Here is a 57671-nt window from a genome sequence, read left to right on the forward strand (position 1 = left end):
ATCTACCTTCTTTAGGATGGAAGTTGCAACACCCTTTTGTACAATGGTTCTTTCATTAGAGGCCAAGGCAATCGTGTAATCGTATGTTTCGGTTGTGAATGCATATGGCAGATCTATCTGAACAGTGACTTTATAATCACTAAAAGAAAATGACTTGAATGCCTTCAGTTCGGGTGAGAGATGATGATCTTGATAGTGGGCAAAAGAACCTTCCACACCTCCAGACTCAAATACTTCTGAATCTTTGATAAAAAGGTCATTTAGACCGGTCGTACTTAAGGCTTCAACACCTGCCTTATACGCCATTAGGACCTCCTTTACTTTGGCTTCATCATCAGTTGTGCCAATAGCCGATTGATCTTCCACTTTCTCCCTTTGTTCAGAGCATCCACTCCACAAGAAAATGGACAAGGTCAGTAGCATTAAATAGTTAAAATTAGATTTCATAATTTCATTATCAAGGTTTGAAAAAGCAACCCTGCAAGACAGTAGGTGCCTTAGAGGGTTGTTAAGAATTTAAATATCATGCAGATTATTCATTTTCCATGGGAGTAAGTTCGACATATTTGATCTGGAGCATTCCTTTGCCTTCAAGCATTATACCGACATATCCATCCTTCATCATATCACCATGGCCGTGAGTGATTGTCTTATTTCCTATGTAGCCTTTGAAGTGTGTGCCAGCAGCAGAAACTCTAAGGTTAGTCCAGTCGTCTGCAGACTCATACGTTTTCTCATCAAAGATTTCTTCTTTCCCATCCACTACACGTCCAAGCTTCATCTTGTCACTATTAATAGCCACAAATTCATAGTTGCTAGTGTTCTGTGCATGATGAATCAGTTTTACCGTACCATTAAAACCTTTCAGGTTCAGCATTGCGGCCATTCCCACATTTCCGTAAGAGGTGTGAAAAACGAACGCAGTTGGAGTGCCATCTGAAGTAAGTTTCATCACATTCTGACTGCCCTCAGAGAGCACCTCAGGATTGATGTTTTCAATTGCTCCTGCTATAAAATGGAAGTCCGATTGGATAGATTTCACACCATCATTTCCAGGTGTCCAATTATTCATCTCACCGCTGCTTACTGTTGACTCTCCCTGACCTCCATGGTCAGCTGCTTCCATCGTACCGTGGTCTTGCCCTTCCGCCTCGGTCATGATATGCTCTTCACTGGATTTTTCCCCTTGTGAACATGACACAACAAGAGTTGCCGCCAAGAGGGCGATCATTATTTTTATGTATTTCATTTTGATTATTGTTTACTGTTGAGTAATAATTATTTGTTAATCCCTACACCGTACTTATACACAAGCTTTCCTCCCATATCTGCGGTCTTTGCGACCATCCCCATTCCGATGGTTCCAAGTATGAAAAGTGTAACGGCGACTATTTTTTTCTTGTCCCACTGTTTCCAGAAGATAAATCCTCGGACTATTGCATAAGAGATAAAGAAATAGAGAGTGTAGCTGCCCCAATCGGAGTGATTACTTGCTGTCATTTCTCCCTGAAATGGGATGGTCACAATATCAATTGCTTGATTCCCACTAAGGAAAGCTGCATAGGCACTTATGGCACCAAGTCCATACAATGCCATAGTCGATTTTCGAATCCATGCTTCCTTGATAATAAGGGAAATCAAATCAAAAAAAACTGCCACCAACCATAGGACAATTGGAAAGTGAATAATCAATGGGTGGATATTTGGTGCCCATTCTGGTACTAGAGCTTCCATGATTATTCGATTTTTTCTTTCACACTCCCACAGGTAGGCATCTTACTGCCAAAGTATGGGTTTGCTATAGCCATCTCGTTAGAAAGCCAATATGCTCCAGTACTATTATTGGCCATCGGGCAAAAATCAACATAAATCGTACCCATGGATAATTTAGCATTTTTAATCAGCGCAACCATTTCATTGCTTAGCGAAGCAAACATCTTCCGCTGCTCCTCCAAATTCTTTGCTTTAGATACCATTCGTGCTTCATATAGGACTTTGCCTCCATCATTTACATCCTGCAGTGCAAGCACCAAAAGTGCTGCAGCATCATTAATTTTTAATGCATCGGAGGTAACTAGTCCATTTTTAAGCTCAATGTATTTACTGTAGGCATTGCCAATTGCTTGATCCTTAAACATTGGAGCCATCGGGCTCATCTCTTCTGTGTTTTTGTGGTCATTACTACCGTGAACATGCTGTGCATAGGCTCCCAAGCTCCCCAGAGCCAGTGAAACCAATAGAATGAATTTTTTCATTATAGTTAGTTTTTGAAATTGTTCGTTTTTGAAATTCCGCAGGAAAGTCCCGAGAATCATTAAGAAACCTATGCTAAATAGATTGAAATCGATACTATTTTCCAATTGAAAAATAGGTTCTCGTCAGTCATTAGGCTTTAGAAATAGGGAATTTGAAAATCAATGAAATTGATCTTCTTATTGAAGAGGAATCAGATAATAAAGGACTGATACAAAATCCTCCGATGAACCGCTTTTGGAGGCGGATCAATAACGTGTGATGGACTACCAAAATTTTCAAATCCAACTAGTTTGAAAGTTACAGGCTGGAGGATAATTATCTCTCCAATCGAAGGGAATTCAACGTGAAGTTGATTTGCCAACACCTTGGCTCCATTTAAAAATGATAAGGTTAAATCGTCGCAACAATCATCTGTTGAGGAGTCGGAATTATGAGAATGAGTTCCTTCAGCAACCTCTACATGATGATTGGCATCATGAGAATGACCGACTTCTTCACTTGATAATACAGTATTGCAGATAAAAAATGTACCATAGACTCCTGTAATGGAGGCCAGAAAAAATATGGCAATCGCCATAACGTTCATTTTTCTTAATCGAAACACCTACTACTATACTCAAATACAAAATTAAAGTTGCGATAATTTGTACTTTATTATCTGATGAATACTGGTAGACGGAATAAAATAAATCTAAGTCAAAATATCATATTCGAACTGCTTATAACAGCTCCTAAAAAGGTCTTTATAGTCGCATGAATTCATGAGATGCAGCATACATTTCAAACTATTTTTTTTTCAATGCATCGTTAACAATGTTTTCACCTTCTTCAATGATTTTTGTCAGGTGATCTTTACTTAAAAAACTTTCAGCATAGACCTTATAAATATCTTCTGTTCCAGACGGGCGTGCAGCAAACCATCCGTTTTCTGAAATTACCTTCAGCCCTCCGATCTTAGCATGGTTTCCCGGAGCTTTGGTTAGTATGGCATTAATCTTTTCACCGGCTAACTCTTTTTGATTGATAAAATCAGGTGAAAGTTTACTAAGTCTTTCTTTTTGTTCAGGAGTTGCCTTTGCTTCAATACGGTCGTAAAAAGGTTCACCAAAATCTTTTATCAATTCATCATATAGAGTGCCGGGATCACGACTAAGCCTTCCTGTAATTTCTGCTGATAGCAAGGCCGGTACAAATCCATCTTTATCTGTTGTCCACACATTTCCATCCAATCTTGAAAAAGAAGCACCTGCACTTTCCTCACCACCAAAACAAAGTGAAGTATCCAGCAAACCATCAACGAACCATTTAAAACCGACCGGTACTTCATAGAGATGCCTTCCCAATTTTGCAGTAATGCGGTCAATCAACTGAGTGCTGACAACTGTTTTACCAATTGCTGCATTTTTTGTCCACAAGGGGCGATGTTGCAGCAGATAAAAAATGGCAACAGATAAATAGTGATTGGGATTTAACAACCCTGCACTTTTTGTAACAACACCATGCCGGTCATGATCCGTATCGCAGGCAAAAGAAATATCAAAACGATCTTTCATATCAATCAATCGTTGCATCGCATACGGTGAAGACGGATCCATACGGATCTGCCCATCCCAATCCACTGTCATGAAACTAAAGGTGGGGTCAACTATTTTATTTACAACAGTCAGATTGAGTTTGTAGCGATCTGAAATTGGCTCCCAATAATGTACACCGGCACCACCCAATGGGTCAACACCTATACTGATCTTTGAATCCCGGATCAGGTTCATATCAATAACATTTCCTAGATCATTTATGTAAGTATTCAGATAATCGTGCTGATGGGTTGTAGCAGCAGCTAATGCTTTTTTAAAAGAAAATCTTTTTATTAACTGAAGATTGTTTTGTAGCAATTCGTTTGCTTTCGCTTGTATCCAATTGGTGATAGTTCCCGATGCGGGCCCGCCATTGGGTGGATTGTACTTGAAGCCCCCATCACCCGGAGGATTATGTGAAGGTGTGATAACTATACCGTCTGCCAATCCAGTTTTTCGCCCCGTATTGTACTGTAAAATAGCATGAGAGATAACCGGCGTTGGTGTATATTCATCTCCAACAGCAATCATCACTTCAACATTGTTTGCAGCTAGTACTTCCATAGTAGTAGCAAAAGCAGGTGCTGAAAGCGCATGTGTATCAATGCCTAGATATAAAGGGCCATTTATTCTGTGTTCCTTGCGGTAGAAACAAATGGCTTGAGTGATAGCAAGGATATGATTTTCATTAAATGAATTTGTTAATGATGATCCACGATGACCTGAAGTGCCGAATGCAACACGTTGTTCTGATACAGAAGTATCAGGTATTCCTGTGTAATAAGCAGTGACAAGCCTAGGGATATCTACCAGCATTTGTGATATGGCTATTTTTCCTGCTAAAGGCGATATATTCATCACTTAGTTATAATTTTCATATGCATTTAAATGCTTAGGAAACATCACTTTGCCATTCGGTATGAAAAACACCTACTTTACCAATCAACTCATAAGTATGCGCCCCAAAATAATCCCGCTGCGCCTGTATGAGATTTGCTGGCATTTTTTCACTGCGAAAAGCATCAAAATAATTCAATGATGCTGCATAAGCAGGGAGTGCCATGCCAAATTTTGCAGAGTCCGAAACTATGGTGCGGATGCCCGGTAAGCTGTTTTTCAGTGTTGATTGAATGGACTTATCCAATAGCAAATGTTCCAGCTTTGCATTTGTACTGAATGCGCTATAAATATCTTCTAAAAACGCTGCCCGGATGATACAGCCACCTCGCCATATTTTAGCGATCTGGTCCAGTTCTAGATCATAATTATATTCCTGAGATGCTTTATAAAGCAAGTGCATCCCCTGTGCATAAGCCGTTACCATACTAAAGTAAAATGCCTGTTCCAGGTTTGCTATGTATTCATCAGGATTATCTTCCAGAGGCATCTCTGTAGTATCAGAATAAATAGCCGCTGCTTGCACTCTTAATGTTTTATATTTAGATAAGTCACGCATGGAAACGGCAATATCAATGGTTGGGATTGGCAAATTGATATCCATGCCTACCTGGGAAGTCCATTTTCCCGTTCCTTTTGCTTTGGCTTCGTCTTTAATATCATCCAGCAATAAATGATCTGCACCTGGGTTTTTAAATACAAAAATATCACGGGTCACTTCCAGTAGAAAAGATTGGAGCCTGCCATCATTCCATTGTTTAAAAACCGCATGGATGGCTTCATTATTCAGGTGAAGCCCCTTCTTTAAAACCTCGTATGTTTCTGCTATCAGTTGCATCAGCGCATATTCGATTCCATTGTGCACCATCTTAACAAAATGTCCTGCTGATCCCGGCCCCATGTAGGCAACAGTAGGATCACCATTGACGTGTGCTGCTATTGTTTCAAGAATGGGCTTTACCAATTGATAAGCATGCTTATCGCCACCCGGCATCATGCTTGGTCCTCTGCGGGCGCCTTCTTCACCTCCTGAAACGCCCATTCCAATAAAATGAAAACCCTTTTCTTTCAGATCTTTGTAGCGCCTGTCTGTATCGGTAAAATGCGAATTTCCACCGTCAATAATAAGGTCGCCTTTCTTCAATAATGGGAGGATTTCTGTAATAACTTCATCTACTGCTTTGCCCGCTGTCACCAGCAGCATTACAGTTTTTGGAGATTTAAGGCTATTGATAAATTCAGTTAAGTCAGTAAAACCTTGTACACTATTCCCCTTGCTTTCTTCCTTTAGCAAAGTCACTTTATCATCGTGTCTGTTAAAGCCGGCAACAGGAAATCCATGGTCAGCCATGTTCAGCAATAAATTTCTCCCCATGGTTCCCAACCCGTAAATGCCAAATACATTTTGATTTCCCTTTTCCATTTTATTTAGTTTTTTATTTCTTTAGGTTCATTAGATTTTCTATTGTGTTTTTAAAATCCCGATGATGAAAGCTGCGGATACCCAACTTTTCCCCTGCCTCTGCCAGCATGAGCCTATCATCGAAATAAGCACACTCTTCCGGTCGCGCTTGCGCTATGCCCATAGCTAATTGAAAAATACCCGGATCGGGCTTACGCATACCTAGGTGACAGGATGAGAAAAACCCATCAAAACATTGATGCAGTGAAAACTTTTTAATGCGGTAATCATTGAGCTCTCTGCTTTCGTTGTTTATGGAAAAAACACGGACTCCACAATTTTTCTTCCATTCTTTTAGCCAAGGAAGCATATCCGGTAACTCTACAGACTGAGCGAACATGAAATTTTTAAACTCTTCTTTAGAAAAATCCCTTGGATGATTGAATACTACCGTATCCAGATAATCATCCATGGTAATGCTGCCTATTTCGAACACGTTAAAAATGAAATTGTGCAGCACGTCCATTTCTTCATAGTTGAGCTTGAATTTTTTAGCTGCTTTTTCCCGTGACAGATGACCCCACCCATTGCTGAGCAACACGCCGCCTATATCAAAGAAAACGACCTTAGTCTGTGAATTTTCCATATCACTTGAATCTATGAGTGTAGTTTTTGCTTTTCGATTTTTTCCAAAAGTTTATCAAAAGATTTATTGAATTTTTCAATACCCTCGTCTTCAAGCTTCTGGGTTATAGCATCTAGATTAATGCCGTTTTCTTTTAATTGCTCCAATACATTGGTCGCTTTATCTAGGTCATCTTCCAATGTATTTCCTGCTTTTCCATGATCACGAAAAGTGTCAAGGGTTTCCATTGGAATAGTATTGATGGTTTCTTTTCCAATTAAAGCCTCCACATATTTTACATCGCTGAACGAAGGATCTTTACTACTGGTACTTGCCCACAATACCCGCTGCCGGTTTGCTCCTTTTACTTCTAGGTTTATAAAGCGCTCACTATTCACTACCTCCTGGTAAATTTCATAAGCCTTTTTAGCGGAAGCGATGGCCACTTCTCCTTTCAGTTTATTCAACCCTTTTTCCTCCAGCAGCGGATCGATCATAACATCAATACGACTAAGAAAAAAACTGGCTACTGATGCCACCTGATCAATGGGTTGGTTGGAATTCAATCTGTCTTCAATCCCAGATATGAAAGCGTTGGTGATGTCCCGATATCGTGACAAACCAAACAGAAGTGTAACATTAATATTTATCCCTTTGCTGATACAATGCCGGATGGCAGGCAGGCCTTCCGCTGTGCCGGGAATTTTGATCATTAGATTTTTTCGGTCAACGGCTTTCCATAATTCTTTTGCCTGTTTTATGGTTCCCCCTGTATCGCGGGCAAGATGAGGAGAGACCTCAAGGCTTACAAAACCATCTTCCCCTTTGGTTTCATCATAAACCGGTTTAAAAAAATCAGCGGCACGTTTAATATCTTTGATCGCAAGACCAAAAAAAATCTCGCCGTTACTGGTTTTTTGTTTCGAAAACGCTTCAATATCTTCATCATAAGTAGAGCTATTGCTGATTGCCTTTTCAAAAATAGCGGGGTTGGAAGTAAGGCCCCTGATGCCATCTTCTTCAATCAGTTTTTTTAATTCCCCGGAGTCCATAATTTTACGATCCAGGTAATCGAGCCAGATGCTTTGACCGAAATCGAGTATGCTTTTTACTTTATTTGATTCCATGATTAGTTACATTAATTTTTTCTAACTGTTTAACTTTTTGCAATCTTCTTACATGTCTCTCAGCGCTTGTGAATTTTGCGTTTAAAAATGCTGTGATAAATTCCTGTGCTGCTGCAAAACCTATAACACGCCCCCCGAGACAAATCAAATTCATATCATCATCTTCCACTCCTTGGTGTGAAGAAAAATAATCGTTAATTAAAGCTGCTCTTACCCCTACAACTTTATTGGCGGCTATTGATGCGCCTACTCCACTACCGCAAATTGCAATACCGCGTTGCACCTCTTTTGCAGCAACTGCTTTTGCAAGTGGAATTACGAAGTCAGGATAATCATCTTTGTCATCGGATTTATACGAGCCAAAATCCACCACTTCGTATTCCTTTTTGAGCAGGAATGCATGGATAATTTCTTTGAGTTCAAAACCACCATGATCTGCAGCAATTCCTATTTTCATTTCATTAATGTTATTTAGTGATGACAAGGCTTGTAATATCTTTGGGCACTGTCCTGATTCATTAATTTAGCTCTTTATGAAAGTAATGCTTTCGCTCTTCTTACCACGTTTTCAATCGTAAATCCATATTCCTGCATTACTTGCTCGCCTGGGGCCGATTCGCCAAATCTATTGATGCCAATAATATCACCTTCATCCGTTACATATTTATGCCAGCCTAAAGGCGAGCCGGCTTCCACCGCCAATCGTTTCTTCAGCGCTTGTGGAAATATTTTTTCTTTATAAGCGGCATTCTGTTTTTCAAACAATTCCCATGAAGGCATACTTACTACACGCGCCCCAATGTTCTGCTCTTTTAATTGCTGCTGTGCGGCAATCATTAATTGAACTTCAGATCCGGTGGCAATCAAAATTATTTCCGGGTTTGTTTCTGATTCGGATAGAATGTAGGCTCCCTTTTCCAATGCATCCGCCTTCGCATATTTCTCCTGGTCAATTACCGGAAGTCCCTGTCTAGTTAATATAATAGCTACCGGGCCGTCGTTATGTTCTATGGCAACTCTCCATGCATGTGTTGTTTCATTGGCATCGGCAGGGCGAATAACCGTTATGTTTGGTATAGATCTTAATGAGATTAATTGTTCAATGGGCTGATGCGTTGTTCCATCTTCACCCAATGCGATACTATCATGAGTGTAAATAAATATTGGACGAATTTTCATGATGGCAGCGAGGCGAATTGGAGGTCGCATATATTCGGAGAAAATAAGGAATGTAGCGCCATAAGGAATAATAAATTTGCTAAGGGCTAGCCCATTTAAGATGGCTCCCATGGCATGTTCTCTTATTCCGAAATGGAAATTTCGCCCTGAATAATTTTCTGAAGTAAATGATTTGTAATTCTCCAAGTCCGTGTCTGTGGATGGAGCCAGATCTGCAGAACCGCCAATTAGGTTAGGCAAATAATCAGCAATCGCATTCAGTACTTTTCCAGAAGCTTTGCGGGTTGCTATTTCCTTATCTCCGGCTTTAAATACGGGTAACTTTTCCTTCCACCCTACAGGTAACTTTCCGCTGCTTAATAATTCATATTCATTAGCCTGTTCTGTATATTTTTCTTTATAGCTCCTGAATAATTCATTCCAGCTCTCTTCTTTTTTTATTCCCTTCTTTCCGGCAGCACGGTAATAATCCAAAACTTTACCAGGCACTTCAAAATATTTATCAGGGTCAAAACCAAAATGCTTTTTCACTAATTTTACTTCATCTTCACCCAACGGAGAACCGTGTGCGGCAGCAGTACCAGCTTTATTAGGACTCCCATAACCGATGTGAGTACGAACTTTTATCAAAGAAGGTCTTTTTGTATCTGCTTGTGCATTTTTTATAGCTGCAGATAACTCCACTATATCATTACCGTCTGCAAGCACCTGGACATGCCAACCATATGCTTCAAAGCGTTGAGCTACATCTTCGTCGAAAGCTAAATTTGTACTTCCCTCAATAGTAATATGATTATCATCATAGAGATAAATCATATTACCTAACTGAAGATGCCCTGCCAAAGATGCCGCTTCAGCAGTTACACCTTCCATCAAATCGCCATCACTGCAAATGGCATAAATTTTATAATCGAAAATATCAAATCCCGGCTTATTGTAACGTGCAGCCATATATTTTTGTGCAATTGCAAATCCTACTCCATTGGCAAAACCCTGTCCTAATGGACCTGTGGTCACTTCAATGCCTGCTAATAATCCGTATTCAGGATGCCCTGCGGTTTTGCTATGAAGTTGCCGGAATTTTTTAAGATCATCCATGGAGATATCATAGCCGGTTAAGTATAAAAAAGTATACTGTAACATGCAGGCATGACCGGCTGACAAAATAAAACGATCACGATTTATCCACTCAGGATTTTTCGGATTATAGTTCATACTCTCTGACCACAGCACATGGCCTAGCGGTGCCAAACCCATGGGAGTACCCGGATGACCTGAGTTTGCTTTTTGAACAGCATCTGCCGCTAAGATTCTTACTGTATTGATGCCTAATTGTTGAATATTTTCTGTTGTTTTATCCATGGAAGTTTAATCAGAAATGTTATTAAGAAGATTTAGCGTTGAGCCAGCCACCTGTAAAACTTGCCAGTCGCAAACCTTTTATGATAGGATGACTTTTTTTCATTTGATTCCATATCAACCCTGATTTATAATTTTCGATCATTAAAATGATCGGACCTTGATTTAATCCAAATTTCCATGGTGAAAACCAAACACTTTGGTGAGTGTCTTTGACAGGAAAAGTGGGGTTAAAACTTGCATCAAAACCATATTTACCATGTTTTTCAAAATCATGTCTTTCTATGGCATGGCGAATGGTTCTTAGAACAACCTCTGGTGCAAACGGAAGCGAAGCTGCAACTGCCCAGGGAGCAATTGTGCCGTCGTCCGGCCCAAAAGGGATCCCTCTTGCCCTGTAATCAAAAAACTTTCTTGGAACACCGTTAACAATACGCTTACTGGGGCCGGGGCCATCACTTGCCGTAAACCCCCAACAATTTTCGCCATAGTGAGCGAATCCCAAAGGATTTTCTATGGCATAGCGTTGCTGGACAAGGGTTGCACGCCGACTGTTTTCAAAGTAATCCACACCGATCTTTTTATTCAGCTCATCACCGATGCCGTTAAAATCAAGCCATATGTGCGACATCTGGTGTATAAAAAGAGGGCCGGCATAAATATGTTCTATTCCGTATAGTTTTTTAAATTCAAAAGTGGATATCCATTTTTTATAGATAGATGGATTGATGGGGAATGTGGGCGAGCCGAGTGCCAGTATATACATAATATGCGCCTCGCTATACTTTTCGTCCCAACGGAAACGAAGAAAGCCGGATTCCGGCTTCCACCCATGGGCAACCGAGTCACGACCGTTCAACGCCCACTTCCAATCAACCCGGGCATAGAGTTCATCGGCAATAGACCGGATTTCGGTTTCGGATTTATTTTCCCCTGAAAAATAATTTCGTGCAGTCAACACTCCGGCCAATAATATAGCGGTATCAATCGTGGACAATTCACTATTTAATGCCCTTTTTCCGGTCTGCATATCCAGGAAGTGATAATAGAATCCCTTGTATCCTGTCGCATCCACTTCGATACCCTGATGGCTGGTATGGAAAAACTTTAAAACGGTAAGCGTCCTTTTGATTGCCTCATCCCGGGATATATATCCGCGCTCAATACCGACAATATAGCAGCTCAACCCCATACCTACCGCTGCTATACTTGACGGAGATCCTGGTTGGCTTTTATCCGCTATTAACCCGGTATGCCCGTTCACCTCTTTTAGGAAATACCCAAAGGTTTCCCGCTGAAGGAGATCCATCATTTCTGTATCGGTACTCTGGGGATTTATCTTTTGCAAGTGTTTAGATCTTAATGGTTGCGTCATTCTACTGCTTTTACCTGAATTTGACTTTCCTATTTAGATGCTTTTTTATACTTTACTGTCTTTATCTATTAACTAACAGACCCTGAACTTTCAAGAATTATATTGCTGACCTACGCCATATGACTCCCCTATTCGACTTTAAATGTGAGATGAAGCTTTTATTTTAAACTATTGCTTTTTGATAGTAATTAATTAATATTTTACTAACCTCATTAAACGACAGTTTTATAAGTATTAGAAGCTCTGTAATACTTTGTTTAAATCTTTGTGGTTCTAGGAATAACTCCCTCAATTCATTTATAACATTCTATGATAAAATCATTTGTCATTTTAAATCACCCATAGGTATTTCCACATAGGACAGGAAAAATATTTTGAAAGGATTTCTATCTCGATAACAGCACACATATCTCCCATTAATATAATTACTAAGCAGGCAATAGTAAAAAATATAAGAGCTAATAAACTTTTTCATCATGATTATTTTTTTTCTCTCTTTTCAAGCATCTTATTTTCTATCATTTCCTTTTTAATATCCTGCCGGACCAGTCCGAATAAACTCATATAGATATTGGCAATCCACACCAATGAAAATCCTGCAATTATATAACCTCGCCAATCACTCATCAGTAATGTGTAATTCGTTATAAAAAGAAAAAGAATCGTTACGTAATGGCTAAAGCAATATTCACAGGTAAAGAGATAAAAGAATTTTCTTTCCACTATGGTTTTACCTCGCACACTTCGATTAACACAATAGTCTTTGAATTCACGAAAAACTTCTTCGTGAGTCACTGTCCACGCGATGCAGGCAATGGGTATGGCCAATATAAAAAGCCAGATTAATTGTACCGAGACCGTCAATATACTCGTCGCGTCAAACTTATAGTATCCATTCCTAATTTAGCATCAGTCACGAATAAACTTCTATCACTGGCAAGAAAAATCAAACTTTCCATGCCAATCCCAGACAAGCTTTCCTTCATTAACGTTTTTTTGTTTTCCAGTTTTTTCATTATTCTTTTTGATTTTTGTAATTTTAAATACAAATATAGAATGCTGTTTTATTCTCCCAAGGAATACGTCCATATTGGACAATCCATACGATTGACAACCTCTTCAGCCACACTTCCTGAGAATAAATGAGCCAGACCTTTGCGACTGTGCGTACCCATAGCAATCATATCCGCCTTAATCTCAATAGTGAAATTGATGATGGCATCCGATTCGTAAAAATCATTTCGCGTGTTAATTGTATAATTCTGAAGATCAAAATCCTTCGCATACGCTTCCATCATATCTTTCTCATCAATTGTTCTCTTCATATTGTGAGGTGTATTCACCAGCAACAGATGAAGCTTAGCAGAAAAGAAATTTTGTAATTCTTTGATATGAATCAGTAATTTATTTTGATTCGGATCAAGTGTGGTGGGAAATACAATGTTTTTAATGTCAGACAACTCGAGCGACTTCCTAATGGCCAATACAGGCAATGGGGAGAAGCGAACAACTTTTTCAGTATTTGAACCCACAAGAAACTCTTTAATCCCTGTTGCCCCTTGTGTACCCATAACAATCAAATCCACGCTATTTTCTTCTGCTATATGAATAATAGTTCTTGTGATGGGGCCGTGCTCTATCATGGAGCGAACATTGATTGACCCATTCGTCCACTTGGTCTTCAGTTCTTCTAGTTTCTTTTCGGCACTTAAATTCATATCATTCAAGAAATTATCTTCAAAATAAAGTGCTGGTACCTGTATTGTGCCGCGCAAAACTGGAAGCTCAATTACATGGAGTAAAATAATTTCTCCTTTGCTTTGTTGCGCAATCTGAAATGCAAATATGAAGGCCTGAACTGCCGAATCAGAAAAATCGCAAGGGACGAGTATCTTTTTCATTTGTTTTATTTTATGTAAATAATCATTAGTAAAATTTATTTCTTAAAATGGATCTGAGAGTTTGTTTGATTCGCCGTACCCTGTGATTGACATTTTAAAGTTTGATGCTTTCACTTGCCCTACCCTATTCTCAAAAAAATCATTTTTTACACTACATATTTATCCCAAAGTCCGTAGGTTTCTTTGATTTTCCCTTTAGAAAAGGAAAGTGTCACTATGATAAGTCCGGCAAGGCTACTGCTTAGGGTGTGCGCCATATTGCTATCCTCTATCAACCAAGGCATAACTACCAGCGCTAGTCCTAACAATACGTTGAAATAGCGAAAACTTCTAAGTACTTCGGCCATGGCCACTACTGCAAAAACGATCACGAGTGCTCCTCCCAAGTGGTTCAAGTTTGCAGCAGATGTTTCTATTCCCATCTGGAAAACGGCTGGAGAAATCATCAACCAAAGTCCAATGATTACAGAAATGGTTAATTGCCAAGGAGCAGTCATTCCCCATAGCGATGATTTAAAAACCTTCCAGGGGTTGTCTACAAATGTTGCCAAGTCTGGGGAACGTTGATCGTTTTCAGTGGAAAGCGCTTCACCGCCTTTCCAAAATACTGTCCATAACGAATCTCCTTTCTGTTTTCTCTGCACCATGTGTTGCCACATAGCAATGACTTCATCGATTTGTAACGGAATCATGGGAAGCATAATAATGGCAGAAAACAGGCAAAGTGCACACCATGCGCCTACGGTAAGTGGCTGGGAAACCACTAAGAATATACTCACAAAACCTAGTGGAATGACCAAAATACCAAAAAAAGTAACCATCCAAGGCATAGTCCGCCATCGGGAAGTGCCGCCCATAAATCCCATTAGAAATTCCAGCGTATAGGCGAGCGTGCCCAGTGCCGCATCTGAAATGGGAAAACTATGAGACATATCGGAGTTCAAAACATTTAAAGTGCCTTCCCCAAAAAAAGGATCCCAAACGGTATCTATATAACCTAATTGAAATGCTCCCAAATAGCGGGAGGCTATCCACCCGATAAATGCCAAGCCAATCATAATAGATCGCTGTGGCCAGCTGGAGGGATTGTAACTCCAACCGGTAGGCACATTGCCCCCCATTTTCATAAAAGTGATCATATTGGGCATACCGGGTATGAGGATGGATAAGGCAATAATTAAAACCCCGACCAGGGTACCGTTGTAGTAGGCTACAGCAGTTGGTGCCCAAAAAATGAATGGAGCCATACTAATCCATATTCCTATAAAACAACTGATCCAAACGCTATAAGGACGGTTTGGCTTAAGGGATCTCCAACCAAAAATAACCAGAAGCACCCCACTAATGATATCGCTCCAATACATGGCAGCAATACGATCACTAAGGGACAACCAAACTGGTCTTCCTCCAGCAGGTGCTACCGCATTCTTGCCATAATCAAAAGTAAGTGGTGAAGCGATCATCCAAAATCCCAGCAATACAATAACCCAGTAAACCCAGAGCGTTTGTTTGTGGTGATCTTTCAACATTTTCATGCGATCATCTGCACTCATTTTCATCGCGCCCATATCCATATCCATGTGTTTATGGCCCTTTTTGTGTTCGTGGCCTTCCATGTCCATTATTGGTCGGGTGACGCCTCGTGAGCCCATACCTTCCATTTTGTGAGATTTTTCTTCCCCTTTGGGTACAAGCTTCATCCCGCACTTAGGGCATTTTCCCGGCTTATCGCTGATAATTTCAGGATGCATGGAGCAAGTGTATTGTGTGCCTTGTTTTTTGTCACCCTTCTTAGGATCGTGACTGTGCATTTCATCTTTCATGTTTTCCATAACCCTATTACATTTATGCTTCCTTCCGTATGCGATAATCCTTCCCAAGTACAGTTTATTTTACTGGCGCTCCTTTTCTTTGTTCTTCTCGTCTTTTGCAAGCTTGATTAATTCTTTTAGCGTACCGGTATCATTCACCGTCACTTGACTATTTTTTATAGCATTGTTATCCGACACTAGATTCAAATCCATACTTAATTTATATTCTACTTTTCCTCCTTTGCTGATAAGCGGACCTAGGCTTTTAAAAATGTGGGAAAACGAAATGCGCAGAGGTAGTAATAGTTCCGTACTGTCCTGTTGTTTAATATCAATTGCTCCCAATTCTGCTCCGGTAATCCAGGGATGGCCACCGAGCGAAAATTTATATTTCAAATCTTTTAACTGGAAAGGAAATTTATTCCTGTTTCCTATCATCACCTTTAAAAACAGGGTAACCCCCTTTAGGTTAAGTGAATCGTGAGATACTTCCTTTAGTCGTGCAGTGGGGATATAGAACAAGGGAAGCAGCTTCTCTGTATCTATCTCAAATTTCTTTTTGAAGGGTATGTGTGTATGGAATGTGGTTTGAATGCGGTACAACACACTGTCTTTTCCCAGTTGATCTGCTTTGGCGAGTGTTGCAAGCAGTTTTTCATTGTTAATAGTTACTGGCAGGTCAATCCAAGTGCTGTTCCATTTTCTTATAAGAAGTGATTTTGTATACGTGCTTTTGATCACCTCCACGTCACCGATAAATAGTTTGTATTGAAGACTATCGGCTGTAAAATTAAAAGGCAGTGGATTATGAATTAGTAATTTTTCGTCCATGTTGATTTCATCCGAACCCAAATTGGATATTTCAACAATTCCTATCTCAAGACGAGGAATTAATAAAGTGCGGTAAGGACTTTCATTTTTTGAATAATGATAAAATTGCAACGCAAAAAATACTACAATTGGCAGTAGAATTAAAGCAAGTAAAACGAGTACTATCCGCTTAGCTTTCATGGAAATTTGCGTATAAATGCATGGTCATATCATTTCAACATCTCTATTTCTCTAATTTATTTACCTGATAAAATTTCTTTGGATTGGCCTTTAAGTTTTCAACCATTTTGGGCAGGGTATCTCGCAAACCGTGCTTTGGTTTCCACCCCAACAACTTTTTAGCTTTGGAGCTGTCCATTTCAAAATGGTCATCGGCCAGATCGATCATCCAGGGTTTTATAAATGCTTTACCAAATAGGTTTTGCATAAAGGCACCAGCTTTGGCAAACCACTTTGGAATAGGGATAATAGGAGATTTTTTACCGGAAATTGCTTCACTGATAATGTCCTGCAATTCCTGATAGGTCAGGGTCTCATCATCGCCAATATTCAATACGACTTCCTTTGGAAGGTCATTCCTTTTTTCAACAGCAAGGGCTATCGCATTGATGACATCATCTCGATGCACAAAGGTGCTGCCATGGGCGGTATTTGCTGGATAGAGCCGTGCTGAAATTTGCTTTTCATAAATACGCTGTACCTGATTGGTGATAGGTATTGAACTGCCCTCTTCACTATACACACCTGCAATTCGCATCATTACTACAGGGATTTCACCCCGTTTGTCGTGCATCACTTTTTCAGTCGTGACTTTAGATTTAGGATAATCCCATTTAGGTTCCAACGGCGATTCTTCAGTAATTAAGACTCCTGGCGAGGAAGGTTTATAAACCAGCATGCTGCTTGAAAAAATGAATTGCTCCACTTCAAAATCCTGTAAGTATTTCAGCATCCGCTCAGTGCCTTTTACAGTCACTTTATCATACAGCTCAGAGGGTTCGCCTAAGAAATCATAATATGCCGCGAGATGCACAACCGAGGCTATTTTGTTACCATAAGCGTAGCGAATTCTTTTGAATGCAAAGGCCATTCGTTCATCGTCGGTGAGATCCACACAGACACATTCTGCCTCAACGGGCGGAAATGGAGAGCCATCTTGGTCAAATCCAACGACATGGTATTTTTCAGCAAGCTTATGAATTAAGGCTGAGCCTATCATTCCACTGCTTCCTGTCACAATTATTACTTCGGTTTTGTCTTTCATTTTAATATTCTATTTCCTAAAAAATTAGAATTTATTTTTTAGGATCTAATTGGTAGGAAATATTTTATTGAGTTGTATAGCCTCCATCAATTGTATAATAAGAACCCGTAACAAAAGAAGATTTTGAAGAGCTTAACCAGAGAACTAATTCGGCAACTTCTTCTGCAGTACCTAACCTGCCAATGGGGTGAAGTCCGGCTAAAGATTTTATAGTTTCCTCATCGAGAGTGTCGGTCAGTAATGGAGTAGTGATATATCCAGGACCCACAGCATTGATCCGAATTTGCTGGTCAGCATAATCCAATGCAGCAGTCTTGGTAAGTCCCACAACACCATGCTTTGCAGCAACATATCCAGGTACATTTTTAGAACCTACCATCCCAAGTATGGAAGCCATATTTACTATACTGCCACCTTCGCCAGTGGTTAACATGGCAGGAATCTGATACCGCAAGCCATAAAATACACCCGACAGATTGACACTTATAATTTTGTCCCAAGCGTCAATGGGATACTCTCCTGTGGGGGCTAATTCTCCACCAATTCCCGCATTGTTGCACGCAATGTGCAAACCACCGTATTTCTTTACGGCCATTTCCACCATTGATTTTTGATCATCAGGATTGGAAGTATCTGCTTTTATGAAAAAAGCTTCTCCCCCTTTTGATTTAATGAGGTGTACTGTCTCATTTCCGCCTTTTTCATCTATGTCGGTCACGACAACTTTTGCACCTTCAGATGCATATAGTAATGAAACTGCTTTGCCAATACCAGAACCTGCTCCTGTAACAATGGCCACTTTGTTTTCTAAATCTTTCATCATTTTAATTTTTAAAATTTAATTAAACTGATTTAAGTTCTGCAATGGTGTAGTGCGTATTCTTTAATGCATCCTGAAGTGTATCGGCTTTAATTATAGCTGAAGAAGTTATCTCAGCCTCTTTCTTTGCAAGGTCAACTGATACGGATGTTACACCCGGTGCAGAAGACAATCTATTTTTAACTGTTGCAACGCATCCGCCACAACTCATACCACCTATTTGATAAGTATGCTTAATTGAATTTTCCATGATTTCTAATTTATTTATGTTTTATCCACTCTCCCCGTTACGCTATTATTGGTACTTTTTGTTAAAAGATATATTATAGACTGCTGCTATCAGCGCTCCAAATAGCCAACCCAGGATAAATATTTCTACTAATCCTATTAATGCTTCAGTCCAGGGCACCTCCATTCTAATAATAGCGCTGGTATCAAAACCATGGAGTAAGCTGTTAAAAAACAGGACAGTACCTTTATGGCCTACCGTAGCCATCAGAATAATACAGCCCAAGTACAAAACAACTCCTGCCACTCCCCAAGCCAAAGCAAACTTTTTAATGTTGATGTGTTGCATGATCATTTTTGTTTTTAGATTGATTTTTTTGATCGTTGTCATGCCCGGAATGGCTTCCGTGCCCGCCATGGCTTCTCATCATAAAAAGGTGAGCGACGAAAAAGATGATGGCGAAAATGAAAAGCGAGTTAGTTCCATTAAAGCCGAAAACCGGCAATAAAAATAGCAGGAGGAATATACCCAGGCATCCTACCAGCATCCACGTCATGTGATTATTTCTCATAATTATAGTTTTTTAGTGATGGTCTCCATGGTTTTCTATCCCCATCTTTTCTCTGTTTCTCATCATCGTTTCCTTGTCCATCATACCTTCATTATGCATCATATCCATCATCTGCCCCATCATATTGGGCTTATCTTTCATGAGGGTTATCATGTGCGTACACACAGAGGTATCTGACTCAGCCATATTCATCATACTGCTCATCATGCCTTTCGACATCTCAGGATTACTGTTCATCATACCCATCATATTTTCTTTGTTAGACATCATCATACTCATCAATTCACCATTGTCTTTCATCATCATTAGGGTATGATCATCTTCCATCATAGCCTGCATCAGTTGTTTCGAATGTTCATTATCAGAAATGATAGTCTCATATAGCTGATTTCGGGATTCTTCATTTTCCAATATTTTGCTTATATCCCCCTGTTGCTGACAAGCCGAAAATGCTAATATCAAAAAGGGGAATACTACTGCTGTTTTCAATATCTTCTTCATAAAACTATTTGTTAAGGTTTATACTTAAAATGGGTGTTTCAGAATGATTTGCCAGACTTTCGGTTATACTTTTACTTACAAAACTTAAGAAACCTGTTTTTCCATGCGTAGTCAGCGCAATAAGATCAGCCTCTACAGTTTCAGCAAATTTTAAAATCCCTCGCTCTTCATTCAGCGAATTGTAGATGTTGGAAGTACAGGTTCCTCCTCGGGGACAGCTTTCGTGAAAAGCATTCATTTTTTCCATACTCATGTCGGTCTCCTCAAATGAAAATGGCACATTGACATATAGCAGGTGAATATTGGATTCGTTGAGATCGGCAAACTTCACCACCGTGTGGAAGGGCGCTTTAACATCTTCTTCAAAATTGGATGCAAAAACTATATTCTTAATTGGCCAGATAGATTTTTCTTTGATAATTAACACAGGTACGGTGGAGTCTCTCAATACCTTTTGAGCATTTGACCCAACAAATAGTTCTTTTGCCCCGGATGCACCGTGCGAACCCATTACCACAAAATCATGATGATGAAATGGAATGTGTTTAAGTATTTCTTCTCTGCCCACATCAAACACTACAAACCGCTCTGCTTTTACTCCCTTATCTTTAGCCTTCTTTACCAGTTTATTAAGTGCGTCTTTAGCATGGCCTATTTCCTTTAAAATTTCAGGAAATCGCTTCTCCTTTTCTTTATCCAACTTTACCCAAGGGATAGGGGTGATTTTAAGATGTAAAAAATGAACTTGAGCGCCAGATTCTTCAGCTATTGAAATGGCAATATCTGCTGCACGGTTTGCAGCATCGGAGAAATCGGTAGGTACTAATATATTTTTCATATTTGCAAATCTTCTCTAATGTGGTTGTATTCCTTCTTATTAATCTCTCCTTTTGCATACCTCTTTTTCAATAGATCTAATGGCGTTTCCTTTTTGGTTTTTTGCCCAGGTATGTCCCAGGGTGTAAAAAAAAGCCAAATCATAAATATTACCCAGATCATCCACCAAATGGTGTGCATACCCCAATAGTGTCCTTCTAACAAATGCATAAAATTTATTTTTAAATTATATAAATTACTTAAAACGATCTTATCAATCAGTGATGATTTAACCCAATCCAAATTTAACAGATTGTTACACTCTCGATTTGTTAAATCTTGTCTTTGATGTATGATATTCCGCTATTCAATCATCATAATACCTTAGCTAAACCTAGCTATATTCATATTTGCCCGAGACTTCCTTGAGATGTCTGCCAACCAAAGATGGATCACCAAAAAAGTTGACATGCCTTAATGTTGATCAAGAGTCGTTATTCATTATGAGAGAAAGTCTTATCAATAATAACTAAAAAAATATTAGTCAAATTATACTAAATCATATAACTGAGTTTAGAATTTCAAAAAGTTTTTGGGTCTTTTAAAGACACTTGAATCTAGAATCCCAAGTGTTTTGGTCTACCACTCACCACAATCCCTAGGAGGCATGTGACGCTTTTAATGGCGCTATCCTCAGTATTCAACACTTAGCTCAGCTACGCCTTTTAAAGATCCACTTTGTCAGTTAGAGATAAAATGTAAAAACTCTGAAAAAATAAAAACTTAAATAGAGTAGTACCATTCCACTCAATATTTGAATACTTTTTCTTAACCAAGATAGTTTAGCAAGTTTTGAAACAGAACTTGAAAATAAACCAACAAGCAAAAAAGGAAGTCCTCTCCCAATACCAAAACAGAAAGCTAGAATTAACCCATAAATTAAACTCGCTTTTGCAACTGCAAAGGATAATAAAAGTAATAAAGGAGCAGCTGCTGTACCTAAACTAAATATAAATCCATAAATGAATGAACCACCAATCCCCGGTGTTCGTAAAGATTCAAGTTGTCTAACACGCAAATAGGGTCCATAAAAGGCAATTCCTGCTGCGATTAACGCTATGACTCCCATTGCCAAAGCCCAATACTTCCCGAATACTTCGGTCAGGAAAATTCCTGAATAGCCTGCAATGGCTCCTAATAATGTTAAACAAAATACTATTCCAATAAAAAACGAAAAAGTGACTGCAAATCCTGTTTTTGATTCCCGCACAGAAGTACTTCCAACATAACCTGCAAAGCCAAGTCCAACAGGCAATGTACAAGGGCAAACACCACTTGAAATCAATCCTGCAACAAAGGCAATGCCCAAACTTAAAATTGAACCATCTTGAAAAATACCGGAAAATCCATTTAAAAATTGCTCCAGATTCATTGTGATAAAGTTTTTACAGCTCCAGCTTTATAGCCAATTTCATCAATCGCTTGTTTGATTTTATCTAATGCAATGTTATCAGGATTGTATTGTATAGTTGCATTCTTATTTTCAAGGCTAACTTTCACTTCATATATGCCTTCTAAATCGGAAAGAGTATTTTTTACTTTTGCTACACAAGCCATACAGCTCATTCCTTCAATCGAAACTTCCACGAACACGTTATCAGCCAGGTTTACATCAGCACGACTGCTTTTTTTCGGATTTTCAGCACATCCTAATAAAAGCACAACCATTAGTAATAATGAAAAATTGACAGCAATTTTCATATACCAGTTTTTTTTGGTTCATACCCTGATTTGATCAAAGCAGTTTCTATTTGTGATTCATTTATCTGATTAGGATCAAACTCCACTTGTACAGTTTTCTGTATCGTTTTAGTTTTTACTATTTTAATTCCATGTAATTCTTTTAAAATGTCTGATATTTTTTCAGCGCATCCTTGACAAACCATATTGCCAATTGTTAAAGTTGTAGTTTTCATATTTTTTTATCTTTGCTTGTTTGTAGAAACTCATAAATGGTCTCCATCTCTTTCATTTTGTCAGTAAGCTCGTAAAGATTTAAATTAGGGAACTGATTTCTAATGGTAGCAATTTTCTCCTCTTGGCCGCAATTGCCAGGACAAGCTTCTAATGCCTCTGCAATTTTAATAGCCAATGTTTTTCTGTACACTTCGTCTAAAAGAAGATGCTGAGCTTTTTCAAATCCATTGTTAACTGCTTTAAACAGATTGAGAATTTGAGCTGGATTATCACTTTTATCAAGCATCCTTATAATTCCTTCAACTTGTCCATTGATGCTTTTTAGACGGGTTTTTAGGTCTTTTGTTAAATCTTTTGGTAACATAATAATTGCAATTAAATACATTCCAAACACTGAAAATCAGTATTTGGAATGTATGGACACCTAATTTATCAACTTCCTTTTAAATCGCTTTTCCTACTCCGGCAGCGACTAACTCATCTTTACTTACTCCTCTGTCTTTGCAGCAGTCAAGCAATTTTCCATTTACGACTACGGCAGGCAAAGAAGTGATGTTATATTCCTTCATTTTGTCAACACATACTTTAGAGTCACATTGCTCAATGGTATTATAAACTGTTACTTCGCAGGAGTCACAAGCCATTTCATTTACCATTTTTACCACTGGTTCACACACTGGGCATCCAGCTGTAAATACTTCAATTTGTCGTTTCATCTTTTTAAGATTTTAATGATTAAAATTAATTACACTCCAAAGATGGGGGCGGTATAGGGGTGGTCTCCAAATTTTTTTCAATTTAGCCTAACTCGCACAACAGCTTAATTCCGACACGTCTTTTCCAAAAGTTATCGCTGCTAATTTTATCCCTTCTCCCAAGGTCAAATAGGGATAAAAACTCTCCGCCAATTCTTTTACTGTTATTCCGTATTTGATTGCCATACTTAATTGTTGAATAAGTTCTCCACCTTCGGGTGCAACTACTCTAGCACCTACCAATTTGTCGGTTTCAGTGTTGCGAATAAGTTTGATGAATCCTCTGGTATCATTTGCTGCTATGGCTCTTGGTACATCTTTGAGTTCCAATTTGGAAACTTCAAATGGAATTCCTTCAGCTTCTGCCTGCGCTTCGTCCAAACCTGCTCCTGCTATTTGTGGATCAGTAAAGACCACCCATGGCAGCGAGGAATAATCAGCTTTATTATCTGCTCCCGCAAAGGCATTTTCTACTGCAATTTTCCCTTCAAATGCCGCTGTATAAACGTATGCCGGGGTATTGGCTACATCACCAACAGCATAGATGTTCACTAAATTGGTTTCCATCTTTTCGTTTACCAAAATGTGCCCCGTTTCGGTTAGTTCTAAACCTACATTTTGCAACCCCAATGTATGGGTATTAGGTGTTGTGCCTGTGGCAATCACTACTTTTCCATTTTCTCCAATCTCCGTAAATGAACCATCAGGGCGTTTACAATAAATAATTATTTCACTTTCTTTTTGCTCAAATTTCACGGCTCTAAAATTGGGAAGCATTTCAATTCCCTCCTTTCGCATTTGAGTTTCCAATGCTTCGCTAATGTCAGGCATTTGTGTCCGCAAAACCCGATCGGTAAATTCTATGATCCGAACTTTTACCCCTAAGCGATTGTAAGCCATAGCTATTTCCAATCCTATATAACCTGCTCCCATAATGGTGATACTTTCAGGCTTTTCTTCCAGGTCGAAAAGGGAAACATTGGTCAAATAATCGATTTTGTCCAACCCTTCTATATTCGGAATGTTGGTAGTAGCTCCTGTAGCAATTAAAAATTTAAGGGCATTATATTCTTTCCCATCTACTTCAATTGTTTTGCTGTCTTTGAACTTTGCCCAACCTTTAAGCATAGTCAAGTTTTCAAAATCGCTTACTACATTCATGTACTTTTTGTCCTGAAGAGTGGCCACCAGCTTTTTTTTGTCTTTTATTATTTGGGCAAAATCAATGTCAACTCCTTTAGGTTTGATGCCTGCAAAGTTGGAATGGGTAGCATGATAAGCCGTTTCGCCTGCACGGATTAAGTTTTTGGAAGGCACACATCCTACATTCACACAGGTCCCGCCCAAGTCTAATCCACCGTTGATCATTAATGTCGTCAAACCTAAACTTTCAGCTTTGATAGCTGCCGAAAATGCAGCCGAACCACCACCGATTATTATCAGGTCAAACTGTTTGCTGTCACCACTACCATTTTCTGGGATTTCACCTTTTACACGATAGTTTTTCGTGCCATTAATGGTGTTGATTATTTCTTCTTTGCTGGTTTTCGAAGGGTCATAAGCACACTCGCAAGTAGCATTTGTATAACTCACATTGGTTTCTTTTATGCCTTCGTTTTTGGAAAGTAGTTTTTCAATACCTGTGGCACATTGGTCGCAGGTCATGCCAGTGATATCTAGATTTATGATTTCTTTATACATATTTTTTTCTAAATGTTTAAAATTTCAATTGTTTAAACCATGTAAACAATATCAGAAGTAGCTGATGGATAAGTAAATACCATCTTTTTAATATCCGTAGAAGTCCAACCAGCCTTTATAGCCATGGCAAATAGATTGATCACTTCTTCAGCGTGTGGGCCAATGATATGTGCCCCTAAAATTTTTCCAGTTTCCTTTTCGATCAGGGTTTTATAGGCGTAGGTCTTCTCATTTATCCTTTTGGCCGTAAACCAGTCTGGAACAGTTTTATTATTCACAATAAATTCAATTCCTTTTTCAGTCGCTTTTTCTTCCGAAAGGCCTACCGATGCCATGGTGGGTAAGGTAAATACTACGGTAGGAATAGCCGTATAATCGGGTTTTTTAATGTTACCATTTATAATATTGGAAGCTACGATACGCCCTTCCATGACTGCTACAGGTGTTAGTGGTATTCCATCCGTATCAGCAGCGTCTCCTGCAGCATATATGTTAGAATTGGTGGTGCTTTGTAAATATTCATTTACCTCGACCCCTCTTTTACTGAATGCGATAGTTGTTTTTTCTAGATCTAGGTCAAAAATTGCAGGTGGTCTTCCTGCAGAATTTATCACAGCTTCCGCTTCCCATTTTTGTTCTCCGTTTTCACTCATGCCTGTCACTCTAAAAGAATTTCCCAATTTTTCAACGGCTGTAACATTGGTGTTCAACACCACCTTAATATTTAATTTCTGGGTGGCTCCAGTCAACTGCTCCACGATAAACGGATCGAAACTTTCTAAAGGCTGTTTGCCTCGATGCAGGATGGTGACTTCGCTGCCAAATCGGGCCGCCATATGCGCAAATCCAAAGGTATAACCACCCCCTATGAAAACAAGCGATTTTGGAAGTGTATCGAAATTCAGGAAGTCGGTACTGGTCAGCGTGTGCTCCTCTCCCGAGATTCCTAATACCCTAGGCCTTGCACCCGTAGCTATCACAATTTTTTTTGCCTCTATCGTCTCATCGCCTACCTGAAGTTGATTTTCTGAAATAAATTTAGCCGATTGGTGGAAGGTCTCAATTCCATTGTGTTTATAGCCTTTTTCAATTTTAGGGGGCATTGCATCTACAAACTCTTGCTTAAATTTCATCGCAGCTTTCCAATGTATTAAAGGCACTTCAGCAATTTGTTTTTCATGTAGGCGTTGTGCAAAATCCTTTGCTTCTGTAGCTGCAAGCATTATTTTTTTGGGATCGCAACCTCGTAGTGCACAGGTCCCCCCCATAGGGCAGCTCGTCGGTAATCCCTACTTTAAGTCCTTTACTGGCACATATGTTGGCAATATTCATTCCTGCCATTCCGGAGCCCAAGACGAAAACATCATATTTATACATAATCAATTATTTAATTAAATTCTTAAATACAAAGCACAAAAAAATACTATTTCCTACCCACCACTTTATAACCTGTACCATTGATGGCTTCTTCAATTTGGACCAAGCTTATTTTTGATTGATCAAATTCTATTTTGGCTGTGGCCTCTTCATAAATTGCCACTACCTTAACAATCCCAGGCAGCTTATTCACATCATTTTCTACATGTGAAGCACAGCCAGCGCAAGTCATTCCTTTTATATCAAAGGTTACCGATTGAATGTCTGATGCATTGACAATAATAATTTCTTTGTGATCATTTGAAGGGTAGAAAATGTGTGCGTAGTTTGGAAAAGCAAGCATTAAAGCTGAAAACACGGTTACAATGCCTAAAAATGTTTTGGTCTGCATAAAAGGCTTTTTCTCATCTTCATCGCAATCGCATTGAATTTCTTCTGCTGTCCTAGGCTTGATTTTTTGATACCACGCAAAACCCAATACTAAAACAGTGATTCCAATAAGATATGGTCTTGCGGGTTCCATCCACGAAAAGCTTGCTGCTACACCTGACGCTCCTGAAATGAGTGCCAATACAGGGGTAATGCAGCAAAGTGAAGCTGCAACTGCCGATAGCACACCCGCTCCGACTAGTTTGCTGTTTTTCTCGCTCATACTGTAACTATGTTTGAATTGTTAATGATGTGTTTAAAAAAGGGTTGAAATAAGGTTAGTTGTTCTTGTTTTAATGAGTAGAAAATAGTCTGACCGTCTCTACGCCCTTCAATGACATTTTTGTCTTTGAGTTTTCTGAGATGTTGAGAAACTGCAGGGATGCTCATTCCTAAAATGTCTGATAAGTCGCAAGGGCAGAGTTCTTTTTCTTCCTCTAAAAGAAACAAAATCTTGAGCCTCACTTCATTTCCTGCGAGCGCCAGTAAACCGCTCAATTGACCAAATGCTGAGCCATTGGCTTGTAGTAGTTCTCGGCAATGGTTTATTTGATCTTTATCGGCAAATACTCTGATACAGGATTGATTGTTTTCCATGATTTCCTCTTTAGAATTTAATAACGTCATAAATATAACATATTATTGCTTATTTAAGAAAGTTATTAAATATAAAACAGCAATTCTACTTTTTAATGGTGACAGAAGACTTACTTTTTTTCGTAGCCAAGCAATATTAAAGCATTGACCACTACAACTATGGTAGAGCCTTCATGAATCAGCACAGCAACTCCTATGGAAGCGAAACCAAGTGTGGTAGGCGTAATCAATAAACCAACTACCCCTAAACTGATCCATAAATTTTGCTTAATGATTCCTTTGGCTTTTCTGCTAACACCAATTGCAAAAGGCAAGACCTCCAGCTTATCTGCCATCAGTACAATATCTACTCAGCAAGCAATACCGTGATCGAATAGTAAGTAGTTTATTCCGACAAGAGTACCTGCGGGCTTCTGTTGGTATTGAGAAAACCTGATCCAGGTAATTAGGCATGGGGTATGGCAAGCCTTGTTTTATCAATGGAAGTACAAGTATGTAACAGCAGGTATTCCGCTTGGTCTCCTAAGCATTTAGCTATTATTTTCATATTGATTATGGATAATAGCAAGCTAAGATTTATTGAATTTTAGTCCAGGCATAGTAAGTAGAGTTACTAGCAGCAGGAATATCCCGATAAACAGAAATGGCAATGAACTACCAAAAGAATAAATCCACATACCTAACAATGGCCCCAATACCTGGCCGATGCTATTTGTAGAAGTTTGAGTGGACAAATAAGTCCCTGTATTATTTTCATCAATGAATGAGATCGAGGCAATCAGGTTTGGTGTCACCATCGCCCCGCCTGTGGCAAAAATTATGATCATCGTGAATACATAGAAGTCAGTTGTTATCAGTGTGAAAATACCCATTGATAAGGCAGCCAGTAAAAACCCTGTAATCAGCTGCAGCCTCATGGGCAGGATATTTTCATCAAAACTGGCAAAGACGGGTTGTAAAACAGCCATGATTAAACCACATAGCATAAACCCAAGACCAACCTGTGCAGTGTCAAAGACAAGGATATCTTTGGCGTACACGGAAAAAACAGTTTCAAATAGGGTGACGGCCAACTGTATCACTAACGAAAGTAGTAAGAGCCTTAAAAAGACTGGATTGGCCAGCATCGCCGTCATTTTGAGTTTACCTTGCGGGCTATTTGTGTACTGCTCCTTTGGTTTTTTGAGCCATAATACAACGACTACTAAAGCGACTATTCCCAACAATGCAACTACAAGGAAAGGAACACTGAACTTATCCAATAACAAGTGTCCAAATCTGGTATTAAAATGCAGATTGGTTTGAGCCAGATAACCACCAATCATAGGACCGGCAATGACACCTGCACTAACAGCCACACCTGACCAGGCCAGTATTTTTCTTCGTTGTTTAGTACTAGTAAGGTCACTCAGGTAAGCATTGCTCACAGGTATGACAGAAGAGGAAAATATCCCTCCTAAAATACGGGCTACATAAAGCATGGCTAAAGAAGTTGACAGGCCCGTTAAAACCTGCATGATGACAAAGCCTGACAACCCCATAATGATCAGTACTTTGCGACCAAAACGGTCAGATAGCTTACCCCAAACAACCGCAAATAACAGTTGAAAAAACGGGTAGATACTGGTAAGGATGCCTATGTGATAGTTGATATCCTCATCAGCCACTACACCGGACTTTAGGGCAAGTCGTTCCGTATAGTAGGGTAAAACGGGTAGCAACACGCCATACCCACTCATTACTACAAAAATACTAAGCAAGATAATCGCTATCCTGCCAAGCATTTCCCGATTATCCATTACTTGTTACCTATCTTTTTCTTCAACAATTGAGCATTGATCGCAACAATGATGGTACTCAAACTCATAAATACAGCTCCCACTGCTGGCCCCAATACAAAGCCCGAAGAATAAAGCACCCCTGCCGCGAGAGGAATAGCAATGACATTGTACCCGGTAGCCCATATCAAGTTTTGGATCATTTTATTGTAAGTGGCTTTACCAAATAAAATAAGGTTGGCAATATCATGTGGATTGCTGTTGACCAGAATAATATCAGCCGTTTCTGCTGCCACATCAGTACCTGAACCAACCGCAATACCCACGTTAGCTTGCGCAAGTGCCGGTGCATCATTTACTCCGTCCCCTGTCATAGCGACAAACTCACCCTTGGCTTGTAACTCCTTCACAATCTCTACTTTCTGATGGGGTAGCACTTCTGAATAGTACCCATCTAATCCCAGTTTATCACTTACAGCTTTGGCAGTCTTCTCATTATCCCCGGTCGCCATCAACACTTTTATGTTGTTCTTTTTAAATACTTTGATAGCTTCTGCTGACTCAGGTCTAATTTCATCCGCAAGGGCAATATACCCTGCCAATTTGCTCTCAACTAAAACAAATACTACTGTTTCAGCGGCATCGCTATAAGCATCTTCAGGTATAGCTATTTTTTCATCTCTTAAATACCCAGGACTTACTACCTTGACTTTTTTACCTTCTACATTTGCTTCAACTCCTTTGCCCGTAATCGCATTGAAATTGTCAAGCTTAGGTATTGTCACATTATCTTCCTTTACCTTTTTAATAATCCCGACCGCAATGGGATGCTCGGAACTTTGTTCTAGAGCGCTGGCCAGTCGTAACACTTCCTCTGAAGTGTACTGTTTATCAACTGATTCAATACGTGTTACTCCAAAATCCCCTTTGGTCAGTGTTCCTGTTTTATCAAAGAGTAAAACTGAGATCTTACGTGATTCTTCAAAAGCCGTTCGGTTTCGAATTAATAAACCGTTCTGCGCAGATACAGCAGTAGATATAGCTACTACTAATGGAATAGCCAATCCTAATGCATGTGGACAGGCAATAACCATTACAGTTACCATTCTCTCCAAGGCATACACAAAAGGGAATCCTAAAAATAACCAGACGGCTAGTGTACCAAAGCCTATCGCCAATGCGATATAGGTAAGCCATTTAGCCGCACGGTCTGAGAGGTTCTGCATTTTGGACTTAGACTTTTGGGCTTCCTGCACCAGAGTGATCACCTTATTGAGGTAGCTGTCTTTGCCTGTATGCTCCACCTTTACTTTGAGTGAGCCGTTCCCATTGAGTGAGCCGCCAATCACTTTATTTTCCAATCCTTTTTTTACAGGTTTTGATTCGCCCGTTAGCATGGATTCGTTCAGATAGCTTTCCCCTTCTACAATAATTCCATCAGCGGGGACTTTTTCACCCGGTTTGATGAGGATAATATCATCTTTCTGTAAGTCTTCTAATTTCACATCTTCTACACTATCCCCTTTCACTCGATGTGCTTCTGAAGGCATCATACTTACCAAAAGTTGCAAGGCTTTTGAAGCGCCAAGCACGGACTTCATTTCTAACCAATGGCCTAATAACATAATAGCAATCAGGGTGGCAAGCTCCCAGAAGAAGTCCTGTCCAGCAAGTCCAAATACGGTTGCTGAACTGTAGAAATAGGCTACACTGATGGCCATTGAAATAAGGGTCATCATTCCGGGAGCGCCTTGTTGCAGTTCTTCTTTCAACCCCTTTAAAAAAGGCCAGCCACCATAAAAATAAACTATGGTGGAAAGGCCGAAAAGGATGTAAGGATTGCCGGGTAATAACCATTCATAACCCAACAGACCTTGGATCATAGGAGAAAAAACCAAAATGGGGATGGTGAGGATAACCGTGATCCAAAAGCGTTTTTTAAAATCTTCAATCATCATTTTATGGTGATCGTGCCCCGCCATTCCCATAGACACATTACCATGGTCATGTTTCATTTTACTATGATCCATTTTTGAATCACCATTTTGACCATTGCTCATTTTAGAATGACCCATCTTGGAGTGGTCCATTTCATTGTGCTTATCATGCTCATGATTTTCCATATCTCTTCATCATATTGTTAGGGTATTCCAAATTAATTTTTTCCCGCTGTTCGGCTGATTTTGGTCACTTTATAATTTCGACAGCAGCGGTCGTGTAGTTTTGTTTTGCACTCTACATTAGCTCTACCTACATATCAGTGTATAAAGGCCTTCCATAGCGCAGAGCAAACAGAAATTACCATCGAGATAGAATTTATGTTTTAACTGAAGAAGCACCTTTCGGAGTTTTCTCAGTGTTTTTGTCTCAACTTAACCAGCTTGTACTTGAGGATGCATATATATGTAATCTAGCTGACTCATTTATCGGTCATTTTGAGTTTCTTAATCATTGCTTGATTTAGACTTATACTGTAAACCCCATAAGCATCAACCAGTATGCCTTTAATACCATTGTTGCCACTGATAGCATACACAATGCTATTATCGTCAAGATTACTCATGCCTTCAAAACGATAAAAAGCATCGATTTCAAAATCCTCCGGATGCAATCGTAGTTTGGAAGTCAGGCATTCCAAGCATTCAGGTTTTAGATTGAGGTCTTCTACATATCCATCTCTTCTCAAAGCGTTTGTAGCTTCGCTCAAAGTGTCGTAAGCGGCATTTCTATTTGCTTTAGTCATGCTTTGTAAATTTTTAGCCTTTTTCATCTGTTTTCCATTGTAAAAACCATCGTTCACCTATAAATACTAGAACCATCAAGACAATGGAAACCACTACTACCAAAATATCATTGGAAACTTTTATCCAGATGAATGCGCCCAATACAATAAGATCAAGAAGAATGGCAGTAATGACAATTGCTACATTGACATTTATTTCTTTTCTAAGATTTTTTAGCACACCCCATTGAAGTATTATGTCCATCGATAAGTAAAAAATAGCTCCAAGAGAAGCGATACGGCTCAGGTCGAAAAATGCCGTGAGCATGATGGCAATAATTACGGTATAAACCAGCATGTGCTTTTGTAATCCACCAGGCATTCCGAAATGTTTGTGTGGAATTAGATCTATTTCCGTAAGCATAGCAGTCATCCTTGAAACAGCAAATATGCTGGCAATGACCCCTGAAATAGTGGCTACAATAGCAATGCCCACAGTAAACCACAAACCATACTTTCCAAATGCAGGTTTAGAAGCTTCAGCCAGTGAAAAATCTTTTGCTGCTATTATCTCAGGGATTGATAAATTGGCTGAAACGGCCAAAGCCACAAGTAAGTACACCAACGTACAAAGAAAGAGCGATATCATAATTGCACGGCCAACATTCTTATTAGGATTTACAATCTCGCCACCACTGTTTGTTATTGTGGTAAAGCCCTTATAAGCCAGAATTGTAAAAGCCAAAGCTGCTATATAACTAGTTGCTGTATAATCACTAGAAACAGAGGACGGTAAGGCTTCTGCAAATGAGAAGCCTGCTACCCAAAGACCACCAATGGCGAAGATAGCTAGACCCCCTATTTTGATGACTGCCATCATCAGGGAAGAGCGACCAATAACCTTGTTACCGGAAATATTGACTAAAAACGCGACAACTAATAGTAAAACCCCCAGAATAGGTGTCCAGATACTATTTTCCTGAGCATTGAAAAGCTGTAAGGTATATGATCCAAATGTCCGCGCCACCAAGCTTTCACCAATCACCATTGAAAAAGCCATTAAAAGTGATCCCGCAGCAGTAATCATACCTGGTCCATAGGCCTTTTTTAGGTACATCGCGATACCACCTGCTGATGGGTATGTATTGGACAATTTTATGTAAGTATAGGCACTAAAAGAAGAGATGACTGCACCTACTAAAAAAGCTAAAGGAAACAAAGTCCCTGAAAGCTCCGCCACCTGGCCAAGCAAGGCAAAAATCCCCGCACCTATCATTACTCCTGTACCAAGCGCCACTGCTCCGGTTAAACTTAGGCTATTCTTTTTGTAGTTATTCATTAAATGGATTTAGCGAAATTGAGTCATTAGTTCGCAATATTATAACTCATAGTAAAATAAGCTCCGTCATCCTCCGTGAATTTCTGGCTTATTAGTACATAACGTTCGGTCAAATATTCTTCTACAGTATAATTGATCGTTTTGATTTTAATGCCCATTATGTAAGCTTCGATCACAGCAGTGCTAGAAATAATAACCTTTCCATTTTCTGTTTTCCTGTTTCTGTTTTTAATCGTAACAAGGCTTTTTGATCCAAAAAAACTCAACACACCTGACTCTATGCTCATCTTTAATTTGATATCCTTTAACGATTTGGATTTGCTACTTTGTAAATCATATAACTGCTTAAAATCTCTCGAGATCACCTCTACCTTTATCTTTTCATCATCAGGATCACTAAAAGGAAATACGTTAAGCAGCACATCAAACTCTTTAGGATTGCATTGGAAAGTGGTCGAGTATTTTTCATTTAACTGGCCCTTTTCATTGTACAACTCTGTAACCACTTCCACTTTATACATTTCTCCCGCTTGACTCAATTCTCCTATTATGAATAGTTGTTTCCCTAAAAGCTGTCCATCTTTATCAAAGTTTTCACGTTCAATTTTTTTTCCTGCTATTTGCTCTATTAACATTTCCTTATCCTGACCATAAGAAATGAAGGGAACTAATTGCAGAAATGTAATAATGAGGAAGAGAGTGATGCGCATGTTTTTTTATTTATCTTTAATCAGGCTATGTTGTTTATTTCAGTGCAAATCTCCTTTGCTTCCTTAGAGACCCGTTTGATTCGGGATTCAGAAATCCCAATTTCAGTTAGTAGTTCTGGGTTTTCACAAAGTTCCTTACATAGTACCACCATGTTATCAATCAGCATTTTCTTTTCAGGTTTCGTGAGTGTGGTAAGGCAAGTAATAGGATGTAAACCAGATACATTAATCCGATCACTTAAACTCCCCTGTTTTGGATAATCCCAACCTATAAGTTTCAACCCCGAACATTTGCCATATTGCATGGCGTCTTCGGTAAACCGAGTGTTAGTCACCACCCAACCTTCATGAAATTTGTTTTTGTGGTTTTTACGCTTCTCCCATTGCTTTTTCACGTCCTCAAACCTAGAATTTATATAGAGCGGAATTTTCACATCGCACTTGTAACCCTGGCGATTATGAAATTTGCACTCCACCATAAAGTGTTTATTATCCTTTTCGGCTTCCACATCTATTTCGTGACTAACACAATAGCCCTGAATAACTACTCCGACTTTAGTCTGATATCCCTGATGTTTGAGAAGTTCACCCACAAACTTTTCAAAGGGATAACCTGAAGGCCCCAATTCTAAAATAGCTTGCTTGATTTTATACCTTCCTGCAACAGGTCTTGAGTGCTTACGGAGTATTGAAAATGCCTTTCCATAGATTTCTTTTGTCGACATCCCATCAAAAAGCAGCTTCTCAATTTCGCTCACAATCCGATCTCTTACAGCTAAGTCAGCCCCAGCTCTTTCAAGAGATTGCCGCAACTTAGCCTCTGAAAAAGGCGCTATTTCCCCTGATGCTTTTGTTATAAAAATAGTCTTTCTCGGCATTTAAGCAACTTTAACGATTCAATATTAAAGTTAGAATATTAACCCTTGAGGTATTTATGATATCTCACTTACGATGTATGAAATTATGACCTTATTAGGGTCAAAAAGCATAGATCAGATAAACGCACTTTTTCGACCATTAAAAGGTATAGATCCCAACTATACTTAGCTCTACCTGCATAAGATCTGTACTGACTATGCGTAACGATTTAATTTTTAGGTCATTATGAATCGAAAACATTTTAATTCACTTTACAACGAGTAGTCCTTTGTATCATTCTAATATATTGAGACTTCTTAATTATACTTTGCATAAGAACATTAATTCCCTCCACAGCAAGAGGAACCCTTGCTTTTGTCAGATTCTGAAACACAGATCGTTGCTATTTCTTTAAAAAGATCAGGATATTCGTCTTTGATTAAAAATGCCAAATTTTTTGTTGTACCTGGATAGGACGTTATCATATCTAAAAGTATTTCAAAGGCTGATTCCAACATTTTGGAATCATTCTCCAATACTTTGTAGAATGGTTCCAAGTCAACATTTTCTCTATATTCTAAATTTTGAGTTTTCATCTTATATTTATTTTTTGTTTTTCATGATGACCAAAAAGGATCAGGATAAATACGTAAATGTTCACTTCTTATAAAAGAACCACGTTTCCATAATAATCTTAAGATCAATAATTATATTATCCGATTAATACAATTTGATAACGAATAGATCAGATATAAAAATAGAGTATTGTAAATTCAGATATTTATAATATACCGCTTTTCATGTATGAAATTATGTTACAAAATAATTTCTACCTTTCTTAACTGTAGAGCCAGTTTAAAAATACTAAAATCGCCAACAGACGTGTTCCTAAAATACACTTACAATAACAACTAAAAAAACTATCATCATAGCCGATGTAATAGTAATCTCCAAATCCAATTCCCAACAAACGGATTGTGCCGTTACGGCAAAGTCTTATGCCTGATTATTTCGGTGCTACTCATACCTCGAGAAACAGCCAGTGACAAGGCCACATAAATTAGCGTGAAATGGACAAAGTCCAGACCTACAAACCCTCCACCAATGATAACCACATGAAATAATTTTGAAATCCTTAAGATCGCTTTCATCAGTGAACTTGCAAGCCCACTCCTTTATGCTATTTTGATCTTGTCCATTTTTAAACATATTATCAGCAATTATTTATTACTGAAATCACCTTCACTTCTCATCTTCATTTCTTGCAATCATTACCGAACACTTGGCGTGCGTTGCTATATATTGTGAAACAGAACCCAATAAAAAACGAGAAAGTGCGCCATGGCCCTGGGAACCGAGTACAATTAAATCTGCACCAAAGGCTTCAGCTTGTTCTAAAATCTCTTTTTTTGGAAGACCACTTACAACACTGGTGGTTATTTTAAGTGTACCATTTTTGTTTTTCAATGCATTTGCAGCTTCGGAAACAGTTTTCTCTGCCGATTTTTCAGCCGATTTTTCAGCTCTGGAAATAACCTCTTTATAATAGGGGCGAACGGTTTCCATCGTGAGTAGATCTGGAGCCCAGACGGTGGGATGCTCATATACGTTCATGACACTAATTTCACTGTCATTTGACAATGGCATTTTTGCAAGTTCCTTAACGGCTGATTTGCTAAAATCAGAACCATCTATTGCTAATAGTATTTTCATAATCTGAATGTTTTGTCAATTACGTTGTTCTATTAAATGTTTTTAATTAAAAATAGCTGGGCATCTTCTTTTGAAGCGAAGTGTAAAACACTTGTACTGCTTTTATCTTAAACTACGAGGTTCAACTGAGGTTACTCAGAATTTGATACGTTTCAATTAGTTTAAAATTAATTAGGTGCATTATCTAAGTAAAACTCTGCATTGTACTCCTCACCTAAGCTATTGAGAGATTTAAGGGTCTATATTTCTAATCAAAAAGACTCATCTTACAATCCCCAGGCTTATGTTGGTTTTAAGGATTGACTTTTCTGCATTTTCTTCCATTCCAGTGAGGGATCTAATCGCATCTATCGTTTCGGGAATGACGATCGCCTGATTGTCCACCACATACGCATAATACAGTTCATTGCCTTCTACTTTCAGCATGTCCTGCCAGAGCGCCACCTCATACATATCACCCCAAGGTCTTCCCATATCCAGGTACCTTTCTTTGATCGTATTGTTGGAAACCAAACCATCACTATAATTTATAAAAGTGATTCGAGTTGACGTTTGAAGTACTTCAATAATTTCTTTCTTGTCAGCTTTTCTGGTAAGCCTTACGTTCCAGTAATGAAGGTGGCTGAGTGTTTCCGGGACTTTTACCGCCATGGTAACTACGTCCAACTCTGGGTCGACACTCTGGGCATCCGGCCCCTGATGACTGGGGATGTCTTTTTCTGGCACCAGCGTATTCATGATACCACCAAGGTGGCTTTCCCAAGGGTCGGTAGCTCTTCGCAGCAAAGTTCCACGAGCATTTTCTAACAGATTCGCTTTTTTAAGAGCAGTGAGTGTGCGTAAGATGGAAGTTGTATTGCAGGAAACCACCCGTGTACTTTCTCGGTTTAGAGCAGAAGTATAATTGTTTTCTGCGCTAAAGGAATGGCCCGTTGTTTCGTGCTTCTCACCTCCTTGTAGAATAAATTTGATTTTCTGCTCCCTATATGTATCTACATTCTGAGCCGCAATCTTTTTTGGGGTACAATCAACGACAAGATCAGCTATATCTAACAGGTCAGCCATGATGCCTGCCAAGGGAACCCCTGCCTGCGCCATGCTAATTTTTGCCTCATCAGTAGCAGCATAAACGGGATACCCTTTGCTTACCGCAGTTTGTATACGCCAGTCGCTGATCACATCACAAACTCCGGCTAATTCCATATCATCTTGCAGAGCGATTGCATCAGCCACTCTTTTGCCGATTACGCCATATCCGATAAGTGCTATTTTCTTTTTCATGATATCATTGGTTTTTAATTGAGGTATGAATATTATTTACATTCGATAATCCGAATACGACCAGCACAAAACTCTGCCCGATTTCCATAATCACCAAGAATTTGGCAGGAGTAGTTAATGGAACTATGTCACCATAGCCAATTGCGACAAAGGTGACTACACTGAAGTAAAAGAACTCGAACAAAACACTTAGATAACCGAGGCTACCGGATGTTTTCAAGCCGTTAAAAGACACGGTGTTGGCAGCAGCCATGCAATTAAAATCTGCGGCATAAGAGAATATGATAAGGAATACCAGTAAACCAAAAACCCAGAGCAGTTGCCTAAAGGAATGACATTGTTTGATGGATTTATTTACCTGCCTGAAGGTGAAAAATGTAAAGTATATGGTTTTAATTAGTGCAAATAAAACCACCAAGTAGGGTACCCAGACAAGATCATGTTCAACGAACTGCATAAGATATATATAAATGACTGTCACTACAGCCACCAATACCACTGAAGGACTTATCTGTTTAAGTAATTGCTTTAAAAAGAATCCGGTTTGAGTTTTGAATGTCATGGCTATACTTATTGACTATTGTCTGTATGAGTACTACTTGAATGTATTTTTTTACTCGAATACCAAAGTATTAGCCCTCCAACTACTCCTGCTAATAAAGAAGTAAACAGGATACTGAGCTTTGCAATGAATACATACTCTTCACTTGCAAATGCGAGTTCCGTGATAAATAATGACATAGTAAAACCTATGCCGGCAATAGTAGCTACTCCACATAGGTGCATCCATGACACTCCTTCTTGTAACTCTGCTATTTTCAGCTTGACGAGAAGCCAGCTAGCGCCCATAATACCCGTAAATTTCCCAACTAACAACCCAAAACCGATACCGAGGCTCACTGGGTGACTTATAATTTCAATAGAATCGCCATGAATGTGAATTCCTGTATTGACAAGGGCAAATAATGGTAGGATAAAAAATCCTACAATGGGTGCCAGCTGATGCTCTATTTTTTGCAGTGGTGTTTCTGCGTCATTCGTTTTTTGTTTGATCTCTTCCAGAATGTTCAGTTGTTTTTCTGAGATGAAACTTCCTCGGATGGACTCTGTCTCTAAAAACTGCAAGTGAAGTTTTTGCAGGTTCATAAGATAATCTTCTTCCTTGATTTTGACCTTGCCGGGTATGGCAAATGCGGTAAGTATGCCTGCAATAGTAGGATGTACACCTGAAAAGAAAAATGCCAGCCATACTCCGCCTATACCGACAAGTGCGTAGAACCAGGCTTTGCGAATTCCAATATAACTACCCCCCACCAATACAAGAAAGAATAGCACACCATTGAGCAAGTCCATATAAGAAATGCCTGAAGTGTAGAAGATAGCTATAACCAGTACTGCACCCAAATCATCGACTATCGCCAGCGCTATCAAAAATACTTTGAGTCCCACCGGTATCCGATTTCCAAACAAAGCAAGTACGCCTATGGCAAAGGCGATATCAGTAGCCATTGGAATACCCCAACCTTGCTCGGTAGCAGAGTTGAAGTTGAAAATAAGATAAATGACGGCCGGCACTACCATACCCCCGATTGCCGCTCCAATGGGTAAAATGGCTTTCTTGAATGAAGAGAGTTTCCCCCCTATAATCTCCCTTTTTAATTCCAGACCCACTTGCAAAAAGAAGATTGCCATTAGTCCATCATTAATCCAAAGTATAATAGATTCTGATATGAAAAATTCACCAATCCCGAGCGAGATTTCAGTGTGTATAAGGCTTTGATACAATCCTTTAAATGGCGAGTTTGCCAATAGCATGGCCACTACCACTGCAAGAAAAATAGCTATTCCTGATGCAGATTGATTTCTAAAAAGATTATTCAGTGTCTTACTAATTCTTGTTGTCATAGCTTTCTATTTAAACTATGTATATGTAAATCGGTCAGATAATTATATCGTAGATTTTCCCCATTATTGATATTGAAATAGACTACTTTGGGCAGATCAAAAAGTGAAGGAGGATACCAACATTCAAGAACAAATAGTGGCTCTGTCAGGCCGAAAGTAATGGTGATAACGCTCATCCCGAGCACCTATTTTCTATATTAATTTCTAAAAACAAAAATCAATTGGGGAAAAAACGCACGAATCATGAGCTAGGCATTGTAGAATAATTACTATTATACTAGTTTCTTACATTTTCTCATCTATTATGTTTCTATATTTTTTTATAGCAATTACAAATTTATAAACAGCTGGAATAAGCAAGATGAAAGCAAGAATATGATAATAGCTTTCTTTTACACCCTCAAAATAAATGAGCATCTCTATTAACAAAGAGAGAAAAAGCCACATAATCCCATAACCTAATTCACCCTTTACTATATTCTTCTTCGCTTTTTGTTCATAATTTACTTTCATAGTATTATTTTCTAATTCAAAACTATTCATGTTCCAAAACTGCCAATTATAATTTTAAGATTTTTTTACTCAGCACAAAAACGACCAGTGGTAAAATAGCAAACTGCAAAACCGGGGATAGACCTACTTCAACAATAGGAATCAACGGCATTGTATCCGCATACGACCAATCGCCACGCCAAGTATGCCATATCTCTGCCAATATAGCCCCTACTCCACCAACTAGTATCAGTACTAAACTTCTATTGAATCTTACAGGTACAATCCAAAGCACATTTTCGTATATAAGACCAAATGAAAAGAGCAGAATTAATACCATGAACATATCTGCTACTGAAGCCAGCGCACAAAAAGAAACATGTCCCAAATCATATTGGAATCCTTCATATAAAGGCCCTTGAGCTACTTCCCACGCAAAGTTCAGTATAAAGGCCGTAAAAGCTGTGGTAACTATGAAATACTTATAATTGCGCTTGTCTATTTCCCTTTTAAGGAAATGGACATATCCCACGATTATCAAGATTAAAGCAATAGTGGGCACAACAAAAATACCAAGACTTAGCTTATCCATTAGGGTTGATTTTCTATTAATGTTGACATAGTATTACGCATTTACAGCTTCTTTTCTCGTTTTCAAAAACCATTTTTCATTTAATAAAATCAAAAGAAGAGCAATAGTCGCTACTGCATTTAGAAACAAATCAGTCCATCCTTTTATCCATAAAAAAGCCTCCAGCGAAAAAAACATTTAGTACATTGGCAGTCAAGAGTATAAAACATTTTACTTCGAGTTATTTACGTAATTTTCTATAAACTCCTCTTTAAACGGTATTGTCCATAATGAGATAGAAAATGGCAATATCTGCAGCACGATCAGCAGTCTCAGAAAAATAAAGTGGTTACTGATACGTTTTTCATCTTTCTAGATCTTCTCTAATGCTGTTGTACTCCTCCTTACTAATTTCCCCCCTTGCATATCTTTTTTTCAAAATATCAAATGGCGTTTCATTTTTTGTTTTCTGACCCGGAATATCCCATGGTGTAGCAAAAATCCAAATCAAAATTATGACCCATATCGCCCACCAAATAATGTGCATACCCCAATAGTTTCCTTCTAACCAATGCATAGTATCTTCGTTTATATATAATTAATTTCATTCATTCTCAAAAGCTAATTATTGCCTCAATATCAAATCCATTGAATTTTGCACCTGCAAATCGTCCTGTCCAGGCAGTACCTTTATATTCCTGATTTACATATTCTACTTTCGCTAAAATGTTTTTAGAAATAAACCATCCGCCTCCAATATTCATTCTATTGATTTCAAGATCGCTTACTGCGCTCTCGCGCTCTTTGCCTCTTACTGAATTATATCGTCCCCCTACATAAAACTTTTCCTCTTTACCAAATCGATATACTAACTCCGCTGCCAGTTGGGTAAAAGCACCTTCCTTGTCAACGATGGGTTGAGTAAACGTATTACTGCCACTAGATCGCTCATAAATACCAAAGAACTCAAAACCCTTAAATTGTATAAAAGGATTTATCTGCAACGCTGTAAGTTTTGTGAAGCGGGCGTTGTAGCGACCATCAAAACTACTACCCTGTGAATTACCCTGTGAATCCGGCTGTGTATGTAACACATAGTAATATCGGCTGCCTGCTCGATCTCCACCATACAGCCAAGTTCCGGTAGTAGTACCCTTGTTTAAATAGAAAGATCCTGTTAAACGAAATCTTAGATCATTCTTAAGTTGTTTGTCAAATCCCAACTTTCCGTAAAGAGACGGTTTATTATCAGATGAATTTGTGACCACTACATTCTGATTAAGTTTACCATTTGAAGCGCCAATAACGAATAGTAGTCCACTCTTTTGAACAGTAACCTCCCCAAATGCTTCCGTTGAAAAGGAATCCATAATATAGTTTCCTATAAAGGGATTAAAAATTGCCCTGGCATTATCAGATCTTCTGAAGTGAGCATCGCCATAATTAAATTCATCCAACCCAATTGTTACGGTAGTATACCTCATGATTCCCTCAAGAAATCCCTTTCGAACAAAATCCAGTTTATCAATTTGAATATGCCCTCCCTTTATCCACGTTTCGTTGTGGTTCCTGGAAGACAAATACGTACGTAAATGCATACGAACACCATCCAAAAGTTGCACATCAAGGTTTAGATTGGCAGAGGGTAAATTAAAATCAGTACCCAATTCCACCAGGTTGTTGGCCTCATTACTTTGATTCAGCCCTTGGAATTGCATGGCGAAATCCCCACCTACTCTGACTTTAACACCATCAAATATTACCGAGTCCAACTTAGAAGTTTCAAATGTATTTAACCCACGTTGATCATTGGGCCTGAAAAACTGAAGGTGAGGTTGTTGCGCATTTGCCAGAAAAGAAGCAAAAAAGCAAAGTAAGAGTAGTTTTATTTTCATGATCTTGTATTTAATACTATATGTTAATTTTTATACACCATGATAAAATCCAATGTGACGGCATCCCCTGTTTTCATCGCGCCAAACAAAAAGGATGGTGGCTCTACCTCATAATCAGACATCTTCAACGATTCAGTTCCTATGCATGTAATCGTGGAATCTTTATTTAGTGAGCAATATACGTTCATGACTACTTCTTTTGTGACACCTGAAATAGTAAGATTACCTGTAGTCTTGATTAGAAATTTATGATCTTTCTCTGCTGACACTTTAGCTGATGAAAGCGTATAAATAATACTTTTATGTTTGTCCGTTTTTAAAGCTTGGTACGCATTTTTATCCAATCCTTTTTTGTCACTTTTCAGATTGGTTACCGGCAAGGAAAAAGTTAAGGAACTAAGTCCGACTAAGGTTTGATTATCGTCTTTCTTTAAATCAAACTGAGCTTTTCCGGAGAAAGCCTGGGCATTCATTTCCCAATCGTGTAAACTCGATGTTCCTGACAATTTCATGTCATTGGATTTTGAGTCGTCAATTAAATAGGTTGATTGTGCCACTACAACCTGGCCAAAGCTAAAAAGACAATACACAATCAGTGTAATCCCATGTTTATAGTTATTTTTCATAGTTAATTTTAGGATTTGACTAAATGCTTACTTTCCTATAAGTAATCATCTTCTTCTGCGTGACCTGAAGAACAATCCTACTAAAATAATTACCACAACTAGGGTGAGTACCCACCAGCCAAGGTGCATTCCCATATATCCATAATCTCCATTGTACATCATAGCTATTGATATTTTATTTAATGAAATCACTATTGATGGTATCAGTTTAATTATGATCCATTTCATTAATCTTCAGACTCTTATCCTTTTCTTTCATCTTATGCATCATCTTTGCTTTCATTTCAGGATTCTCCATCATTTTTTCCATCATCTCTTCCATCATCGCAGGGTTTTCTTTCATTTTTTGCATCATTTTTTCTTTCATTTCCCCTTGCATCTCTTTGTTTTCATGCATTGTGTGCATTAGCATCTTTCTTCCTTCGGAACTTCCCAACATTTTATCGAGCATCATCGTTTGCATTTTTTCTTTCATTTCAGGATTCTCCATCATTTTCTGCATATTCGATTCCATCTTCTGTTTCATTTCAGGATTTTTCTCCATCATCGTTTTCATCTTTCCAGATTCCATCATTTGCATATGATTCTGCATCATTATCTTTTGTGCACCTTCATTCTGTTGTGCCAAATCGATAAGTTCGCTGAATTGGCTCTGGTTTGAAATGATCTCTTGATAAAGGGCATTTCTGTTTTCCATATTTTCCATAGTTTCGTAAGCATTAAAGGTAGATTTACAGCTCATTAATGAGCCAATCACACTAAAAAGGAGTAATGTTTTTACTATAGTTTTCATTTTACTTTGATTTAGATTTAATAATATTTTGTTGACAGTTTTAATTTATCAATGATTGCTATTTTATATTATGATTATTCGCATCCAATAGCTATCGGATGATGCCAGTACCATTGTTTTCTTTGGTTGAGAGGCTAGAGAACAGATGACCGCAGTGGCCTAGAAATCATTGTTTACCCTAGTTTCTATTACCTTTATCTCCTTACTGGTATAAAATCGGATATACATATTTTATATTTTTCTTTTATAGCAAAATCACAACTAGTACCATTATTATACAATTAGAAAGGGTCATTGAGCCCACTGATACGAATCAGTTTTTTGTTTACAAACTCCTGAATCCCTAACGCTGAAAGTTCACGACCGAAGCCTGAACGTTTTGTTCCACCAAAAGGAAGATCGGCTTGTGTCCAGGTGGGATGGTTAATAAATACCATTCCGGTATCAATCTGATCGGCTATCCTTTTACCGCGTTCGATGTCTTGTGTAAATACAGATGCGCCCAAACCAAAATCAGAATCATTGGCCAGTTCTATGGCAGCCTGTTCGTCTTTCACCACATAGAAAGTGGCAACCGGGCCGAATAATTCTTCATGATAAGCAGCAATGCCAGGCTTTAGGTCGGTGAGTATGGTGGGTTCCATAAAGGCGCCTTCACGATCGGCACGTTTACCACCCAATAAAACTTTTGCACCTTCATTAACCGAACGTTCCACCTGATCGGCTAAATGAACCGCCGCTTCTTCACTACTTAAAGGGCCTAATTCTGTTGTGGGATCCATCGGATCACCCACTTTCATTTTTGATAACTTGTCTTTGAACTTTTGAATAAATTCATCGGCTATTGCTTCCACGGCAATAAATCGCTTGGAGGCTACACAACATTGACCGTTGTTATTTATCCTGCCTACCACTGCCCACTCCACCGTTTTTTCCATGTCGGCATCTTCCAGTATAATGAACACGTCATTACCGCCAAGCTCCAGTACAACTTTTTTCAAATGTTTTCCGGCTTCCATGGCAATACTTGCACCTGCTTCTTCACTTCCTGTTAGAGAGACACCTTTTATTCTTTTATCAGAAACCAATGCTGATGCACGTTTTCCGGAGATGAATAGATTAGTATATAATCCTTCAGGAGCGTTTGCCTCTTCGAAGAGTTCTTCGATAGCAGCAGCGCATTGTGGAACGATAGAGGCATGTTTAAGCAATATCGTATTGCCCACCATAATATTGGGAGCTGCAAAGCGAGCTACTTGATAGTATGGAAAATTCCAGGGCATCACACCCAGCAATACACCAATGGGACTATTTCGAATTATGGCCTCTCCATACTCGGGATCTAGCACTTTATCTGCCAGAAATTCTTCACCATGATCTGCGTAATAATCAAGTATATCTGCGCTCAAGTCTATTTCTCCCTCAGCCTGAGCAATGACTTTACCCATTTCTAAAGTGATAGTTTTAGCCAATTCAGACTTCTTGATACGCATAAGCGTAGCTACCTTATGCAGCAAATCGGCTCGCTGTTGGTAGCTGGTTTCTTTCCAATCAGCAAAAGTTACTTTCGCTTTAGCTATTTTGGCTTCCACTTCCTTTTCTGTCATTTCTTCGAATGACTTCAGCACCTTATTTGTATTAGGATTGATTGTTTGGATGGACATTTTGTTGAAATTTTAAATGTATAGTAGTAAAGGATATTCCTTTATTACTTTGCAGGCTTTGCTAAAAACATGCTTCAGTTTCATAGTTTTAATTTGTGAATACAGAATTTAATGAGTAACCTTTTTGGTGAATATTACCAAGATATAGACATTCTAAATTAACTGCGTTACATAATCATTTATAATAGTTGCATAATTCACACATTTCTCTTTTTCGAAGATCTAATGGCTATTTCTCTCATTGTTCAGAGATATTCTAAGATGTAGCAAAACCGAAATAATAAATACGACTTAGATACTCCTATTTATGATGTGTAAGACCAATTTGTGTCTATATAATTAGTAATTAATAAAACTTATTTTACAAATTATCAATTAATCCACTATAATCGTATAAACAAAATTACTGGTTTGAAACTATTCAAAAGTAACTGTTTATTAAGGTCTATATGTTTGAAATTTTATCTTTATTGTATGATATTCCGTCTATTTTCATAGCTTAATTTTTCTTTCGAAGTATTGTTCACTTGGGCAGAAAGCTTTTTAAAAAAATCCTTTTTTTTAAGGTTGCTTTTCTCAATTAGAAGACCCTTCAAGCCATCCTTTGTTTCAATGCCGTAGATCACCGACTTACCTGCTGCATTTTCATTTTCATCAAAACGGTAGAACTCAGAAATATTTAAATCCTTTATCATAAAGCTGGCGCAGAGATCTTTACATTCCAGACAATCATTTTTCTTGTTAAAATTATAGGAGTAGCCTTTTTCTCTGAAATCGTCAATTGCTTCAGATAAATTTTTGTAGTAACTGTTCTCGTTTCGCATAACTTCCTTATAATCAGATACTGAAATGCCGGTAACTCGTTTAAACTGACTTGATAGGTAATGTACCGAACTGTACCTTAGCGTGACAGCAATCTCACTTAGATTGAGCTCGTCATACTTTAGGAGTTCTTTTACCCGATCTACTCTTTTGTTTATGTAGTAGGTCTCTACGGTGATTCCTTGGCTTTTTGAAAAGTGTTTGCTGATAAAATTGTAGTTTTTACCTATTTCGTGAGCTAGAAAATCAGAAAACTTAATCTCTTGAGAGGAACTTTCCAACTTTTTTAAGTACTGCTGGACACAAAGTTTTATTTCTTCCATAAGGATCTGCTCTTTGTCTTCAAGTATCCCAAGCCCATAAGAAATGAACCTTTCTGCTATTATGTTCTTGGTTAAGGATTCAGGGGCATGTATAGTCACATGGCCAAGCCGAATGGTAGACACGAATGCTCCCAATGACTGTAATTCATTCCGAACTACCAGAATACAACTCTGGCAAACCATATTTTTGATATTTAAATTAATAGTTTTCATCTGTTGAAAAGTTTAACTTTTCTGATACTGAATCATTTCAGTCTTGCGAAGGAGATACTTGCCGATCAAAACTTACCGACCAAGAGTAACTCCCCTCAGAAAAATGAGATTAATAAAATCGAGAAAAAAGGGGGGATAAGGCTGAATAGCTTGCAGTCTGGGAAAAAGCAAATAGAAATATCAGCCTAACAGATGAAATCTAAATTAGGAAGGATTGAATAAAAATGCGAATACGGTAGCCACTAACGGGTGGTGGCAGATTTGCATATAAAAATGGAAGTATTTTTTGATGGAAGATTTCTGCTTGAAAGTCTAGAGCAAATACATGATACAATAAGTGAAATATGGGTGTTTCTACAGGAATTTGTTTTAAGTCATATTTAATTAATGATGCATAGAGATTTTTTACAATTTCGTCACAGCATTCTTCTTCATCGTTTTCTTGATGTTCACTTGGGCCATTGTGTTTGTGGGCCAAGATTTCATCAGAATGATGACCATACCCTTCATTTTGATGCTGATCAACCGTCTCTACGATAGCTGTAGGGTGGCTTACCCAGGAAATTAAACCCATATCACAAAGTGCATCGCACACGAAAACACTCACAAACCCTGTCAGGAGCAGAGTAACAATGAATTGTTTCTTAAAATGCAATTTTCTTATTCTGATCATCGGTGCTCAAAAGATATTACACTAATATTAGCGAATATTAGGGACATATTTTAGGAAAAATTATTAATAAAAACATGATATAAGTCATTAATTTAAATTAATCTGATATCTAATTATATTATTGGGTGTCTACCCGCGGATTCAAACTATTTTTAGTCTAACCCTGCCTCCTTAAACACTATTATATCTATACCTGCTCAGCTATTGATTTTACCGAACGCGTTCTGCTAAGCAATATCCCCATGCCGGCAACTGATCATTCCCCCTTTAACCAGAGCATCTTGATCTATTTCAACGTTTGCTTTGAAATGTCTTTTCATGTTGTCTTACTTGACCAGCCATACGACATCCTTTCATGATACCTTTATATCTTGGAAGAAGTGCCGTTTAATCAGACTGGAATGATTGCGTCAGTTCTTGTTGGTATTACTTTTTTAAAGGAGTTACATGGTGTTTCTCCACGGAAGAAACGTAAATAGCTAGCTTCAGAACAACAAAGGGAATTTAATGCCTATCAATTATCAATTTTTCAGCTTGCGGACTGCGTACTATTTTCCTATTACAATTTATCTGGACAGAGCAAGTGTTGCACGGTAGGGTAAAATGTGTGCAATGTTTCTATGAGTGTAGAAGGCCAAAACCAGCTTTTCCATGTAAGCACCTTGGGGTGAGGAGCTTTATTCTACTCCTGTGAAATTACTTTTTCTACCACAGTCCATTTTTCTAACCGAATTATCTCTTACACCCTTTATCTTAGTAACTAATCAGAACAAACCTTTCCTATGAACTTCTTATACTTCATCTTCGGAACGATAATATTTCTAATGATCGTAGCGGATATTATTAAAACTGCTTTTTCATCAAATGGAGGAGGAAAGTTAACCGAATGGGTATCCTTAGGTATCTGGCATGTTTTCTTTACAGCTGCTGGAAAAAAAGCAAACAGCAAGCTATTGGAATATGCAGGACCGACGGTGTTGGTTTCAATCCTATTGGTATGGGTAATCGGAATGTGGTTTGGCTTTTTTATTATGCTGCTGTCTGATATCGATTCTGTTATAAATAGTACTACAAAAGCGAACACTGACACGTGGGAGAAGTTATATTACGCGGGATTTACGCTTTCTACCTTGGGGGTTGGCGATTATATCCCCTCAAATAACTTTTGGAGGGTTTTTACCAATATTGCAGCCTATTCTGGCCTCGTTTTCATCACAACGTCTATCACTTATTTTGTTCCAGTGCTTTCAGCAGTTGCATTGAAGTCCAAGCTGAGTCTATATATCAACAGTATGGGCAAATCTCCTCAGCAAATTCTGTTAAATAGCTGGAATGGAAAGGATTTCAATTCATTTATTGACAATGTATCAGACCTATGCCAAATGCTGATCCATCATACCATGAACCACCATTCCTATCCCGTCATTCACTACTTCCATAAGAGTACGATAGACTTGGCTTTCGCTCCCGCCTTTGTGATGCTAGATGAAGTTCATCATTTGCTCTCCAATGTCATTAAAGATGACATATCAATAGATACTCTAAAAATGAAAATGCTCAAGACAACTTTGGACCAACATTTGGAAATGCTTCAGAAAAGTTATTTGAACGACGAGTCTGCGATTGAGGTAACACCTCACTTAACACAATTATTAAAAGAAAAGGAAGATTATTTTAAAAAAGCGGAGGATTACAAATATTGTGATAATAAGCTGGAGAAACGTCGGAAGTTACTTACTCTTATGCTGGAAAAAACTGGATGGAGCTGGGAGGCCATTCATAATAATATAGACTAGATAGTGATGAGTAACCTAGTACTGAATTTTTTCGATGCACTTTACCAATTTGAATTACAATCCTAATTAGGCATGAGGGTGATTAACCTGTACACGGTATAAGATTTAAATTTTCCGCAAAGGCCGAAATAATTGTTCAATTTATATCCTAAGAATATATCTTTTTTGAAAAATAAAATAACCCTGCATCTTTGAGACACAGGGCTATTTAATTATAATATTTCATCCAAGTATTCGTACGTTTTGGAGATAAAGCGAAACTTTACAGAATATAAATGCTACATAATACATTTTCAGAAATCATAACACGTTTTCAAAGAATTACTCTTGGCTCAATCTTTTTATCATCGCTTTCATCTCACCAATTTCTCTTCTTTGAGCTTCAATTATATCATTAGCCAGCTTTTTAACTTCGGGGTCTTTTATATCTGCACGTTCGCTTGTTAAAATTGCAATAGAGTGGTGTGGAATCATGGCTTTCATCCAAAGAACATCACCGATGGGTTCTTGTGACCGTACAAGAAATAGAGCGCTAGCAAATAACACAAAACTTCCAAACAGAATTGCTATATTTTTTTGTTTATTTTTATACATTTTTTTCATGAATAGAAACATAATAACAGCCATGGCTGAAATACCCAAACAGGACATGTAAAATCTGGTTAAACTAAAATACACATGGTCAAATTGATATGTATTTAGATACATTGTAATATACATTGCTACAAACGACCAGATCAACATAGAAACAAATGTTGTATATTGCCCTTTCATTTCATTATTTTTTTTAGCGTGTTTCATTTGAATGATTTTAGAATAAATTTATTATAAATAAGCTATAAATTCATCATTATATGTACTTGAATAATTATTATTTCAACAATTTAATTTTGTTGGCTTACTGCGAACTATTCACCCCGAAAATAGTAATTATAAGATTATAATTAATATCGTTATGTCTCAATAAACACATCATATTAGTGGTTTAAGTAAAACCTATAAGAGTGATTCTCATGTATTTTAAGCGAAATATAATACAATCATCTAGCAGCAGAATGGAATAGATTATTGATCATTATAGTTATTAAACTATAAATAAATTATTTAATTAATAATAATCAACACTTCAAGTTTCACTTTTTTTAAGCATTTCCGTCCTCCATTATAACCTTAGCAAGGAGAAAAGTTTATCGAATTTTTACCATATATTCTTAACACTTGTCCCTCAAGCCTGTGAATAAATTTGTTAGACACATCTTCTACTGTAATATAATTCAATTAGCATCTATGCAAAATTGACAATTACATTTACATTAATAGTCAGACAAAGGTTATCTATACAAACCTTAACATGGGCCGGGATTTAACAACACTTCAATTACTATTCCATCCCTTCTTTTTACTATAAAAAGTTATTTTTAAAATTTTTGGGAATTATTTTCCCCAAGAATGAGGCTAACTTTTCCATATTAATTACAATATTAAATTATCCCAGTCTACTCTATTTTCAAGATTTCCAAATCTGCGCTTCTCATGTTAGAATATATTTTGTATATAAAAACTTCTAGGAGTGTTCATTCACTCAAACAATTTACTTATTGCATTAAAAGATTATGATTACCCCATATTATAATCTCAAAATATTATAGATAATAAAGCTAATATTCATTAAAATAGATACAGGGGAAAACTCTCTAATGACAATCATTTAGGAATCCTAAAACATAAGTTGAATCTTGCGGCCGTTCAAACACTTCCAAATGGAAGGTTATGAATTTTATATCCATAATTAAAAAAAGGAGCCTAAAGCTCTCCTTCATCTGCAAAGGAATAATATCCTTCTGCGGTCATTATCACATGATCCAGCACCGGGATATCCAGAATAACACCGGCTTGCTTAATCCGCTGGGTTAATCTTTTATCCTGTTCTGAAGGCATTAGATTCCCACTCGGATGATTATGTGCCAGGATGACAGAACTAGAATTTGATTTGATTGCAGCGGCATACACCAGCTTCACATCCACTATTGTTCCTGCTGTCCCTCCAGAACTGATAGTTACAATTCCAAGAACTTTATTGGCTCTAGATAGCAGCATCACTTTGAAATCCTCTACAAACTCAATTCGGTCATTATCCCAAGCCTGGGCAAACACTTCATATACCTGTCTTGAACTTTCAACTCTTGGTCTTAGGGAGTTTTTTACTTTAGCACTATAGCTTAGCTTGATTTCAGCTACTTCATAAAAATCATTTTTTCTTTCTAGCGTATCCATAATTTCTTTTCGTTTTGGTGAACAATGAATTAGGACAGCTACACAGGTCTTGGGGGAGATAAGGCCATGAGGAAAAGGAATAAATAATGAGCCGCAGGCGAATGGCTTTATGCCGGAAGCTCATGGACGCATCGCAGCCAAGGACTAATTTTGGAAGAATTCAGGGACAAAAAACTTCAGCTCATTACCAATTATCTATAAAATATTTTAAAAAACTATTTTTTGGTAGCTACCACAAAGGTGTAAAAAACAGGGATTTACCATCCCCACATTTGCTTCTGTCAGCGAGACAAAATAAGTAAGCTGACCCAAAACAGTAGCACTATGTTGGAAGCAATTACCTGGAACACCTACTTCAGCACTTTGGCAATAGGTCTGGCAGCCTACTACCTCATCATCATAGGATTATACTATAAACAAGAATTTCGCAACCTGATTTCGGGAAAATTCAAGCTGGTTAATCAGATTCGTCAGCAGGAAAAAGGGCGGCATCTGAGAAGGACTGACGAAAACTCAACTGATCACTTTGAAGAGTTGGAAGCTACTGTTGCGGAATTAAACGGCATCCTCGGGAAGGCGGGGCAAAATAGGACAAGCAAGGATATTCTGCTTTCGCAGCTACTCCGAACGCTGTCAAACCACACCGGGCTTCGGGAGCCCGCCTACCGGGTTGCCGTTATCAATTTCATTTTAGAAAACGCTTCTAAGTATTGCCGAATCGTCTTCAGTGAATCTGAACTGGAAGAGGCATGGAGCGCTCAGTCTCCTTAGCCTTAATCAAGGCTATCCTACTTCATTTTACCAAATCCAACACAACCACTAAAACGATAACAATATGAAAGAGCACCATAAACCACAAAAGACAGCCATTAAAAAAACAGTCTTGGTAGCTGTTTTCCTTGGCATAACCACATTGCAGGCACATTCCCAAGATGGTCTTGCGGGAATCGAAGAAGCCAACCGTCAGGTGCGCAGCTACTTTGATGCAGGCACCAGTCTGATGTATGCTATCGGTGCCATTCTCGGATTGATCGGTGCAGTAAAAGTCTATCAAAAATGGAATGCAGGTGATCCCGATACAGGCAAAGTGGCAGCTGCCTGGTTTGGAAGCTGTGTCTTTCTAGTCGTGGTGGCCACGGTCATCAAATCCTTCTTTGGAGTCTAATAGTAACACACATAATCTCATGGGAAACAGCGTCTATCGGATCAATAAAGGCATCAACAAGCCCATTGAATTTAAAGGATTAAAAGCCCAGTACATCTGGTACCTCGGGGCAGGTGTGCTGGCACTACTTGTCGCCTTCGCTATTCTCTTTATTCTGGGAGTAAACCCTTTTATCTGTCTATTCATCATTGCTATTTCAGGAACTGCACTGGTCATCAAGGTATATAGACTAAGCCATACTTACGGGGAACACGGCATGATGAAAAAGCTAGCCCACCGTCAAATCCCTTGTAACATCCGCATCAAATCAAGAGGGGTTTACCGAAAACTTAAAACCAAAAAGTAACTATCAAATCTGAGTCAACTACTTCCCAACTATCAAACGATACCAGAGATCAAAATATAATAATGGAAAGACACTTCGAAAATAGCATCCCCATTCTATGCATCGAGCAGGATTGCATTCTTTCCAAGCAGGGAGATATTACTGTGGCCTATAAAGCAGAGCTACCTGAGATTTTCACTTTAAGTGATCGGGAGTATGAATCCTTCCATCAAGTCTGGATAAAAGCCATCAAATCACTTCCTCAACATAGTATCTTCCACAAACAGGATTGGTTTATAAACAGTCAGCATCAGGCTGATTTTACCAAACCTAACCAAAGTTTCCTGCACCATAGCAGTGAACTGTTTTTCCATGAGCGTCCCTTTTTGGATCATAGCTGCTATTTATTCTTAACATTAAAACCAAAGAACAGGAAGGTATCCAGCAGCTTGTTTTCAACCCTGCTACGCTCCCATCTTATTCCAGAAGAATTACTACTGGCTGACACCCTGCTAAACTTTATGGATGCATGCGGACAATTCGAGAGGATCCTCACAGATAGCGGATTTGTGCAACTGGAGAGGCTAAAAGAAGAATCCATACTCAGCAGCGAAACCCAAAAAGGAATCATTGAAAAATACTGCAGCCTTTCGGAAACCAAGGAGCCTATTTGGCTTCAGGACATCAGCTTCAAGCCCAACCTCAGCATCGGCAACAAGCATTGCAGACTCTTCACCCTTTCCAATTCAGACGAGCTTCCAGCCCTTTGCGGAAGCCGAATCAACTACGACAAATTCAGCACCGACACCACCAAATTTAGTGTGGGATTTGCTTCGTCTCTGGGGCAATTGCTTAACTGCAATCACCTTTACAACCAGTATATCTTTTTAGATGATGCGCAACAATCCCTAAAAAAACTGGAATCCAAGCGACTTCGTCTCCAGTCGCTTGCTAATTACAGTAGGGAAAATGCCATTTCGAGGGATGCCACAAATGACTTCTTAAACGAAGCCATATCCGAACAACGTCTTCCTGTAAAGTCACATTTCAATATTCTGGCTTGGACAGAGGACCTTACACAGCTTCCAGAAATCAAGAAGCAAATAGGGGCTGCACTTTCTCAGCTTGAAGCTACCGCAAAGGAAGAAACTGTGGGAGCTCCACAAATCTTCTGGGCAGGAATCCCAGGGAACAGCGCTGACTTCCCCATGAATGACACTTTCGACACCTTTGTTGAACAAGCCACTTGCTTCCTGAATTTAGAGACGAGCTACCGAAGCTCCCTTAGTCCTTTCGGAATAAGATTGGGTGACAGGCTCACAGGTAAGCCTATACATGTAGATCTCTCCGATGAACCAGTAAAACGAGGCATCTGTACCAACCGCAACAAGTTTATACTCGGGCCCAGTGGTAGTGGTAAATCCTTTTTCACCAACCATCTAATTCGTAGCTATTACGAGCAAGGAACTCATGTGGTATTGGTAGATGTGGGGCATTCCTACAAAGGTCTCTGCGATATGGTCGGCGGATATTATTTCACCTACGATGAGCAAAACCCCATCCGCTTCAACCCTTTTTACATCGCTGAAGGAGATCAGCTGGATACTGAAAAGAAAGAAAGCATTAAAACTATGTTGCTTGCTCTCTGGAAAAAAGATAATGAAACCTTCACACGAAGTGAGTATGTAGCCCTTTCCAATGCGCTAAAAGGCTACTATGAAAAACTGGCTTCCGACCCTTCCCTATTCGCAAGCTTCAACACTTTTTATGATTACGTAAAAACAGACTTTCTACCCCTACTCAAGACTGACAAAGTCAAGGTAAAAGATTTCGATATCAGTAATTTCCTATACGTGCTCCGTCCCTATTATAAAGGTGGAGAATTTGATTACCTCTTGAATGCCACTGAAAATCTGGACTTGCTTCAGGAGCGCTTTATCGTCTTTGAACTGGACAACATCAAAGACCATCCCATCCTATTCCCAGTGGTGACTATTATCATCATGGAAGTCTTCATCAACAAAATGCGTAAGCTGAAAGGCATCCGCAAATTGATCTTGATCGAGGAAGCATGGAAAGCCATCGCCAAGGAAGGCATGGCAGAATACATCAAATACCTTTTTAAGACGGTACGGAAATTCTTCGGGGAGGCCATCGTGGTTACCCAGGAAGTCGAGGACATCATCAGTTCCCCGGTAGTCAAGCAGGCCATCATCAACAACAGTGACTGTAAGATCCTACTGGACCAGTCCAAATACCAAAACAAATTTGACCAGATCCAAGAACTCTTGGGACTGACCGATAAGGAACGAGCTATGGTGCTTTCTGTCAACAAAGCAAATGACCCGAAACGCAAGTATAAAGAAGTCTTTATCAGTTTGGGAGGCATGCTTTCCAAAGTTTATCGCACCGAAGTTTCGCAGGAGGAGTATTTGGCTTATACCACCGAAGAGACGGAGAAAATTAAGGTAATGGATTATGCCCAGCGTTTTGGCTCCATCCAAAAAGGAATAGCGGCACTTACAGCAGAACAATTTTAATCCAACACACCATGAAAAACGCTCTCAAAAAAACCCAGCGAACCATCCTCCTTACCCTGCTTTGTGTTGCATTCACCTTACCGCCGCAGCGAACAGAGGCAGAAGTACCATTAGCCATTTTAGAAATTATAAAAGCCGGCGTAACAAAGGTAATTGTCGCCATGGATCTAAAAATCCAACGCCAGCAGAATAAAGTTATTTGGCTTCAAAATGCTCAAAAGGTATTAGAGAATACGATGTCCAAGCTCAAGTTAGATGAAATCTCCAACTGGACAGAAAAGCAGCGAACTCTTTATCAAACCTATTTCGACGAACTCCATCAGGTTAAATCAGCGATTTCTACTTTCCAGCGTGTTCGGGACATTACCCAAACGCAGACTCGGATTGTGTCTGAGTACAAAAAAGTCTGGGCAGTTATACAGCAAGACTCCCACTTCACCACAATTGAAAAAGAATACATGGCCAAGGTTTATTCCGGACTGTTGGGAGCAACAGTGGAAAACCTCGATCAGCTTACACTTTTGGTCAAATCCTTCACACTGAAAATGACTGATGGAGAACGTTTGGAATTGTTGAATGAGACAGCTAAGCGGGTGGATCAAAACTATCAGGATCTACTCTCCTTCAATCGAAGTAATGGCTTACTCAGCATGCAACGATCCAAGAATTCACAGGAGTTGATACTTCTCAAAAATCTTTACGGAATCACGAACTAAGCTCCCTCCTGCTATGAAAAAGCTCATTATCCTCTTATACCTCATCACCACAGCTTTGCCACTTTCTGCCCAAAACTTCGAAGAATGGTTTAATCAGAAAGAAACCAAGAAGAGGTATCTAACCGAACAGATTGCTGCCCTGCAAGCATACGGCACTGTGATTAAAAAAGGCTATGAAGTTACTCAGCAGGGATTAGGAATGATACAGATGATCAAAACTGGAGATTTCTCCCAGCATGAAGACCATTTCCTATCCTTTCTCACTATAAACCCACAAGTAAAGAGCCATTCAGATACCCGGCAAATCATTGCACTCGCTTCACGTATTCAACAGCTTTCAACACAAACCCAACAGCAACTTAAATCAAGCAAACAGCTCAGCCAATCCGAAGAAGCGGTGGTCGCACACATCTTTTCAAACATCAAGATAAACTCTGCCGCATTACTCCATGAGGCACAGTTGCTTTTGCAAAATGACGCACTGAGTTTCTCCGATTCCCAGCGCATCCAACGATTGAAACAACTGCAAATTCAGATGCAGGAAATCCATGGATTTACAGTTCGGATGGGACAGGAGTTTCTGCAGCTGGCAATGCAACGAGAACAGGAATTTCTTGAAATCACCCAATCTAGACGCTACCATAACCTAGACTAAATCAAACTTTAAAAGCTTATGAAAAAGTTACGATTCATATTACTCCCCATCTTCTTCGCCATGAGTCTCCATACTGCATCGGCACAGGCAGACGAATCGGCTCAGCTACTGCTTAACGTAACCAAGCTTTCCCAGCTAAAGCAGATCTTGACACATCTTGAAAAAGGCTATACTACCCTCAGATCAGGCTATACTCAGATTTCTACTATCGCTTCGGGAAATTTCACCCTGCATGAAGCATTTTTAGATGGTTTACTGCAAATCAACCCAACAGTAAAGAATTACCACAAAGTTGCTGAAATAATCTCCTTCCAGATGAAGCTGGTCAAAGATTATAAATCAGCCTTTACTAAGTTTAAAACCTCGGGTCAGTTTACTGCAAATGAAATATCCTACCTGTCAAAAGTATATGGAAACCTCTTTCAAAGTAGTCTGCAACAGCTTGATG

The 57671-nt window shown here is 38.7% G+C and carries 63 protein-coding genes (2 of these 63 running past the window's edge); 8 read left to right on the plus strand and 55 right to left on the minus strand.

All coding sequences use genetic code 11. The features are described from left to right. From BVH02_RS03115 to BVH02_RS03385, 53 genes are all read right to left on the minus strand, one after another. Positions 1-447, minus strand: partial view of a nuclear transport factor 2 family protein gene (locus BVH02_RS03115; RefSeq protein WP_086498791.1) — the 5' portion only. Its footprint begins 72 nt before the window's first position; the window shows 447 of its 519 coding nt (coding positions 1-447); it begins with the start codon at positions 445-447; its stop codon lies beyond the left edge, outside the window. Positions 448-532: 85 nt separating this feature from the next. Next, positions 533-1249 carry a hypothetical protein gene (locus BVH02_RS03120; protein ID WP_086498793.1) on the minus strand — a complete coding sequence of 239 codons (717 nt, stop codon included), beginning with the start codon at positions 1247-1249 and terminating at the stop codon, positions 533-535. Positions 1250-1278: 29 nt separating this feature from the next. Then, the gene (locus BVH02_RS03125) at positions 1279-1734 is read right to left on the minus strand and encodes a DUF2231 domain-containing protein (RefSeq protein WP_086498795.1); all 456 of its coding nucleotides are present in this window, start codon (positions 1732-1734) and stop codon (positions 1279-1281) included. A 2-nt stretch (positions 1735-1736) separates the two neighbouring features. Continuing rightward, complete coding sequence (locus tag BVH02_RS03130) at positions 1737-2255, minus strand: DUF3347 domain-containing protein (RefSeq protein ID WP_223271792.1); 519 nt, start codon at positions 2253-2255, stop codon at positions 1737-1739. A gap of 191 nt (positions 2256-2446) precedes the next feature. Further along, positions 2447-2833, minus strand: a complete 387-nt coding sequence (locus tag BVH02_RS03135; protein WP_143244178.1) for a hypothetical protein — start codon at positions 2831-2833, stop codon at positions 2447-2449. Positions 2834-3041: 208 nt separating this feature from the next. Next, entirely contained in the window at positions 3042-4688 is a 1647-nt protein-coding gene (gene pgm, locus BVH02_RS03140; protein WP_086498799.1) for a phosphoglucomutase (alpha-D-glucose-1,6-bisphosphate-dependent), read from the minus strand. A 34-nt stretch (positions 4689-4722) separates the two neighbouring features. After that, on the minus strand, positions 4723-6150 hold the full coding sequence (gene gndA, locus BVH02_RS03145; protein WP_086498800.1) for an NADP-dependent phosphogluconate dehydrogenase: 1428 nt from the start codon (positions 6148-6150) through the stop codon (positions 4723-4725). Positions 6151-6163: 13 nt separating this feature from the next. Beyond that, positions 6164-6775: an HAD family hydrolase gene (locus BVH02_RS03150; RefSeq protein ID WP_086498802.1), complete on the minus strand. Its 612-nt coding sequence runs from the start codon at positions 6773-6775 to the stop codon at positions 6164-6166. Positions 6776-6786: 11 nt separating this feature from the next. Beyond that, on the minus strand, positions 6787-7881 hold the full coding sequence (tal, locus tag BVH02_RS03155; RefSeq protein ID WP_086498804.1) for a transaldolase: 1095 nt from the start codon (positions 7879-7881) through the stop codon (positions 6787-6789). Beyond that, positions 7868-8338 (minus strand): RpiB/LacA/LacB family sugar-phosphate isomerase, encoded by a 471-nt coding sequence (locus tag BVH02_RS03160; protein ID WP_086498806.1) that lies wholly within the window; start codon positions 8336-8338, stop codon positions 7868-7870. Before BVH02_RS03160 ends, tal begins: the two co-directional genes overlap by 14 nt. A 74-nt stretch (positions 8339-8412) precedes the next feature. Next, complete coding sequence (gene tkt, locus BVH02_RS03165; RefSeq protein ID WP_086498808.1) at positions 8413-10422, minus strand: transketolase; 2010 nt, start codon at positions 10420-10422, stop codon at positions 8413-8415. Between the two features lie 22 nt (positions 10423-10444). Next, entirely contained in the window at positions 10445-11767 is a 1323-nt protein-coding gene (locus BVH02_RS03170; protein ID WP_205635698.1) for a glucoamylase family protein, read from the minus strand. A gap of 887 nt (positions 11768-12654) precedes the next feature. Beyond that, on the minus strand, positions 12655-12810 hold the full coding sequence (locus tag BVH02_RS21360) for a hypothetical protein (RefSeq protein ID WP_158093853.1): 156 nt from the start codon (positions 12808-12810) through the stop codon (positions 12655-12657). Between the two features lie 48 nt (positions 12811-12858). Further along, positions 12859-13695: a universal stress protein gene (locus BVH02_RS03180; protein WP_086498814.1), complete on the minus strand. Its 837-nt coding sequence runs from the start codon at positions 13693-13695 to the stop codon at positions 12859-12861. A gap of 146 nt (positions 13696-13841) precedes the next feature. After that, complete coding sequence (locus tag BVH02_RS03185) at positions 13842-15518, minus strand: vitamin K epoxide reductase family protein (RefSeq protein ID WP_086498987.1); 1677 nt, start codon at positions 15516-15518, stop codon at positions 13842-13844. A gap of 69 nt (positions 15519-15587) precedes the next feature. Beyond that, positions 15588-16517 (minus strand): LEA type 2 family protein, encoded by a 930-nt coding sequence (locus BVH02_RS03190; protein WP_086498816.1) that lies wholly within the window; start codon positions 16515-16517, stop codon positions 15588-15590. Positions 16518-16560: 43 nt separating this feature from the next. Next, entirely contained in the window at positions 16561-17601 is a 1041-nt protein-coding gene (locus BVH02_RS03195) for an NAD-dependent epimerase/dehydratase family protein (RefSeq protein WP_086498818.1), read from the minus strand. A gap of 64 nt (positions 17602-17665) precedes the next feature. Continuing rightward, entirely contained in the window at positions 17666-18421 is a 756-nt protein-coding gene (locus BVH02_RS03200; protein ID WP_086498821.1) for an SDR family NAD(P)-dependent oxidoreductase, read from the minus strand. A 22-nt stretch (positions 18422-18443) separates the two neighbouring features. After that, positions 18444-18671: a heavy-metal-associated domain-containing protein gene (locus BVH02_RS03205; RefSeq protein ID WP_086498822.1), complete on the minus strand. Its 228-nt coding sequence runs from the start codon at positions 18669-18671 to the stop codon at positions 18444-18446. A 45-nt stretch (positions 18672-18716) separates the two neighbouring features. After that, positions 18717-19040 carry a DUF5676 family membrane protein gene (locus BVH02_RS03210; RefSeq protein ID WP_223271790.1) on the minus strand — a complete coding sequence of 108 codons (324 nt, stop codon included), beginning with the start codon at positions 19038-19040 and terminating at the stop codon, positions 18717-18719. Positions 19041-19233: 193 nt separating this feature from the next. Continuing rightward, positions 19234-19722, minus strand: a complete 489-nt coding sequence (locus BVH02_RS03220; RefSeq protein ID WP_086498829.1) for a hypothetical protein — start codon at positions 19720-19722, stop codon at positions 19234-19236. A 4-nt stretch (positions 19723-19726) separates the two neighbouring features. Beyond that, the gene (locus BVH02_RS03225) at positions 19727-20560 is read right to left on the minus strand and encodes a universal stress protein (protein WP_086498831.1); all 834 of its coding nucleotides are present in this window, start codon (positions 20558-20560) and stop codon (positions 19727-19729) included. Next, positions 20557-20769, minus strand: coding sequence for an SHOCT domain-containing protein (locus BVH02_RS03230; protein WP_086498989.1), 213 nt, complete (start codon positions 20767-20769; stop codon positions 20557-20559). The genes BVH02_RS03225 and BVH02_RS03230 overlap by 4 nt, the downstream gene beginning before the upstream one ends. Positions 20770-21283: 514 nt before the next feature. Continuing rightward, on the minus strand, positions 21284-21970 hold the full coding sequence (locus BVH02_RS03235; protein ID WP_086498833.1) for a cytochrome c biogenesis CcdA family protein: 687 nt from the start codon (positions 21968-21970) through the stop codon (positions 21284-21286). After that, entirely contained in the window at positions 21967-22299 is a 333-nt protein-coding gene (locus BVH02_RS03240) for a heavy-metal-associated domain-containing protein (protein ID WP_205635699.1), read from the minus strand. Before BVH02_RS03240 ends, BVH02_RS03235 begins: the two co-directional genes overlap by 4 nt. Then, positions 22296-22514, minus strand: a complete 219-nt coding sequence (locus BVH02_RS03245) for a heavy-metal-associated domain-containing protein (RefSeq protein WP_086498835.1) — start codon at positions 22512-22514, stop codon at positions 22296-22298. The genes BVH02_RS03240 and BVH02_RS03245 overlap by 4 nt, the downstream gene beginning before the upstream one ends. After that, positions 22511-22879 (minus strand): metal-sensing transcriptional repressor, encoded by a 369-nt coding sequence (locus BVH02_RS03250; RefSeq protein ID WP_086498995.1) that lies wholly within the window; start codon positions 22877-22879, stop codon positions 22511-22513. The genes BVH02_RS03245 and BVH02_RS03250 overlap by 4 nt, the downstream gene beginning before the upstream one ends. A 79-nt stretch (positions 22880-22958) precedes the next feature. Beyond that, positions 22959-23231, minus strand: coding sequence for a thioredoxin family protein (locus BVH02_RS03255; protein ID WP_086498837.1), 273 nt, complete (start codon positions 23229-23231; stop codon positions 22959-22961). An 87-nt stretch (positions 23232-23318) separates the two neighbouring features. Further along, positions 23319-24971 carry a mercury(II) reductase gene (gene merA / locus BVH02_RS03260; protein ID WP_086498839.1) on the minus strand — a complete coding sequence of 551 codons (1653 nt, stop codon included), beginning with the start codon at positions 24969-24971 and terminating at the stop codon, positions 23319-23321. A 32-nt stretch (positions 24972-25003) separates the two neighbouring features. Further along, on the minus strand, positions 25004-26194 hold the full coding sequence (locus BVH02_RS03265; protein ID WP_240507385.1) for a dihydrolipoyl dehydrogenase family protein: 1191 nt from the start codon (positions 26192-26194) through the stop codon (positions 25004-25006). A 200-nt stretch (positions 26195-26394) separates the two neighbouring features. Then, on the minus strand, positions 26395-27000 hold the full coding sequence (gene merTP / locus BVH02_RS03270; protein ID WP_086498842.1) for a mercuric transport protein MerTP: 606 nt from the start codon (positions 26998-27000) through the stop codon (positions 26395-26397). Next, positions 26997-27374: an ArsR/SmtB family transcription factor gene (locus BVH02_RS03275; protein ID WP_086498997.1), complete on the minus strand. Its 378-nt coding sequence runs from the start codon at positions 27372-27374 to the stop codon at positions 26997-26999. The genes merTP and BVH02_RS03275 overlap by 4 nt, the downstream gene beginning before the upstream one ends. A 110-nt stretch (positions 27375-27484) precedes the next feature. Next, positions 27485-27709 (minus strand): hypothetical protein, encoded by a 225-nt coding sequence (locus BVH02_RS03280; RefSeq protein WP_223271788.1) that lies wholly within the window; start codon positions 27707-27709, stop codon positions 27485-27487. 234 nt (positions 27710-27943) lie between these two features. Next, positions 27944-29173, minus strand: a complete 1230-nt coding sequence (locus BVH02_RS03285; RefSeq protein ID WP_086498845.1) for an MFS transporter — start codon at positions 29171-29173, stop codon at positions 27944-27946. Next, entirely contained in the window at positions 29173-31182 is a 2010-nt protein-coding gene (locus BVH02_RS03290; protein ID WP_394363978.1) for a copper-translocating P-type ATPase, read from the minus strand. The genes BVH02_RS03285 and BVH02_RS03290 overlap by 1 nt, the downstream gene beginning before the upstream one ends. A gap of 389 nt (positions 31183-31571) precedes the next feature. Next, positions 31572-31895: a phosphoribosylpyrophosphate synthetase gene (locus BVH02_RS03295; protein WP_086498999.1), complete on the minus strand. Its 324-nt coding sequence runs from the start codon at positions 31893-31895 to the stop codon at positions 31572-31574. A 13-nt stretch (positions 31896-31908) separates the two neighbouring features. Further along, complete coding sequence (locus BVH02_RS03300) at positions 31909-33213, minus strand: APC family permease (RefSeq protein ID WP_086498849.1); 1305 nt, start codon at positions 33211-33213, stop codon at positions 31909-31911. A gap of 26 nt (positions 33214-33239) precedes the next feature. Beyond that, positions 33240-33923 (minus strand): hypothetical protein, encoded by a 684-nt coding sequence (locus tag BVH02_RS03305; protein WP_086498851.1) that lies wholly within the window; start codon positions 33921-33923, stop codon positions 33240-33242. A 20-nt stretch (positions 33924-33943) separates the two neighbouring features. Further along, on the minus strand, positions 33944-34801 hold the full coding sequence (locus tag BVH02_RS03310) for a restriction endonuclease (RefSeq protein WP_086498853.1): 858 nt from the start codon (positions 34799-34801) through the stop codon (positions 33944-33946). Positions 34802-35122: 321 nt separating this feature from the next. Beyond that, on the minus strand, positions 35123-35377 hold the full coding sequence (locus tag BVH02_RS03315; RefSeq protein ID WP_086498855.1) for a hypothetical protein: 255 nt from the start codon (positions 35375-35377) through the stop codon (positions 35123-35125). A gap of 646 nt (positions 35378-36023) precedes the next feature. Further along, positions 36024-36494, minus strand: coding sequence for a universal stress protein (locus BVH02_RS03320; protein WP_086498857.1), 471 nt, complete (start codon positions 36492-36494; stop codon positions 36024-36026). A 261-nt stretch (positions 36495-36755) separates the two neighbouring features. After that, complete coding sequence (locus BVH02_RS03325) at positions 36756-37775, minus strand: type II glyceraldehyde-3-phosphate dehydrogenase (RefSeq protein ID WP_086498859.1); 1020 nt, start codon at positions 37773-37775, stop codon at positions 36756-36758. Between the two features lie 4 nt (positions 37776-37779). After that, positions 37780-38337: an ion channel gene (locus tag BVH02_RS03330; protein ID WP_086498861.1), complete on the minus strand. Its 558-nt coding sequence runs from the start codon at positions 38335-38337 to the stop codon at positions 37780-37782. An 8-nt stretch (positions 38338-38345) separates the two neighbouring features. After that, positions 38346-39680, minus strand: coding sequence for a Na+/H+ antiporter NhaA (gene nhaA, locus BVH02_RS03335; protein WP_086498863.1), 1335 nt, complete (start codon positions 39678-39680; stop codon positions 38346-38348). A gap of 285 nt (positions 39681-39965) precedes the next feature. Next, positions 39966-40223: a hypothetical protein gene (locus tag BVH02_RS03340; RefSeq protein ID WP_086498865.1), complete on the minus strand. Its 258-nt coding sequence runs from the start codon at positions 40221-40223 to the stop codon at positions 39966-39968. Positions 40224-40239: 16 nt separating this feature from the next. Then, positions 40240-40764: a hypothetical protein gene (locus BVH02_RS03345; RefSeq protein WP_086498866.1), complete on the minus strand. Its 525-nt coding sequence runs from the start codon at positions 40762-40764 to the stop codon at positions 40240-40242. Positions 40765-41107: 343 nt separating this feature from the next. Further along, positions 41108-41320, minus strand: a complete 213-nt coding sequence (locus BVH02_RS03350; protein WP_086498868.1) for an SHOCT domain-containing protein — start codon at positions 41318-41320, stop codon at positions 41108-41110. A gap of 37 nt (positions 41321-41357) precedes the next feature. Next, complete coding sequence (locus BVH02_RS03355; protein ID WP_086498870.1) at positions 41358-42638, minus strand: hypothetical protein; 1281 nt, start codon at positions 42636-42638, stop codon at positions 41358-41360. A gap of 23 nt (positions 42639-42661) precedes the next feature. After that, positions 42662-43264: a YceI family protein gene (locus tag BVH02_RS03360; protein ID WP_086498873.1), complete on the minus strand. Its 603-nt coding sequence runs from the start codon at positions 43262-43264 to the stop codon at positions 42662-42664. Positions 43265-43472: 208 nt separating this feature from the next. Next, entirely contained in the window at positions 43473-44057 is a 585-nt protein-coding gene (locus BVH02_RS03365; protein WP_086498875.1) for a hypothetical protein, read from the minus strand. 281 nt (positions 44058-44338) lie between these two features. After that, positions 44339-45721: an NAD-dependent succinate-semialdehyde dehydrogenase gene (locus BVH02_RS03370; protein WP_086498877.1), complete on the minus strand. Its 1383-nt coding sequence runs from the start codon at positions 45719-45721 to the stop codon at positions 44339-44341. Between the two features lie 467 nt (positions 45722-46188). Continuing rightward, positions 46189-47079: a helix-turn-helix domain-containing protein gene (locus BVH02_RS03375; RefSeq protein WP_086498880.1), complete on the minus strand. Its 891-nt coding sequence runs from the start codon at positions 47077-47079 to the stop codon at positions 46189-46191. 199 nt (positions 47080-47278) lie between these two features. After that, positions 47279-47752 carry a hypothetical protein gene (locus tag BVH02_RS03385; protein WP_086498885.1) on the minus strand — a complete coding sequence of 158 codons (474 nt, stop codon included), beginning with the start codon at positions 47750-47752 and terminating at the stop codon, positions 47279-47281. A 782-nt stretch (positions 47753-48534) separates the two neighbouring features. On the opposite strand from BVH02_RS03385, the gene BVH02_RS03390 reads away from it, so the two are divergent. Continuing rightward, complete coding sequence (locus BVH02_RS03390) at positions 48535-49548, plus strand: potassium channel family protein (protein WP_086498888.1); 1014 nt, start codon at positions 48535-48537, stop codon at positions 49546-49548. A gap of 321 nt (positions 49549-49869) precedes the next feature. Here the strand turns inward: BVH02_RS03390 and BVH02_RS03395 are convergent, their stop codons facing one another. Both BVH02_RS03395 and BVH02_RS03400 read right to left on the minus strand, forming a co-directional pair. Continuing rightward, positions 49870-50349 carry a DUF305 domain-containing protein gene (locus BVH02_RS03395; protein WP_086498891.1) on the minus strand — a complete coding sequence of 160 codons (480 nt, stop codon included), beginning with the start codon at positions 50347-50349 and terminating at the stop codon, positions 49870-49872. Positions 50350-51351: 1002 nt separating this feature from the next. Next, positions 51352-51822, minus strand: coding sequence for a JAB domain-containing protein (locus BVH02_RS03400; RefSeq protein WP_086498893.1), 471 nt, complete (start codon positions 51820-51822; stop codon positions 51352-51354). 324 nt (positions 51823-52146) lie between these two features. Here BVH02_RS03400 and BVH02_RS03405 point away from each other — a divergent pair, with 324 nt between their 5' ends. The 7 genes from BVH02_RS03405 to BVH02_RS03435 all read left to right on the plus strand — a co-directional run. After that, the gene (locus BVH02_RS03405; protein WP_086498895.1) at positions 52147-52593 is read left to right on the plus strand and encodes a hypothetical protein; all 447 of its coding nucleotides are present in this window, start codon (positions 52147-52149) and stop codon (positions 52591-52593) included. 64 nt (positions 52594-52657) lie between these two features. Beyond that, positions 52658-52987, plus strand: coding sequence for a DUF4134 domain-containing protein (locus tag BVH02_RS03410; protein WP_111357187.1), 330 nt, complete (start codon positions 52658-52660; stop codon positions 52985-52987). 19 nt (positions 52988-53006) lie between these two features. Beyond that, the gene (locus tag BVH02_RS03415) at positions 53007-53333 is read left to right on the plus strand and encodes a DUF4133 domain-containing protein (protein ID WP_086498897.1); all 327 of its coding nucleotides are present in this window, start codon (positions 53007-53009) and stop codon (positions 53331-53333) included. Positions 53334-53395: 62 nt separating this feature from the next. After that, entirely contained in the window at positions 53396-55852 is a 2457-nt protein-coding gene (locus tag BVH02_RS03420; protein ID WP_086498899.1) for a TraG family conjugative transposon ATPase, read from the plus strand. Between the two features lie 11 nt (positions 55853-55863). Next, positions 55864-56568 (plus strand): conjugal transfer protein TraI, encoded by a 705-nt coding sequence (locus BVH02_RS03425; protein WP_086498902.1) that lies wholly within the window; start codon positions 55864-55866, stop codon positions 56566-56568. A gap of 13 nt (positions 56569-56581) precedes the next feature. Continuing rightward, a complete protein-coding gene (locus BVH02_RS03430; protein ID WP_086498904.1) occupies positions 56582-57223 on the plus strand; it encodes a hypothetical protein in 642 nt (213 codons plus the stop codon). 18 nt (positions 57224-57241) lie between these two features. After that, positions 57242-57671 carry the 5' portion of a hypothetical protein gene (locus tag BVH02_RS03435; RefSeq protein ID WP_086498905.1) on the plus strand. 206 nt of this gene lie beyond the right edge of the window, so 430 of the gene's 636 nt are visible here — the first part of the coding sequence; it begins with the start codon at positions 57242-57244; the stop codon falls past the right edge of the window.

The organism is Algoriphagus ratkowskyi, from assembly GCF_002150505.1.
In the GTDB taxonomy this organism is placed as follows: Bacteria; Bacteroidota; Bacteroidia; order Cytophagales; family Cyclobacteriaceae; genus Algoriphagus; species Algoriphagus ratkowskyi.

Bases quoted from the DNA above. Each gene is read 5' to 3' on its own strand.
- nhaA (WP_086498863.1), bottom strand. From the start codon at position 39,680: ATGACAACAAGAATTAGTAAGACACTGAATAATCTTTTTAGAAATCAA.
- BVH02_RS03185 (WP_086498987.1), bottom strand. From the start codon at position 15,518: ATGAAAGATGAAATGCACAGTCACGATCCTAAGAAGGGTGACAAAAAA.
- BVH02_RS03340 (WP_086498865.1), bottom strand. From the start codon at position 40,223: ATGAATAGTTTTGAATTAGAAAATAATACTATGAAAGTAAATTATGAA.
- BVH02_RS03395 (WP_086498891.1), bottom strand. From the start codon at position 50,349: ATGAAACACGCTAAAAAAAATAATGAAATGAAAGGGCAATATACAACA.
- BVH02_RS03350 (WP_086498868.1), bottom strand. From the start codon at position 41,320: ATGCATTGGTTAGAAGGAAACTATTGGGGTATGCACATTATTTGGTGG.
- BVH02_RS03410 (WP_111357187.1), top strand. From the start codon at position 52,658: ATGAAAGAGCACCATAAACCACAAAAGACAGCCATTAAAAAAACAGTC.
- BVH02_RS03415 (WP_086498897.1), top strand. From the start codon at position 53,007: ATGGGAAACAGCGTCTATCGGATCAATAAAGGCATCAACAAGCCCATT.
- BVH02_RS03295 (WP_086498999.1), bottom strand. From the start codon at position 31,895: ATGACTAAAGCAAATAGAAATGCCGCTTACGACACTTTGAGCGAAGCT.
- BVH02_RS03305 (WP_086498851.1), bottom strand. From the start codon at position 33,923: ATGCGCATCACTCTCTTCCTCATTATTACATTTCTGCAATTAGTTCCC.
- BVH02_RS03230 (WP_086498989.1), bottom strand. From the start codon at position 20,769: ATGCATTTGTTAGAAGGACACTATTGGGGTATGCACACCATTTGGTGG.
- BVH02_RS03320 (WP_086498857.1), bottom strand. From the start codon at position 36,494: ATGAAAATACTATTAGCAATAGATGGTTCTGATTTTAGCAAATCAGCC.
- BVH02_RS03120 (WP_086498793.1), bottom strand. From the start codon at position 1,249: ATGAAATACATAAAAATAATGATCGCCCTCTTGGCGGCAACTCTTGTT.
- BVH02_RS03315 (WP_086498855.1), bottom strand. From the start codon at position 35,377: ATGAAAACTCAAAATTTAGAATATAGAGAAAATGTTGACTTGGAACCA.
- BVH02_RS03220 (WP_086498829.1), bottom strand. From the start codon at position 19,722: ATGAAGAAGATATTGAAAACAGCAGTAGTATTCCCCTTTTTGATATTA.
- BVH02_RS03250 (WP_086498995.1), bottom strand. From the start codon at position 22,879: ATGTTACCAAAAGATTTAACAAAAGACCTAAAAACCCGTCTAAAAAGC.
- tal (WP_086498804.1), bottom strand. From the start codon at position 7,881: ATGGAATCAAATAAAGTAAAAAGCATACTCGATTTCGGTCAAAGCATC.
- BVH02_RS03195 (WP_086498818.1), bottom strand. From the start codon at position 17,601: ATGAAAGACAAAACCGAAGTAATAATTGTGACAGGAAGCAGTGGAATG.
- merTP (WP_086498842.1), bottom strand. From the start codon at position 27,000: ATGAGCGAGAAAAACAGCAAACTAGTCGGAGCGGGTGTGCTATCGGCA.
- BVH02_RS03200 (WP_086498821.1), bottom strand. From the start codon at position 18,421: ATGAAAGATTTAGAAAACAAAGTGGCCATTGTTACAGGAGCAGGTTCT.
- BVH02_RS03345 (WP_086498866.1), bottom strand. From the start codon at position 40,764: ATGGATAAGCTAAGTCTTGGTATTTTTGTTGTGCCCACTATTGCTTTA.
- BVH02_RS03135 (WP_143244178.1), bottom strand. From the start codon at position 2,833: ATGGCGATTGCCATATTTTTTCTGGCCTCCATTACAGGAGTCTATGGT.
- BVH02_RS03365 (WP_086498875.1), bottom strand. From the start codon at position 44,057: ATGAAAACTATAGTAAAAACATTACTCCTTTTTAGTGTGATTGGCTCA.
- BVH02_RS03300 (WP_086498849.1), bottom strand. From the start codon at position 33,213: ATGAATAACTACAAAAAGAATAGCCTAAGTTTAACCGGAGCAGTGGCG.
- BVH02_RS03375 (WP_086498880.1), bottom strand. From the start codon at position 47,079: ATGAAAACTATTAATTTAAATATCAAAAATATGGTTTGCCAGAGTTGT.
- tkt (WP_086498808.1), bottom strand. From the start codon at position 10,422: ATGGATAAAACAACAGAAAATATTCAACAATTAGGCATCAATACAGTA.
- BVH02_RS03255 (WP_086498837.1), bottom strand. From the start codon at position 23,231: ATGAAACGACAAATTGAAGTATTTACAGCTGGATGCCCAGTGTGTGAA.
- BVH02_RS03420 (WP_086498899.1), top strand. From the start codon at position 53,396: ATGGAAAGACACTTCGAAAATAGCATCCCCATTCTATGCATCGAGCAG.
- BVH02_RS03280 (WP_223271788.1), bottom strand. From the start codon at position 27,709: ATGGCAGATAAGCTGGAGGTCTTGCCTTTTGCAATTGGTGTTAGCAGA.
- BVH02_RS03405 (WP_086498895.1), top strand. From the start codon at position 52,147: ATGTTGGAAGCAATTACCTGGAACACCTACTTCAGCACTTTGGCAATA.
- merA (WP_086498839.1), bottom strand. From the start codon at position 24,971: ATGTATAAAGAAATCATAAATCTAGATATCACTGGCATGACCTGCGAC.
- BVH02_RS03125 (WP_086498795.1), bottom strand. From the start codon at position 1,734: ATGGAAGCTCTAGTACCAGAATGGGCACCAAATATCCACCCATTGATT.
- pgm (WP_086498799.1), bottom strand. From the start codon at position 4,688: ATGAATATATCGCCTTTAGCAGGAAAAATAGCCATATCACAAATGCTG.
- BVH02_RS03245 (WP_086498835.1), bottom strand. From the start codon at position 22,514: ATGAAAACTACAACTTTAACAATTGGCAATATGGTTTGTCAAGGATGC.
- BVH02_RS03130 (WP_223271792.1), bottom strand. From the start codon at position 2,255: ATGAAAAAATTCATTCTATTGGTTTCACTGGCTCTGGGGAGCTTGGGA.
- BVH02_RS03390 (WP_086498888.1), top strand. From the start codon at position 48,535: ATGAACTTCTTATACTTCATCTTCGGAACGATAATATTTCTAATGATC.
- BVH02_RS03330 (WP_086498861.1), bottom strand. From the start codon at position 38,337: ATGACATTCAAAACTCAAACCGGATTCTTTTTAAAGCAATTACTTAAA.
- BVH02_RS03385 (WP_086498885.1), bottom strand. From the start codon at position 47,752: ATGATCAGAATAAGAAAATTGCATTTTAAGAAACAATTCATTGTTACT.
- BVH02_RS21360 (WP_158093853.1), bottom strand. From the start codon at position 12,810: ATGAAAAAACTGGAAAACAAAAAAACGTTAATGAAGGAAAGCTTGTCT.
- BVH02_RS03370 (WP_086498877.1), bottom strand. From the start codon at position 45,721: ATGTCCATCCAAACAATCAATCCTAATACAAATAAGGTGCTGAAGTCA.
- BVH02_RS03180 (WP_086498814.1), bottom strand. From the start codon at position 13,695: ATGAAAAAGATACTCGTCCCTTGCGATTTTTCTGATTCGGCAGTTCAG.
- BVH02_RS03235 (WP_086498833.1), bottom strand. From the start codon at position 21,970: ATGAATCTGGAGCAATTTTTAAATGGATTTTCCGGTATTTTTCAAGAT.
- BVH02_RS03325 (WP_086498859.1), bottom strand. From the start codon at position 37,775: ATGAAAAAGAAAATAGCACTTATCGGATATGGCGTAATCGGCAAAAGA.
- BVH02_RS03310 (WP_086498853.1), bottom strand. From the start codon at position 34,801: ATGCCGAGAAAGACTATTTTTATAACAAAAGCATCAGGGGAAATAGCG.
- BVH02_RS03205 (WP_086498822.1), bottom strand. From the start codon at position 18,671: ATGGAAAATTCAATTAAGCATACTTATCAAATAGGTGGTATGAGTTGT.
- BVH02_RS03190 (WP_086498816.1), bottom strand. From the start codon at position 16,517: ATGAAAGCTAAGCGGATAGTACTCGTTTTACTTGCTTTAATTCTACTG.
- BVH02_RS03240 (WP_205635699.1), bottom strand. From the start codon at position 22,299: ATGAAAATTGCTGTCAATTTTTCATTATTACTAATGGTTGTGCTTTTA.
- BVH02_RS03285 (WP_086498845.1), bottom strand. From the start codon at position 29,173: ATGGATAATCGGGAAATGCTTGGCAGGATAGCGATTATCTTGCTTAGT.
- BVH02_RS03275 (WP_086498997.1), bottom strand. From the start codon at position 27,374: ATGGAAAACAATCAATCCTGTATCAGAGTATTTGCCGATAAAGATCAA.
- gndA (WP_086498800.1), bottom strand. From the start codon at position 6,150: ATGGAAAAGGGAAATCAAAATGTATTTGGCATTTACGGGTTGGGAACC.
- BVH02_RS03425 (WP_086498902.1), top strand. From the start codon at position 55,864: ATGAAAAACGCTCTCAAAAAAACCCAGCGAACCATCCTCCTTACCCTG.
- BVH02_RS03265 (WP_240507385.1), bottom strand. From the start codon at position 26,194: ATGCTTGCAGCTACAGAAGCAAAGGATTTTGCACAACGCCTACATGAA.
- BVH02_RS03430 (WP_086498904.1), top strand. From the start codon at position 56,582: ATGAAAAAGCTCATTATCCTCTTATACCTCATCACCACAGCTTTGCCA.
- BVH02_RS03355 (WP_086498870.1), bottom strand. From the start codon at position 42,638: ATGAAAATAAAACTACTCTTACTTTGCTTTTTTGCTTCTTTTCTGGCA.
- BVH02_RS03400 (WP_086498893.1), bottom strand. From the start codon at position 51,822: ATGGATACGCTAGAAAGAAAAAATGATTTTTATGAAGTAGCTGAAATC.
- BVH02_RS03290 (WP_394363978.1), bottom strand. From the start codon at position 31,182: ATGGATCATAGTAAAATGAAACATGACCATGGTAATGTGTCTATGGGA.
- BVH02_RS03360 (WP_086498873.1), bottom strand. From the start codon at position 43,264: ATGAAAAATAACTATAAACATGGGATTACACTGATTGTGTATTGTCTT.
- BVH02_RS03225 (WP_086498831.1), bottom strand. From the start codon at position 20,560: ATGAAAAATATATTAGTACCTACCGATTTCTCCGATGCTGCAAACCGT.
- BVH02_RS03160 (WP_086498806.1), bottom strand. From the start codon at position 8,338: ATGAAAATAGGAATTGCTGCAGATCATGGTGGTTTTGAACTCAAAGAA.
- BVH02_RS03150 (WP_086498802.1), bottom strand. From the start codon at position 6,775: ATGGAAAATTCACAGACTAAGGTCGTTTTCTTTGATATAGGCGGCGTG.
- BVH02_RS03210 (WP_223271790.1), bottom strand. From the start codon at position 19,040: ATGACAACGATCAAAAAAATCAATCTAAAAACAAAAATGATCATGCAA.